This is a genomic window from Polaromonas potterensis (assembly GCF_033446725.1).
GTDB lineage: Bacteria > Pseudomonadota > Gammaproteobacteria > Burkholderiales > Burkholderiaceae_C > Polaromonas.
This window is the reverse complement of record NZ_JAWQLX010000005.1, coordinates 55,007-111,433: the sequence shown is the minus strand read 5'-3', so window position 1 is coordinate 111,433 and position 56,427 is coordinate 55,007. Positions and strand designations below refer to the sequence as shown.

Sequence of the window (56,427 nt, the reverse complement as noted above, 5' to 3'; positions counted from 1 at the left end):
ATAAATGATTTTCATACTGTGAAATATGAAAATGCTGCGCTGCGGGAATATTTCTCAATATGAGAAATGAATTTCCGTACTGTAAAAATTTAGATAAATGATGTTGATTTCATTGAAGATAATTTTTGTCTTATATAAGACATAAGAGCTTACAAAAGTCTTGTAGAAGACTTAAAGTGGAGGCCAGAGCAAGACGCCAAGACACTCCCCCAGTGCACAGCGGTTTGTCCCTCATTTTTTTAACCTCTGGAGTGACCACATGCCACAGACGCTTACCGAACAACTGAGCCGCGAACAGCAAATTTCCGCCCTCGAAAAGGACTGGGCAACCAATCCCCGCTGGAAGGGCATCAAGCGCGGTTACAGCGCGGCCGACGTGGTGCGCCTGCGCGGTTCTTTCCCTATCGAACACACGCTGGCCCGCCGCGGTGCTGAGAAGTTGTGGAACCTCCTGCACAACGAGCCCTACGTCAACTGCCTCGGTGCATTGACCGGTGGTCAGGCCATGCAGCAGGTCAAGGCCGGCGTGAAAGCCATCTACCTGTCGGGTTGGCAGGTTGCCGCGGACAACAACAGCTACTCGGCCATGTACCCGGACCAGTCGCTGTACCCGGTGGACTCGGTGCCCAAGGTGGTTGAAACCATCAACAACACTTTCCGCCGCGCCGATGAGATCCAGCACTCCAAAGGCATTGACGCCGGCGACAAGGACTACATCGACTACTTCGCGCCCATCGTGGCCGATGCCGAAGCCGGTTTTGGCGGCGTGCTCAACGCCTTTGAACTGATGAAAGCCATGATCAAGTCCGGCGCGGGTGGCGTGCATTGGGAAGACCAGCTCGCCTCGGTCAAGAAGTGTGGTCATATGGGCGGCAAGGTTTTGTTGCCAACCCGCGAGTCCTGCCAGAAACTGATCGCCGCACGTATGGCGGCCGACGTTTGCGGCGTGCCTACTTTGGTGATTGCCCGTACCGATGCCGAAGCCGCTGACCTGCTGACCTCCGACTACGACGAGATCGACAAACCTTTCCTGACCGGCGAGCGCACGGCCGAAGGTTTCTACAAGACCCGCAAAGGTCTGGACCAGGCCGTGTCACGTGCCAATGCCTATGCGCATTACGCCGACCTGGTGTGGTGCGAAACCGGCACGCCCGACCTGGACTTCGCCAGGAAGTTTGCCGAGGCCGTGCACAAGGTTCACCCGGGCAAGATGCTGGCTTACAACTGCTCGCCGTCCTTCAACTGGAAGAAAAACCTGGACGACGCGACCATCGCCAAGTTCCAGCGCGAGCTCGGCGCCATGGGTTACAAGTACCAGTTCATCACGCTCGCCGGCATTCACTCCATGTGGTACAACATGTACGACCTGTCGCAAGACTACGTCAAGCGCGGCATGACGGCTTACATCGAGAAGGTGCAAGAGCCCGAATTCGCAGCCCGTGACCGCGGCTACACCTTTGTGTCGCACCAGCAGGAAGTCGGCACCGGTTATTTCGACGAAGTCACCACCGCGATCCAGGGCGGCAAGTCCAGCGTGACCGCGCTGACCGGCTCGACCGAAGAAGAGCAGTTCCACTGAATCGCGCACTGATCTGAGCGCAAGCGGTCCACCTCCGGGTGGCCGCCAGGTCCGGCCGAAGCCACCAGCTTCTCCGGGCCTTTTTCTTGGGTTGATCGGCAAATGCCGGCGGTGCTGGGGCTTGAACTCAAGCTGCCGTAAAATAAGGCCATGCAATCAATCAAACTGGACACAGGAAGGATCGCGCGGGTTATGACGCCGCGAACGACGACCACGCCTCCAGTTTGGAGTCATCCAGGGCGCTAGCCGCATCCCCAGGTGATTTGTAGCTACTTAATTAATAGCGACCCTCCAGCCTTATCCTCTTCAAGCGCGGCAGTTTCCGCGCTTTTTCCATTTTTACGGCCTGCTCATCATGATCAAAATTACGCTGCCAGACGCCTCGATTCGTGAATTCCCCCAGCCTGTGACCGTGGCCGACGTGGCTGCATCGATAGGCGCCGGTCTGGCCAAGGCCGCGTTGGCCGGAAAAGTCAACGGCCAGGTGGTGGACACCAGTTACCTCATCAGCAGCGACAGCCCGCTGGCCATCATCACGGCCAAGGACCCCGAAGGCCTGGACGTGATTCGCCACTCGACCGCCCACTTGCTGGCTTATGCGGTCAAGGAGTTGTTTCCGGAGGCGCAGGTCACGATTGGACCGGTGATCGAGAACGGCTTTTTCTATGATTTCTCCTACAAGCGTCCCTTCACACCGGAAGATTTGACGGCAATCGAGAAAAAGATGGTCGAGCTGGCGTCCAAGGACGAGCCGGTGACACGCCGCGTATTGCCGCGCGACGAAGCCGTGGCTTATTTCAAGGAGCTGGGCGAACACTACAAGGCCGAGATCATCGCCAGCATTCCGGCGAATGAAGACGTGTCTTTGTACCGCGAAGGCAAGTTTGAAGATTTGTGCCGCGGCCCGCACGTGCCCAGCACCGGCAAGCTGAAGTTTTTCAAGCTCATGAAGCTGGCCGGCGCTTATTGGCGCGGTGACCACAACAATGAAATGTTGCAGCGTATCTACGGCACGGCCTGGGCCACCAAGGATGAATTGCAGCAATACCTGACCCTGCTCGAAGAGGCGGAAAAACGCGACCACCGCAAGCTGGGCCGCGAGCTGGACCTGTTTCACATCGACGAACACGCGCCGGGTCTGGTGTTCTGGCACCCCAAGGGCTGGACGGTGTGGCAGGGCGTCGAGCAATACATGCGCAAGGTCTACCAGGACAACGGCTACCAGGAAGTCAAGGGCCCGCAAATCATCGACAAGTCGCTGTGGGAAAAAACCGGCCACTGGGACAAGTACCGCGAAAACATGTTCACGACCGAATCGGAAAAACGTGAATACGCGCTCAAGCCGATGAACTGTCCCGGCCATATCCTGATCTTCAAGCAAGGCATCAAGAGTTACCGCGACCTGCCGCTGCGTTACGGCGAGTTCGGCCAGTGCCATCGCAACGAGCCCACCGGCGGCCTGCACGGCATCATGCGTGTGCGCGGCTTCACGCAGGACGACGGCCATATTTTCTGCACCGAAGAGCAGATCCTCAAGGAGTGTGTCGACTACACAACCTTGCTGCAAAAAGTCTATACAGACTTCGGTTTTAAAAACATCATCTACAAGGTGGCCACGCGGCCGGCAGCGCGTATCGGCTCCGACGAAAGTTGGGACAAGGCCGAACATGCGCTGATCGAAAGCCTGCGCGCTTCCGGCTGCGAGTACGAAATTTCCCCGGGCGAGGGTGCGTTTTACGGTCCGAAGATTGAGTACACCTTGAAGGATGCGATTGGCCGGCAGTGGCAATGCGGCACGATTCAGGTTGACTTCTCCATGCCTGAACGCCTGGATGCGGAATATGTGGGTGAAGACGGCGCTCGCCATCGCCCCGTGATGCTGCACCGTGCCATCGTTGGTAGCCTGGAGCGATTTATCGGCATCTTGATCGAAGAACACGCTGGCGCGCTGCCAACTTGGCTGGCTCCGGTGCAGGTTTCTGTGCTCAATATCACGGATGCACAGGCCGATTACTGTCGTGAAATAGCTAAAACGCTGCAGAATCAAGGGCTTAGGGTCAACCTAGATCTGCGCAATGAGAAAATAACGTATAAAATACGGGAGCATTCAATGCAAAAGCTGCCTTACATCCTTGTCGTGGGCGACAAAGAGAAGGAAGCTGGCGCGGTTGCAGTGCGTGCCCGGGGTAACAAAGACCTTGGCGTCATGTCCCTCGAAGCTTTTGCCCAAACGATTGCTTCCGACATTACCCAAAAAGCCTGATTTTTAACTGTTTTGTTAATGATTTTGGCCTGTCGTCCTTGCTGGACGGGCGCAAGCAGCTATAGCTTTTATAGCAAGTGTTAAAGGATTACAGCCATCGCTACTGAATTTCGTGACCGCCGTCACCGTGAAGAACGCAAGCACCGCTTGAATCGTGAAATCATGGCCCCTGAAGTGCGCCTGACAGGGCCGGACAATGAGCCTTTGGGCGTTGTCAGCATCATGGAGGCCTTGCGCCTTGCTGGTGAGGCGGACGTTGACCTTGTCGAGATCTCGCCAACGGCGGTGCCGCCAGTGTGTCGACTCATGGACTATGGCAAGTTCAAATACGCCGAGCAGAAAAAAGCGGCTGAAGCGAAATCCAAGCAAAAGGTGATCGAGGTCAAGGAAATCAAGTTCCGGCCCGGTACCGACGATGGCGACTACAACATTAAATTGCGCAATATCAAGCGCTTTTTGGAAGAGGGCGACAAGTGCAAGATTACTTTGCGCTTTCGCGGTCGCGAAATCACGCACCAGGAACTGGGTTTGGCCCTGCTGGCGCGTATCCGTGACGAGTTGGCCGATTTGATTTTGGTCGAGCAGTTTCCCAAGCTCGAAGGCCGGCAGATGGTCATGATGATCGCGCCGGGCAAGAAGAAGGTGGCTGCCAAGCCTGCAGCGGCGCCCGCGGAAGCAGCGCCGGCTACACCGACAAACGCCTGAGGGCGCTTGTCACGAATGAGGAGTTCAACCTGCGGGTAAATTACCGGCAGGTTTTTCAAAGGGAGTGCATGAGCACTTCCCGAGAAGGCAGATGAATCTGCTTTCCGAAGACGGTGTGTTTAAATATGCGCCGTCAACAAATGGCGAGTTGTAAAACTTACCATGACAAGTGGCTCGGGGCCGTCAAGTCTGCGTCAGGTTCGCAGCGCCTCACGAGCACAAATGAAAAGGAGCATTTAATGCCCAAAATGAAGACCAAGAGCGGCGCTAAAAAGCGTTTCCGCGTTCGTCCGGGTGGTACCGTCAAGCGCGGCCAAGCCTTCAAACGTCACATTTTGACCAAGAAGACCACCAAAAACAAACGCCACTTGCGCGGTTCAGTTGCTGTTCATGAGACCAATATGGGTCACATGGCACAGATGCTGCCCGGCATGGGTATTTAATTAACGACGAACAAGGAGTAATCACATGCCTCGCGTCAAACGTGGTGTAACGGCTCGCGCCCGCCACAAAAAAGTTTTAGCCCTTGCAAAAGGTTTCCGCGGTCGCCGCGGTAATGTCTTCCGGATCGCCAAAGAAGCGGTGATGAAGGCCGGGCAATATGCCTACCGTGACCGCCGTAACAAGAAACGTGTGTTCCGCCGCTTGTGGATTGCGCGTATCAATGCCGCCAGCCGTTCATTCGGCATGACTTACAGCCAGTTTGCCAACGGCTTGAAAAAAGCCGGTATCGAGATTGACCGCAAGGTTCTGTCCGATATGGCCATTCATGACAGCGCCGCTTTCGGCGCCATCGTGGACCAGGTCCGGGCCAAGCTTGCTGCTTGATTTTGGAAGGGTGATCAGCTATTGATTTGATAGCTGGTTGCGCACAAAAGACGGGGGCTAGAGCTTGAAAAGGCTCTGGCCCTTTTTCTTTGACCGGGTGGCAGACGAGAACTGTGGCCGGGTTGGCAAGAAACTCACAAGAAATTTATGAACGAACTCGATGCTCTGGTGGATTCGGCAAAAACCAGCTTTACGCAGGCGGTGACACCGGCGGACCTGGAAAATGCCAAGGCGCAGTTTTTGGGCAAGTCAGGCCGCATCACCGAGTTGATGAAAGGCCTGGCCGCCTTGCCCGTGGAAGAGAAAAAATCCCGCGGCGCTGCCATCAACCTGGCCAAGCAGGCCATCGAGGCCGCACTCACGGCGCGCCGCCAGGCGCTGGCCGATGCCGAGCTCGAGATGCAGCTGAAAGCCGAAGCGCTAGACGTCACGCTGCCGGGCCGCCAGCAAACGCAGGGCGGATTACACCCGGTGTCCAGGACGCTGGAGCGTATCGAGGCGATTTTCGGCTCCATGGGTTTTGATGTGGCCGAAGGCCCGGAGATCGAAACCGACTGGTTCAACTTCACGGCGCTGAACACGCCCGAAGACCACCCCGCGCGTTCCATGCACGACACCTTTTATGTCGAAGGCGGCACCGAAGCCGCGCCGAATTTGCTGCGCACCCACACCAGCCCGATGCAAATCCGCTACGCGGTGCAGCATGTCAAAAAACACCGCGCGCTGATAGATGCCGGCGGCGTGATGCCGGAGATTCGTGTGATCGCGCCCGGCCGCACTTACCGTGTGGACAGTGATGCCACGCATTCGCCCATGTTCCACCAGTGCGAAGGTTTGTGGATTGGCGAGAACGTCAGCTTCAAAGACCTGAAGGTGGTGTTTACCGATTTCTGCCGCACCTTTTTCGAAAGCGACGACCTGGTGTTGCGCTTCCGTCCGAGTTTTTTCCCCTTCACCGAGCCCAGCGCCGAGATCGACATCCAGTTCCAGGCCGGCCCGCTGGCCGGCCGTTGGCTGGAAGTCGCAGGCTCCGGCCAGGTGCACCCGAACGTGGTGCGCAACATGGGGCTGGACCCTGAAAAATACATCGGCTTTGCTTTCGGCATGGGGCCGGACCGTTTGACCATGCTGCGTTATGGCGTCAACGATTTGCGGCTGTTTTTCGACGGCGACCTGCGTTTTCTGTCGCAGTTCCAGTAACCCATCAGGCTTGATCAAAAATGCAATTTCCCGAATCCTGGTTGCGCGAATTCTGCAACCCGTCGTTGACCACCGAACAACTGGCTGAAACTCTCACCATGGCCGGGCTGGAGGTCGAAGAACTCAAGCCGGTGGCGCCACCTTTCACCAAAATCGTGGTGGGTGAAATCAAGGAAGCGGTGCAACACCCGGATGCCGACCGCCTGCGTGTCTGCCAGGTGGACGTGGGGCAGGGCGCCTTGCTCAACATCGTTTGCGGCGCACCCAACGCACGTGTCGGTATCAAGGTGCCCTGCGCGCTGGTCGGTGCAGAGTTGCCACCCGGCGAAGGCGGCAAACCCTTCCTGATCAAGGTCGGCAAGCTGCGTGGTGTGGAAAGCCAGGGCATGTTGTGTTCGGCGCGTGAGCTCAAATTGTCGGAAGACCATGGCGGTCTGCTGGAGCTGGCCGCCGACGCCCCGCTGGGCCAGGACATCCGCGAGCACCTGCAGCTTGACGACACCCTGTTCACCCTCAAGCTGACACCCAACCTGGCGCATTGCCTGAGTGTGTACGGCATTGCCCGCGAAGTCTCAGCCTTGACCGGTGCGCCTTTGAAAGCGCCATCCTTCCCGCCCGTCAACGTGAGCAGTGCAGACCAATTGGCCGTCAAGATCAGCGCGCCTGATTTGTGCGGACGTTTTTCCGGGCGTATTGTGCGCAACGTCAACACCCAGGCTGCTACCCCTGCATGGATGGTGGACCGCCTGGCACGTTGCGGCCAGCGCAGCGTGACCGCGCTGGTGGATATTTCCAACTACGTGATGTTCGAGCTGGGTCGGCCCTCGCATATTTTTGACCTCGACAAGATTCAAGGCGGGCTGGACGTTCGCTGGGGCAAGCCCGGCGAAACGCTGAAGCTGCTCAACGGCAACACCGTGACGGTCGACGAAAAGGTGGGCGTGATTGCCGACAACACCCAGGTCGAGTCACTGGCCGGCATCATGGGCGGCGACGCCACGGCTGTGTCGGATGACACCCAACATGTGTATGTCGAGGCCGCTTTCTGGTGGCCCAAGGCGATTGCCGGTCGTTCACGCCGCTACAACTTTTCCACCGACGCCGGCCACCGTTTTGAGCGCGGTGTGGACCCGGGACAAACCGTCGAACACATCGAGCGCATCACGCAGCTGATCCTGTCCATCTGCGGCACCCCGGACATTGTTTGCGGGCCCATCGACGATGTACAGGCCAACCTGCCCAAGGCCGCACCGGTGACCTTGCGGGTGGCGCGCGCTGCCAAGGTCATTGGCATGCCGTTGACCCAGACGCAGTGCGGCGATGCCCTTCGACGCCTGGGTTTGCCCGTGCTGGAAGCCGAAGGGACCTTGACGGTGACGCCGCCCAGCTACCGCTTTGACCTGCAGATCGAGGAAGACCTGATTGAGGAAGTGGTGCGTATGGTGGGTTACAAAAACCTGCCCAACACGCCGCCGCTGGCACCCATCACCGCCAGGATACGGACCGAGTCCCGCCGCAGCCCGTTTGCCGTGCGTCGTGCGCTGGCCGCGCTGGGCTACCAGGAAACCATCAATTTCAGTTTTGTTGAAGAGCGCTGGGAGCACGAGCTGGCCGGCAATCCGAATCCGATCAAGCTGCTCAATCCGATCGCCAGCCAGATGAGCGTGATGCGTTCGTCCCTGCTGGGCTCCTTGCTGCAGGTGCTGAAGTTCAACCTGGATCGCAAGGCCAGCCGGGTCAACGTGTTTGAACTGGGCCGGGTATTTTTGCGTGATGCCAAGAGCCAGAACACTGACACCACGGTGGCGGGTTTTGACCAGCCGATGCGGGCGGCGGGCCTGGCTTATGGGCCGCGTGAGGCTTTGCAATGGAGCCAGTCCGACAAGGGGGTGGACTTCTTCGATGTCAAAGGCGATGTACAAGCCTTGCTGGCGCCGCTGCAAGCGGTGTTCACGCCAGGCGATCATCCGGCCATGCATCCCGGCCGTTGCGCCCGTGTGACGGTGGACGGAGTGGACATCGGTTTTGTTGGGGAATTGCATCCCCGCTGGCGCCAGGCTTACGAGTTGGCGCAAGCACCCATTCTTTTTGAACTGGCGCTGGATGCTTTGCTGCAGCGTCCGCTTCCCGGCTTTCAGCCGGTCAGCAAGCGCCAGCTTGTGGAGCGTGATATCGCAGTCATTGTCGCGGAGCAGGTCAGCCATGCGGCGGTCATCGCCGCGATCCATGGCGCCGACACTGGCGGCTTGCTGAAGTCGGCCACCTTGTTCGACATCTACCGGCCGCAGCAGGCCAATGCCGTCATGCAGCTGGGCGAAAAAAGCCTGGCGGTGCGCTTGGTGCTTGGCAGCGACGACGCTACACTGACCGACGAACAGATCGAGGCGGCCATCAAGGCGGTGCTTGAACAACTCGGGGGCCGTGTGCAGGCGCGTTTACGTGCCTGAGCTTTCACAAACAACAACAGTCATCAGCGAGGAGCGTGCCGTGGAATTTGCCGTTGAAAGTCTTGAGAGTCCCGCACTGACCAAAGCCCACCTCGCGGACTTGCTGTTTGAGCAGATTGGTTTGAACAAACGCGAATCGAAAGATATGATCGATGCGTTTTTTGATCTGATCTCCGACAGCTTGGTGGACGGCAACGACGTGAAAATTTCCGGTTTCGGCAACTTTCAGATTCGCACCAAGGCGCCGCGTCCGGGGCGTAACCCGCGCACTGGAGAGTCGATTCCTATCCAGGCGCGCCGCGTGGTGACCTTCCACGCCAGCCACAAGCTCAAAGAGCAAATTCAGGGCCTACCCGGTCCGGCCTGAGCGGCTTGTGCTGCTGGCGAACAGGGCCGGCACCGGCCGAAGATCAATCAGGGTTTGTGCCTCTTCCGCAGACTGGCCGGCTGTTACGATGGCTTGAGCCGGGCTGTGAACTAAACAACACATCCTGACATATCTTTTTGTAACTGTTTGCTCTTGGTTTCGACTTAGAGTAGATTTGTAGCTTTACCGCTTAGCGCATTGATTTAATTGGAGAAACCTCTCCCCCCCATTCCCGCGAAACGTTACTTCACCATTGGTGAGGTCAGTGATTTGTGCGGCGTCAAACCTCACGTGCTCCGTTATTGGGAGCAAGAGTTCACGCAGTTGCGCCCGATGAAAAGGCGTGGCAACCGCCGTTACTACCAGCACCACGAAGTGTTGATGATTCGCAGAATCCGGGATTTACTCTACGACCAGGGCTTCACCATCAGTGGCGCGCGCAACAAGCTGCAAGAAATCGTGCAGACCGAACGTGACAAGCGCCGCAATGGCGAAGTCATGCTCGACGGTGTGGATGTGATGGAGGCTGGGGACTCAAGCCTGGACGACTTTGCTGACTCTGCGGATTTTGAAGACAGCGCGCCCGACCTCGCGCACTTGACTGACAACGATGCGGCGCAGCAGAGGCTGCAGCTGATACGCCGCGAATTGTTTGAAATTCGCGATCTCTTGAGTTCCACTTACTGAATGGCTCAAGAGCACGTTATAATCTAAGGCTTGAGACGGTGTGTGGCGCAGCCTGGTAGCGCACTTGCATGGGGTGCAAGGGGTCGAAGGTTCGAATCCTTTCACACCGACCAAAATTTTTAATTGAAATCAATGGCTTAGACGCTTTGGCATCTAGGCCATTGTTCTTTTTCGGCCTTGTTTTTACGAGGGGCCACTGATTGAGAGGTCAGGATTTTCAGCAGTTCAAGACTCGTTCGCTTGCTCAGTGATTGGGCCTCCGTAGAGGTTGAGGCGTCGAGGCAGGATTTTTCGGAACGACTGGGCGAATGGCTGGGCGTTTTTGATGCCATCACGCTCCATGCGGCACACCAGTCCATCGATGCGGTTGACGAGAAAAAACCATTGACTGCGTTGTTGGCCAAACCCCTCGCCCTGGAAGAGGAATTTCATCGGGTGCGAACGACGCTGGTGAAGTCCATCACGGCAAGTGATGCAGCTCCTGCCAGCGGAAAACAAGGCAAAAACCTCGTCCCGCCCCCAGAAGCCGCCGCGGAGACGGATGAGGGTTATGCGCCGTATCACAAGCGTTATATCGATCAGCAACGCCAGATGGCATTGCGGATTGATGCCTTGCGTGCCTATGTCCGGCAAGCCCTCACGAAGGTCTCCCCCCAACTCGGGCAACTGGCAAGCTTCGATACCGTGATGGACCAGATGCTCGGTGGTCGGGAGCAAAAACTGCTGTCAAGCGTGCCCGTGTTGCTTGAACGGCGTTTCAAACACTTGCGTCAAACCCAGCCACTCGGGCTGGACCCTGCGCAGCAACAGGACGTCTTCGGCCAGGAGATGCAGGAGGTCTTGCTGGCGGAACTGGAGGTCCGGCTGCAGCCGGTCGTGGGATTGATTGAAGCATTCAGCAAAGAGGTTAAGAAGCAGCCATGAACAGGAATTTTTTTGCAGCCGTTTTCGCCATCGGCCTGATCACGGTGACTTGGGTGGGCTGGGGCTTTGTCGGTTCGAGCTGGATGGCCCTGCTCATGACGGTGGTGATTGCCGGGGTGTATTTGCTGGGCGCGTTCGAACTCAAGCAGTTTCGTGCTGCCACCGCCTCGCTGGCGGCGGCGCTGGCCGACATTGCGCAACCGCGGCCTGACATAAGCGCCTGGCTGGGCGGTGTCCACCCGTCACTGCAAAACGCGGTGCGTTTGCGGATCGAGGGTGAACGGGTCGCCTTGCCGGGCCCCGCGCTGACTCCCTATCTGGTGGGCCTGCTGGTGATGCTGGGCATGCTGGGCACCTTCCTGGGCATGGTCGTGACCTTCAAGGGCGCCGTGTTTGCGCTTGAGGGCTCGACGGATCTTCACGCCATCCGCTCGGCGCTGGCCGCGCCCATCAAAGGCCTGGGGCTGGCCTTTGGCACCTCGGTGGCCGGCGTGGCCGCGTCGGCCATGCTGGGCCTGCTGTCGGCCATCAGCCGCCGCGAGCGGGTGGACGTGGCGCGGCAGCTGGACGCCCGGATTGCGACCGTCTTTCGGCCCTTGTCGCTCACCCATCAGCGCCAGGAAACCTTCAAGGCGCTGCAATTGCAGGCGAATGCCTTGCCCGAGGTGGTCGACAAGTTGCAGGCCATGATGGAGAGCATGGAACGCCGTAGCCAGCAGTTGAACGAGCAGTTGCTGGGTAGTCAGGCGCAGTTTCACCGGGACGTGAGCGTCGCCTACACCGGTCTGGCCGACAGCGTCGGGCAGACCCTGAAAGACAGTCTGACGGCCAGCGCAAAAGTGGTGGGCGAAAGCCTCAAGCCCGTGGTCGAGGCGGCGATGACGGAAGTTGCGCAGGAATCGAAGCGTCTGCACGAGCGCGTGAGCGAGGCGGCACAGACGCAGTTGAACGGCCTCAGCAGCGCCTTCAGCGCCACCGCCCGCACGGTGTCCGAAACCTGGACGACGGCGCTGCAGACCCATGCCCGCACCAGCGAACACCAGGTCCAGGGCCTGGACCGGGCACTGGCCAGCTTCACGGACGGCTTTGAGCAGCGCGCCAGTGCCTTGCTGGCCACGGTCAAGGAGTCCGCGTCCCGCTCGCAAGCTGACCAGGCCGCAGCGGATAGTCAGCGGCTGGCGAGCTGGACGCAGGCGCTGGAAGCGATGGCAACCGCGCTGCAGAGCGAATGGCAGAGCGTCGGGGCCCAGACCCTGGCGCACCAACAAACAGTGTGCGAGACGCTGGAAAAAACCGCTGGCGAGATCAACGAACGCGCCAGCCGTCATGCGAGCCAGACCCTGGGCGACATGACGCGGCTGCTGGCGCAGTCCGAGGAAACGACGCGCGCCCGCATCGACGCCGAAGCCCGCTGGGTGCAGCAGCACGGCGATCGCATGGACCAGTTGGCCAGCTTGCTGCGCACGGAACTGGGCGCGCTCAGGGACGACGAGGCCACGCGGGGCAATACCGCCGTGGCGCGGCTGGGAGAACTGCAGACGGCGCTGGCTGCTCATCTGATCACTGTCAACGAGGCCGTGGCCAGCTCGCAGGCTGAGCAGGTATCGACCGATCAGCAGCGACTGGCCGCTTGGGCGCAGCAACTGGAGCACATGGCCACAACGCTGCACAGCGAATGGCAGCGCGCCGGGCTGCAGATGCTGGACCAGCAGCAGGCCGTCTGCCTGGCGCTGGAGAAAACCGCTGGCGACATCACCGAACGCACCAGCCACCAGGCCAGCCGGACGCTGGACGACATGACACGTTTGCTGGACCGCTCCGAGGAGCTGGTTAGGTCGCGCATAGAGACCGAGGCCCACTGGACGCAACAGCAGGGCGAGCGCATGGATCAACTGGCCAGTGTCTGGCGCACGGAAATGGGCGCACTGCGGGACCAGGAGGCGGTGCGCGGTAACGCCGCCGTCGAGCGGCTGGGCGAGTTGCAGGCGGCACTGGCCAGTCATCTGGCCACGCTGGGCTCCGCCCTGGAAGCACCCATGGCGCGCCTCATGCAAACGACCTCCGAGGTGCCCCAGGCCGCGGCCGAAGTGATTGCGCAGTTGCGCCAGGAAATGAGCCGGATCACAGCGCGGGACAACCTCGCGCTCGAAGAGCGCAGCGCCGTGATGGACAAGATCAATGCACTGCTGCAGACCATCAACCAGTCCTCGGGCGAACAGCGTGCTGCGATTGAGTCGCTGGCCGCTTCCGCGGCGGCGGTGATGGACCAGGCCAGCCAGCAGTTTGCCGACACGCTGGGCGCGCAGGCGGGCAAGTCCGCGGAAGTGGCGGCGCAAGTGGTCGGCAGCGCGGTCGAGCTGGCCAGCCTGGGCGAATCCTTCAACCATGGCGTGCAGCTTTTCAACACCAGTAACGAAAAGCTGATTGACAGCCTGCAGCGCATGGAAGGCAGCATGAGCCAGTCCATGGCGCGAAGTGATGAACAACTGGCCTACTACGTGGCGCAGGCGCGTGAGGTGATAGACCTCAGCATCAGCTCGCAGCAAGGCATTGTCGAAGACCTTCGCCAGCTCCACAGCAAGAAAGCCGCGGGAGTCGCGGGATGAGGGTGCTGGACGACAGCGGCGACGGCGTAGAGCAGACCGCGCCGGTCTGGGCCGTTTTCGGCGACCTGATGTCGGGCTTGCTGGGCGCCTTTGTGCTGATCCTGGTCGGGGTGCTGGTGGTCCAGATGGACTTGATGAGCAATCTGGAGTCCGAGGTGCAAAAGCGCCGGGTCGAAGAGCAGCGCCGCATGGCGCTGGAAAAAGCCCTGGCCGTTCCGCTGGCCACGGGCCGGGTCACACTGAACAACGGACGTATTGGCATCAGCGGCAGCGTGTTGTTTTCCCTGAACTCGGACCAGTTGCGTCCCGACGGCCGTTTGCTGCTGAAGAGCCTGGTGCCCCCCTTGCAGGTCTACCTGGGTGAGCGCGATGAAATGTTGATGGTCAGCGGTTTTACCGACGACAAACCCATCCAGGAAGGTAACCAGCGTTTTGCCGACAACCTGGAGCTGTCGGCCCAGCGCGCCCTGACGGTGACCCGTGCCTTGATCGCGGAAGGCATGCCCTCGTCGCTGGCCTTTGCCGCGGCCTTTGGCGCAGAGCAACCGGTGGCCTCCAACATCGATGACAAGGGGCGCGCGCTGAACCGGCGCGTGGAAATGGCACCAGTGCCCAAGTCCACCAATGTGAAATCCGCCACCCATGAGTGAGTCGGGTCTTTCCGACATGCCGCATGCGCAGCCGGAAGGGGAAACGTCGCTGCTGTCGTGGCAGGCGTCTTTGCGCAAGGAAGGTGCCCAGCACTTCGATCCCGCGCGCTTTCATTACCTGGAGCTGTTGTCGCAGCGCATGGATGCAGCGCCAGGCGAGGTGCGACGCATCCTGGAAAGCAAGTTCAAAGTTGCGCTGGCGGACTATGGCGAACGTTTCAGACAGGCGCAAAAGTCGGCCAGCGACGAGTTGGCGAGCCTGTCCGTCAGACATCCGGACCTGGCCCGTGAACTGCAGCGGCTTTTCGCGGCAGGCGACTACGCGGGCATGCGCCGGCTGGGCGCGAAATCGGCGCTCAAGAAACCCTGCGTGCCGCTGGGCCAGCTGAACCAGTACCTCCAGAAGGTGAAGCAGGAAGGTATTGATCACCACCTCGAGAGCGGTCTTGGGAGCAGTCTGCTCAGCAACCTGGCGGCCAGTTCTGAAATGGCAAGCGTGCGTCGCTTCCGGGAGTCCTGGTCCAGGATGGCGGCCGAAGATCAGGTGAAACAGTCCGTTGGGCGCGGGCCTGCCAACGCCGGCCCCATGAATTCGCACATGCTGGTGCTTCGTTCCCTGGCCTTGATGCGCAAGTTGTCACCCGACTACCTGCAGCGTTTTATGTCGCACGTGGAAACCTTGCTGTGGCTGGATCAGGCGAACCAGAAATTCGCCCTGACGAAGACGAAGCCGGTGCGTCGAAGCCGGCCCAAAAAATAAAGGCCGGCGAGCATTTGCTCACCGGCCTTTATTTGTTGCTGTGTTTAAACGGCGGCGAGATCGGCTGCCGCTTTGGTGGCGGCGGCGGCGGCCTCGGTTGGAGGCGCTGACGCATCGCCGGACAGTTCTCCGCCCAGGGCTTCCAAGAGGTCGGGGATCAAGGCCGACAGTTCGCCTGTCACGATGGCCGCATCGGTGTCGAAGCCGTCGTCATCCTTGCCTTTGTCCAGAACGCCGTCGAGTACCACATCCAGCAGCTTGAGCTTTTTCACCTGTCCGGCATCCGTGAGCATGAAGGACACGCGGTCATTCCAGGTCATGGCCAGTTGTGTGGGCACTTTGCCCGATGCGATGTGTTGCGCCACTTCATCAATTTCCAGCGTGTGGCGCGAATAACGGACGGTTGATTTCTGATCGTCTGGCATCTTGAGTTCGCAGTCACGATCGACCGTGAAGCCGACCGGTGCCTCGCGGCTCGACAACCAATGTGCCATGGCCGTGGCCGCCGCCATCGTTGTTTGAACCGGTTTGACCTGGATGCCGGGCCTGGAGCCCGGAACCTCGCTGAGCGCCTCGATCAGGTGGCTCACGACTTTGTCGGCACCCGTGAGGCTGCCGGAATCCACCACCAAAAATTTGTGGATGGGGTCTATCCACAAGGTTGTGGCCGACCGTTTGGTGAAGGCGCGCGGCAAGAGATCAAGAATGGCTTCTTCCTTGAACTCCTTCTTGATCTTGGCACCTACACGTTCACGCCCGGTTTCCTGTTTGTATTTTTCAATACGTTCCTCGACAGCGGCCTTGACGGCCGAGGCGGGCAGTGGCCGGCGTTCGCTACAGAGCTTCACGATCACCTGGCCGCCTACGCTTTCGACGAGGACCGTGCTTTTATTGCCGCGCGGGGCGACCCAGCCGCTGGACTCGGCCTGGGTGGCGTCGCAAGGCATGAAGCAGGCCGCCTGGAGGACTTCCTCCAGCGCTTCCAGAGGGGGGAGAACGAAGTCGTCGGCAATGCGGAAGAAAGACGCGGTTTTGAACATGAAATTCCGGAGTGTTGGATGGGGAAAACGCAAGAGGCAGGCGGCTGCCCCTGTCGATAGGCCGGGGATAGTAAATTTTAGGTGACGCCAGGCGCGTGAACTGCACTTGCTTACATTGAGGCCATGCCTGGCTTAGCTGATATCCAGCACGTGAACGCCATAACTGCCTTTGCGTCTGTCGTCAAAGTAACGCTCTAGCGTGGTTTTCACGGTTTTGAAGGCAATTTCTTCCCAGGGGATTTCAGACTCGGTGAACAACCTGGCTTCAATGGTTTCGTGACCGGGATTGAACTGGTCACTGAGCAGCCGGGCCCGGTAAAACAGATGTACCTGACCGACACGTTCGACGTTGAGGATGCTGAACAGGTCCTCCATTTCAAACTGCGCACCGGCCTCTTCGTCGGTTTCCCGAGCCGCGCCTTGCGAGGTGGTTTCGTTCAACTCCATGAAACCGGCAGGCAAAGTCCATTTGCCCCAGCGTGGCTCAATGTTGCGCTTGCACAGCAACACGCGGTCACCGAGGTGAGGCACGGTGCCGACCACGTTGAGCGGGTTTTCGTAGTGGATGGTGCCGCAGGACGGACAGACTGCGCGCTCCTTGATGTCGCCATCGTCAGGCACCCGGTAGACCACGGCGGTGCCGCAGTTTTTGCAATGTTTAATGGGGCTGCGGTACATGGCTCAAGTGTAAATTGAAAGTAAAAAGGCTCCTTGCGGAGCCCTTTGATGCATACCGCCTGAATCAGGCTTTGGTGGTTTTGGTGTGTTTCTCGATCAGGCCGCGTGCGGTCTCCAGCAATTTCTTGCCGTCGAAGCCGCGCTTGTTCATGTCTTCCACCCATTCGACTTCCACGGTTCGCGACTTGCGACGGAACTCCTGGGCTTCGGCTGCGCTGACGGTGTAAATCGTGTTGCCACGGTCGCTGGCTGTTTTTCGGCCCGGAACGTCGTTGCCCTGCTGCACCTTGCCCAGCCAGGCCGAGGTGGCCATGCCGGAGTTGTTGTCGATGATTTTCTTCAGGTCCGGTGCCAGTGAGTTGTATTTGGCTTTGTTCATGGCCATCACGAAGGTCGTGGTGTACAGGCTGCCACCGGCGGGATCAAACTCGGCATGGAACTTGGTGAGTTCGTTGACCTTGACCGAAGGCACCACTTCCCACGGAATCACGCAGCCATTGATCGTGCCTTTGCTCAAGGCGTCCGGAATGCTTGGCAGGGGCATGCCCACCGGGATGGCGCCGAGTATGCCCATCAGCTTGGTGACCTGGCGGGTGGGCGCACGCATTTTGAGGCCGCGCATGTCGGCAATCGATTTGACCGGTTTGTCAACGGTGTGAATCACGCCGGGGCCATGCACATGCAGTGCAAGAACCTGGGTGTCCTTGAACTCGTCGGCAGCCATGGTTTGCACATATTCCCAATAGGCTTTGGACGTGGCTTCCGCATTGGACATCATGAAAGGCAGCTCAAACACCTCGATGCGCGGGAAACGTCCGGCGGTATTGCCTGGCAAGGTCCACACCACGTCGACCACGCCGTCTTTGGCCTGATCGTAAAGTTGCACCGGTGTGCCGCCCAGCTGCATGGCGGGATAACCTTCGAACTTGATGCGGCCGCCCGATTCTTTTTCGATTTTTTCCATCCACGGCTTGTGCATGCCCAGCCAGACGTTGGACGAGGGTGACATGAAGGTGTGAAACTTCAGGGTCACGGCCTGCTGGGCCAAGCCGGAAAGGGCGGGTGAGCCCAGTGCGGCCACGGCGCCGGTTTTAAGAAGTGTACGTCGCTGAATCATGTGTGTCTCCGATATAAGTTATGTGAAATTAAAGCAGGCAGACTGGTTTGTGAACCCGTGATTGCCCTGAGAGCAGCTAGCTGATGTATTTGACAAGCCAGAGCGAGATGCCGGGAAAGAACAGCAGCAGCGTGGTGCGCAGGGTGTCGCTGATCAGGAAGGGCAACACACCGCGGTAACTTTCGGCGATCGGTACGTCTTTGGCCATGCCGTTGACGACATACACGTTAAGCCCGACCGGCGGTGCCAGTAGGCCAAAACCGACAGTCATCAGCACCATGATGCCAAACCAGATGGCCACGGACTCCTTGGGCATGCCGAAATCTAACCCCATCACCATGGGGAAGAAAATCGGGATAGTCAAGAGCAGCATGGACAGCTCGTCCATCACCGCTCCCAGCACCACATAAAACAGCAAAATCGCCGTCACCACCATCAAGGGGGACAATCCCCAGCCGCCGACCACGGCCGCAAGCTGGTTGGGCACCTGGGTCAGGGCCAGGGCCGAATTCATCAGGTCGGCGCCGATGAAGATCAGGAAAATCATGGCCGAGCTTTCTGCCGTGGCATAAAAGCACTGGATGAATTTGGCCCAGGTCAGCTCCCGCTTGAGCAGGGCCGCGACAAAGGTGGCGGCCGCTCCCACGGCCGCACCTTCGGTCGGCGTGAAATAACCGGCATAAATGCCGCCGAACACCAGCAGAAAAATGATGGCGATAGGCATGACGGCGAGTGCAGAACGCAGCGTGACCCGCGCGCTGTCGAGTTGAACCTCGGGCGCGTGGCCCGGAACAACTCGCACATAAATCGCAATCGCCGCGATGTAACCGAACATGGCGATCAGGCCGGGCACCATGGCGGCTGCAAACAGCTTGGCAATGTTTTGCTCGGTCAAGATGGCATATATGACGAGGGGCACCGAGGGTGGAATCAAGATGCCCAGCGTTCCGCCGGCCGCCAGCGTCGCCGTGGACAGTCGCCCGGAATAGCCGTGGCGTTTCATCTCTGGCAGCGCCACGCTGGTGATGGTCGCCGCGGTCGCCACGGAGGAGCCGCAAATCGCGCCAAAAGCGGCGCTGGCCAAGACCGCCGCCATGGCCAAACCACCTTTGAAGTGGCGCATCACACTGGCGGCAAACTGGAACAGCGCCTTGCTGATGCCGCCTTGTGTCGCAAAATGTCCCATCAGGATAAAGAGCGGAATGACGGACAGGTCGTAACTGGCAAAACGGGCGAAGGCCTGGGTGTTGAGGAAGCTGGCAAAAGGCGACCAGCCGGTTTGCATCACGTAACCTATGCCGCCTGCCACAAACATGGCCACCGCGATGGGTGCCCGCAAGGCCATCAAGACCAGCATGATGCCAAAGATGACGAGTGCCAGAGTGATGGCGTTCATGCCTGTGCTCCCGCGTTGCCGCTAAATCCAAACAGGCCTTGGTGCAGGCCAATGAAAGCGGTCAGGACAAAGGGCGGCACCATGATCACGTAGGTCACCCATTCAGGGAAGCCAAGGATTTGTGTTTCGGAATGTGTTGAATAGGAGTTGAGGCCACCCAGCGACGTGCGCCAGGCCAGGACTGCGAACAGGACGGCCAGCAACAAGGCGCCAAAGCGGTCCAACTTGGCATTGCTCGCCTCGCTGAGCCGAGTCGTGAAAAAGTCAACAATGATGTTGCCGCGCTGAAGCTGGCAAAAAGGCATGAACAAGGCGATGGCCGCACCTGCGGCGACGCCTGTCAGTTCAAAGTCGCCGACCAGTGTCGCGCCGGTGGTGTTGCGGCCTATCAGGCTGACGCAAGTCATCAGGGTGATCCCTGTGAGCAGCAGTCCGGCCAGGATGGCGCACAGCTTCGCAAGGTTTTGCAGAATTTTCAAACGGGTCTCCAGGGGGCAGTCGGGCTTGCAGGTCGGGGTATGAAAACGGCGACAGGGATGGCCTGCGGCGTTTTCAATTCGGGCTGATTATCCGAGTCCGCGCGTTGTCCGGGCATGCGGGATACCCGAGGTCGCTCGGGTAATTGCGCGATGATTGGAGCGACTGTGCGAAAGACGCGCAATCACTCCGGGGCGGTCTCAGGCCACTTTGACAGTCAGCGTGCCCAGGCCCTTGACTTCACCGACCATGGTGTCGCCGGACACCACGGCCGCCACACCTTCGGGGGTGCCTGTATAAATCAGGTCGCCGGGTTGCAGCTCCCAGGCCGCGGACAGATGCTCAATCGTTTCGGCGATGTTCCAGATCAGCTTGGCTACCGTGCTGCGCTGGCGATCGACTCCGTTGACCTGCAGGTACAACTCGGCGTTGGTGACATCGCCGGCCTGGGCCGCAGGTGTGATTGGGCCGATCGGGGCGGAGTGGTCATAGGCCTTGCCGATACACCAGGGCCGGCCCTGCTTTTTCATCTCACCCTGCAAGTCGCGGCGTGTCATGTCCAGGCCCACGGCGTAGCCGTAGATATGTTTGAACGCATCGGCGGCTTTGATGTTTTTGCCGCCCGTGCCAATTGCCACCACCAGTTCGATTTCGTGGTGCAGATTTTTGGTCAGGCTGGGGTAGGGAATGGTACCGGTTTGGCCGGCATCCACCACCACCACGGCGTCAGCGGGTTTCAGAAAGAAAAACGGCGGCTCGCGGCCGGTGAAACCCATTTCCTTGGCATGTTCTTCGTAGTTGCGGCCCACGCAATAAACGCGGTGTACCGGAAAACGCTCGGTGCTGCCCACAACAGGGACCGACACGACGGCCGGGGGGGTAAAGACAAAACTCATGACAACCTCTCTTCTCTGTGTATGCCCAGGGCCTGATGCACCGGGCGGTCTGAAAAACTGAACAACACACAACCCTGCGCAGAACGCAACTGGGCCGTGTGCCAGGATGGAATGACAAAATGATCGCGCGGGCCGAACGCAAAGACCTGTTCTTGCCCCGCATGATCGATACGCACCGTGCCGTGGCCTTCGACCACACTGAACACGGCGCCGTCGGTTTGGCGCCACGGTTGACCGGCAAAGCCGGCTGGCAGGTGTTGCATGAAGGTGGCCATGGTGGGCATGGGCGAGCCACCGGTGGCCGGGTTCACATAACGCAGCTTCACGCCGTCCCAGGCGTCCACTGGAGCTTGGCGTTCGAGGGTGTACAAGGCTTCACGGGTGCGGGCGTAGGGGTAGCTGAAGATGGGCGAGGTCTGGCCAAAGGGTGCGTCGTAACGCACCGGCAACATGTTGGCGCCGTAACGCTGGTAACTGGTGCCCTCCGCTTTGGTCACAGGCTGTGAACGTTCGGTGTTGTTTTCGGCAAAACCTGCATCGAAAAAACGCAGCATGGGAATATCCAGGCCATCCAGCCAGACCACGGGTTCGCCGCTTTCCACCTTGCCTTGATGGCCGTGGTCGTGCCAGGTCCAGCTAGGTGTGATGATGAAGTCACCTGGTGCCATGTGGGTGCGTTCGCCATCCACCGCGGTGTAAGCGCCATGGCCTTCGACGACAAAACGCAGCGCGCTTTGGGTGTGACGGTGGCTGGGTGCAATTTCGCCGGGCAGGATCAGTTGCAGGCCGGCGTATAACGATTGGGTGATGGCGGACTGCCCCTGCAAAGCCGGATTTTCCAGGATCAACACGCGGCGCACAGCTTCTTCGGCGGTGATCAGTTCGCCGGACTGCATCAGGTAAGGACGTACCTGCGCATATGACCAGAAGGCCGGCACGCAAGGCGTGGTCGGTTGTTGTGGCACCAGTGCATGCAACACCTCCCACAGAGGTGTCATGTGCTGTGCGCGAATGGCCTCGTAAAAGGCTTTGCGTGCCGTGCCAGGGGGCGGTTTCATGTCCATGGGGGTGTCTCCGGTCACAGGTTCAGCGGTCGAAATAAACACCGTCTTGCAGCAAGGCCTGCTGCAGGCGGGTGATGTTGATGTCGGCAAAGGCCGTCCCGGCCTCCAGCAGCGCGGCGGCGGTGCCGGCGGCCTGGCCCATCACAAAACAGCCGCCGCTGGCGCGTGCCGCCGACTGGCCTTCGTGGGCCATGGACGCACAACGTCCCGCAACCAGCAGGTTGCTGACTTCGTTTGTTACCAGCATGCGCCAGGGCAGGTCGTTGTAGGCACGCTTGTCGTCACGTGGAAAGCCCCAGGAAATGGCGCCGTCCACATGCATTTCCATCGGCCAGGCATTGATGCCGATCACATCCTCAAAACGGGCCGAGGACAGGATGTCTTCGCCGGTGAGCGAATAGGCGCCGCAGATGCGCCGCGTTTCGCGTATGCCGACCTGGGGCGCAATGTCCACGATGGCCGAGGACTCAAAGCCGGGGACCTCGTTCTTCAGAAAGCGGAAATACTCGGTGATCTGCCGGCGGCCTTCCAGCTCGCCCTCGCTGAGCTGGCGCGCATCGGTCGCATCCATGGCCTGGCCACTGGCATTGCGAATTTGTGTGACATTGGCACGCCATTCCGTGGGGTTTTTCTGCGGCCTGAGAATCGCCCCTTGGCGCGGAAACTGGTAACGGCCTGGCTGGTTCACCAGGCTTTGGTCCATCAGGTCGTTGATGGCCTTGAAGTCGCCAACCGCGGCCAGTGCACGTTCGGCGTCCACATGGCCGACACGAAACATGGTGCTTGGAAACAAGGCGCTACCCTGGCCGTCGCCCAACTCAAAAGGTACACCCGCAAAATGGGCCACGTCGGCATCACCCGAACAGTCGATGAAGCGCTGCGCACGGATCGCCTGGCGTCCGGATTTGGTTTCCACCACCAGGGCCTCGATGGCGTGACCGTTCATCACCACCGCTGCCGCCCAGGCATGAAACAGGATTTGCACACCACTGGCCAGCAGCAACTGGTCGGCCGCACATTTGTAGGCGGACACGTCATAAGAGCGCACACGAATGCGGCCTTGCATGCCGTCCTGCGGCTGGTTCAGCCCGCCCAGCGCATCAAGTCGCGCTAGCAATTCGTCCACCATGCCATGCACCACCTGCTGCATCTCGCCATTTTTTTTGCCGTACAGCCCGGCAAAATTGGTGACACCACCCGCCGTGCCCATGCCGCCCAGAAAACCATAACGTTCGACCAGCAAGGTACGCGCACCGCGCTTGGCCGCACTCACACTCGCAGCCAGCCCGGCTGGCCCACCGCCTATCACGACAACGTCGAATTCGCCGTAGACGGGTAGCGTGCGTGCAGGTTCGGTGATGGTGTTCAGGCTGGATGAAGCAGGCATGGTAGGTAGGACTAATGCAGGGAGCTACACGCAGTGGGCGAGTTGGGGCGATATCTCATTCAAGCAAGGGCCGCGGGTCCGGCTCCGCCGGCCCGCAGGCGCAGCGGCCCCCTCGGGGGGCAGGGAGCTACACGCAGTGAGCGACCGTGGGGGCATCATTCCACCTTGATGCCACGCATCGCAATGATGCCGCCCATGATGGCGGTCTCGCTGCGCAGGCGGCTGGTCAGGCCTTCGGGCGAGGTGCCCACCGCTTGCCAGCCCTGGTTGAACAGTTTCTGCCGCGTGTCGTTGTCGCGGATGATGCGGGGCACTTCCTGGGCCAGACGTGTTTGTGCGGCCTTGGACAGCTTGGCCGGTCCGATCAGGGCGGTCCAGACTTCCAGGTTGAAGTTGCGCACTTCGGCGTCAGCCAGAGGCGGGATGTCGGTGGCCAGGGCACTGCGTCCACTGGTCAGCCCAATCGCCTTGAGTTTGCCGGCCCTGACTTGGGGCAGCGCGATGCCGGGTGGCACCAGCGCCATCTGGATCTGACCGCCCAGCAGCGCGGTGATGACTTGTGGGTTGCCCTGATAAGGCACGTGTACGGCGGCCAGGTTGCCGGCCTTGGTCTTGAGCAACTCCATGCCCAGGTGGCCGACCGAGCCGTTGCCGACCGAGCCGTAGTTCCACTTGTCACCGCCGTTGCGCGCCGCGAGGAAGAAGTCACTGCCGGAAGGCAGGTTCACCGGAGCGACCAGCACCAGCGGTGCCGTGGCCAGCAGGGAGATGGGGGTGAAGTCTTTTGCCGGGTCGTAAGGCAGCTTGGAATACAGCATCTTGGCCGAGGTCAGATTGCCATTGATCACCACGCCCAGGGTGTGATCGTCCGTGGCTTTGGCCACCAGGTCGGCGGCGATATTGCCCGATGCGCCAGGGCGGTTTTCCACAATCACCGGCTGGCCCAGGACGCGGGACAAAGGTTCGGCCAGCGTGCGTGCGGCCATGTCGGGTGTGGAGCCGCCGGGGAAACCCACCAGGAGCCGGACCGGCCGGGTCGGCCAGCTGGCGGCGGCCGATGACGTTTCTTTGGCGGTCGATTTTTGCGAGTTATTTTGGGCTGTAGCCAGCACGGGTAGTGCGATAGCAGCTATCAAAAGCGTAGCGTGCGTGAAGGCTTTTTTCATACGAATCTCCGGGTGGCAAAAGCCCTATTTGAACAGCTTTGAAGGCTCGATTCCGTCGTACATCCACTGCAACCCGGCAAAACCGGCGCTCTCGGCGCCGCTCTGGAACATCTGGTTGCGCAGCTCGCGTTGCACGCCGGACGCATGGTAAATGTCGCCGTAAAACCGTGCCGTCAACTGGACCCGGCCGGTGCGCAAATAGCGGGCCTGCTGGTACTTTTGAAACGCCAGCGGCACATCGCCGCGCGTGAAGCGCAAGGCTTCGCGCAGCACCACGGCGTCTTCAATCGCCTGGCCCGCGCCCTGGGCCAGGTATTGCAACATCGGGTGGGCCGCGTCGCCGAGCAGGGTCACGCGACCATCGGTCCAGTTTTTCACCGGTTCGCGGTCACACAACACCCACATCTTCCAGGTCTCAATCTTGCCCAGCAGTTCCTTGACCTGCGGGCAAGCCTCGGCAAAACGTTCGGTCAGCTCGGCCGTGTCGCCAAAGGTGTTCCAGCCTTCGTCGTATTTGTTGCTGTGAAACACCGCGACCAGGTTGAACAGTTCGCCGCGGCGCAGCGGGTAATGCACCAGATGGGTTTTTTCGCCGCCCCAGAGCACCACGTCGTCGCTCCACAAATGGGCGGGAACGTCCTCGCGCTTGAGCACGGCGCGGTAGGCAATGTGGCCGGACACGCGCGGCTTGCCGTCGCCCACCACCACCTCGCGCACCTTGCTCCAGATCCCATCCGCACCTATCAGCGCTGAGCCCGGCAAAACTTCGCCATCGGCCAGGCAAACACGCACGCTGTCGGCCGACTGCTCGAAGGACGCCACTTTGGCATGGGTGCGCAGGGTGACATTCGGCTGCGCCAGGCAGGCGTCGAGAAACACCTGGTGCAGGTCCGCGCGGTAAATCACGCCATACGGAAAGCCGTAGGTGGCGCGGGCGTTATCGCCCAGTGGCACACGCACGATTTTTTCACCGGTGCGTACATCGTTCATGCCCAGACCGGCCGGAAAAAAGGACACCTTGCTGACCACATCGGTCAGGCCGAGGTAGGCAAACATGCGGAAAATATTCGGGCCGAGCTGGATGCCCGCGCCGATTTCGCCAAAGCTGGCAGCTTGCTCCAGCACGGTCACGGCGTGGCCGTCGCGCGCCAGCACCAGAGCGGTGGCCAGGCCGCCTATGCCGCCGCCGGCAATCAGGATGGGATGGGGGAGAGTCACGGTGAGTCCGTTGCGTCAAGTAAGAAAATTAGAGCCTAATGATAAGTATGCTTATCAATATTCGACATGGTGAATACCCTGAGCGTCTGTGCGACGCGCCAATTTTTCGCGGACAAGCTCTAAACTTCGCCCATGGTCAAAAGTTTCAATTTCATGGAAGCGCCCGGACACCAGATCCGCCGCGCGCACCAGTTGTCGGTCGCCATTTTCATGGAGGAAACGGCGGCTTATGACGTGACGCCGGTGCAGTTTGCCATCCTCAATGCCTTGATCGATGATCCCGGCGAAGACCAGATCACCTTGTCGGGGCGGGTGGCTTTTGATGCGGCAACCTCAGGCTCGGTGATAGGCCGGCTGGAGGCCAAGGGCTGGGTACGCCGCGAGGCCGACCCGGACGACAGGCGGCGCAAGTTGTTGTGGGTTACACCCGAAGGTCAACAAGTCGCCCTGCAGATGAAACGCGCCGTCAGCAAGGTGCAATCGCGTCTGCTGGGTCCGCTGGACAGCGACGAACGCGCCCAGTTGGGCGTCTTGCTGGGCAAGTTGATTGCGGGTCACGAAGAACTGGCTTGATCGCTTGAGCTGCGCCTGGGTGCGTGCTGCCGCGAGGCTTGAAGCGCTTGAGATCGACCGCAATATGCCAGTTGGTCTTTTGTTGCTATCAAATAAATAGCATGTTGCGCTCGTCCCTGTTGGGCTGCAGGCCTTTTTTCCTTAAGAATTCGGAAAAAATCATGGCCAAGGTGCTGGCCATGTCTCGGCCTCTCGGCCGGTGGCGAGCCCAGGCTCGCCACGATGCTCAGGTGGATTTGGCCAGCAGTGTGAAATGTTCGACCACGGGCGGGCCGGCAAAAAACGGCCCGACAATTGCGCGCCACTCGGCGTAAGCCGGCGATTCGCGAAAACCCACGGTGTGGTCTTCCAGCGTTTCCCAGAAAATTTGCAGGATGTAACGTTCGGGGTTTTCAATGCCCTTGTTGAGCTTGAAACCCTGAAAGCCCTTGGCGTTTGCAATCACGGTGCTCAGCCCGCGCTGGATGGCTTCGTCAAAAGCGGCTTGTTGGCCGGGGGTAATGCGGATGTCGGCGAGTTCGAGAATCATGGTGTTCCTTGGTTGGGCTGGCTTCAGTGCGCAGTATTTCTTAGTATTGTGTGCTGGGTAACTCTACCGTCAAACCATCAAGTGCCGCATTCAGTTGGATCTGGCAGCTCAGGCGGCTGTGGGGCGCATGGGGTGTGGCGGTAAACGCCAGCATGGCCAGCTCTTCGCCATCGGCCGCCGGCAACAGGCTGGCGAAGGGTTCGCGCACAAACACGTGGCAGGTGGCACAGGTCAACAGGCCGCCGCAGTCGGCGGCAATGCCGTCTATGCCGCCGGCCACGGCTGCGTCCATCAGGCTTTTCCCGATTTTGCCTTGGACCGGCGTGGACTGGCCGTCAGAAGTTATGAAATTGATAGTGATCATGGAAAAGGTGAAACTCAGATGCGGCTGAAATACTCGCGGCGCTGCCAGTCGTCCTGGTCGACGGCTTGCGCGTGGCGGGTGATTTCAGATTGCCTGATACGGGTGAGGTAGTTGATGAAGCTGGGGCCAAAGGCCTGGCCCAGCACGGTATCGGCTTGCAGCGCTTCCAGCGCTTCGCCCAGGCTGGTCGGGATTTTAGTGCCGGCTTCGCCGTAAGGCGCATCGGTAGCCACCGGGGCTTTCAGTTGACGCTTGATGCCGTCGAGCCCGGCGTGGATTTGCGAGGCCAGGTACAAATACGGGTTGGCGGCCGGTTCGCCGATGCGGTTTTCAATCCTTGTGGCGGCATCCTGGCATTGGCCCACCACGCGCAACATGGCGCCGCGGTTGTCGCGTCCCCACAGCACGGCTTGGGGCGCCAGGGCATTCGGCCGGAAGCGGCCAAACCCATTGATGGTCGGTGTGCAAAACACCGCCATGCCGCGTGCATGTTCCAGCAGGCCGGCCAAATAATGTTCACCCAATGCGGACAAGGTGTACTGCGCGTCGGTAGGTTGTGTGCCCGCGGCGGGCGTGTCTCGCTGGAACAGGTTGGCCCCGGTTTGCAGGTCTACCAGCGACTGGTGCAAATGCCAGCCGCTGGACATGATGTTGGGAAACGGCGGGCGGCACATGAAGGTGGCGTGGTAACCCGCGCGGCGCAGGGCTTGCTTAACCGCGCTGCGGAACAGCACCATGTTGTCGGCGGCCGTCAAGGCGTCGGTCGCGTCAAACACGGCTTCGACCTGGCTGGGGCCGAGTTCGATTTCCAGCGAATGCAGGGGCAGGCCCAGCGCCTGTGCCGTGTGTTGCACGATGCGCAGCGGCTCTTCGGCCATGTCGAACAAAGTTTCGGACAGCAGGTTGTAGCCGGGGTGGATCATCGCCACCTTGGGCGGCAAGCCGGGCCAGGCGGCTTGTTCGGGGTCGAGTTGATTGTCGGCGCAGTCGCCGGTGATCTTGTAGATATGAAACTCGATCTCCAGACCACACTTCATGCCGTAACCGGCTTGGGCCAGGCGCGCCAGCGCGCGTTGCAAGATGCGCCGCGTGTCCAGTTCGACCGCTGTGCCGTCCTGCATCCAGGTCTGGCCTTGCACCCAGCCGGTGGCCGGTGCCCAGGGTAATTGTTTGAAGCTGGCCGGGTCGGCCAGCAGCAGCAGGTTGCTGGCGAACTCGAAGCCCGGGAGTTCCGCCGTGCCGCCAGCCTCGAAGACCTTGAAGGCGGTGCGGTCCGAGCTGTCTTTCAGCAGCAAGGTGCTGACCAGGCCCACGCCGTCCTGCATGGCTTTGACGGCGGCGCCGGCCGTCAGTGTTTTGCCGCGCAAATTGCCGTGCAGATCGCACCAGGCAAAACGCACCAGTTCCACACCGCTGGCGGCGATTTGTTGGGCCGTGTGATCCAGCGCACGCTGGCGCGCGGCGTCGTGGATGCCGCAGTGTTCAGCGAAGCGGCTCATGCCGGGGTGACCTGCTGGGTTGTCTGGGCTTTCCAGGGGGCGTTGGCCTGCTTGATGCGGGCTTGCTCCTGCCACCAGGCCGACCACTCGCCGGCCGGCGCGATGCCGTCCACGGTGTCTGGCCCGGTCATGGCGGCGGACTGGCTGGCGTCGGCGATACCGGGGGCGACGCCGCCTTCCTGCACCGTGGCAATCGCCTTGATCAAGACGCGCCGGTTGGCCATGATCACCTTGTCACTGCTGCCCAGGTGTTCGCGGGTGCGGTCCTGGATAGGGCCCATGCTTTCCACCGCCCACTGGTCGTGCACATTGATGTCTTCCTCGCCCATGCCCAGGTAGGTTTGGGTCATTTGTTCATCGGCGTTAAAGCCCCAGTTGTTGTGGCGGCCGGCGTTAGGGATGTAGTCTGGCAGCGAGATGAATTGCTGGCGCTGCGCACGCATGCTTTCCTTGTCCAGCGGGCCGGCGAAGCTGGTGAAAAAGGAATACCAGTAGGTATGCGTGTCGTCCACCGGCACATGCATTTGCGTGATGGTCATGGTTTCCGAGAGCGGGATCACAAAGGTCGCCGGGAAAATCGAGTTGGTCACACGCACGTGCGTGAGCTTGTCGTTCATGGGCCGCAGGGCGGTGAGTTGTATGCCCCAGGGTTTGTTCTCGATGCTGATTTCGGGTTGTGCAAACTCGCGCATGATGCGTGTCATGGGCCATTGCTCGCCGTCAATCGCACCGGCGCTGGCGCTGCGAAACTGTTTGCCGGCCGCGTTCTGGCCAATGTCTTCCAGCGCTTCGTCCTGCAGAAAGCGGTGCAGAAAAGACGGATGAGCCGGGTCGATGCCGACCTCGAAAGCCTGCAGCCAGTTGGCGTTCCACAAACCCTTGAAGGCAAAGGTGTGGGTCCCCGGTGCGGTAAAGCAGTCAAACGCGGGCAGGGGCGGCGGTGTGGTGCCTTCGGCGCCCAGCCAGGCGAACAAAACGCCGCTTTTTTCCTGCACCGGGTAGCTGCGTTGTTTCACACGTTCGCACAACTTGCTGCCAGCCGGTTCGGCCGGCGTTTCCAGGCATTGGCCTTTCACGTCGAATTTCCAGCCGTGGAAAGGGCAACGCAGGCCGTCACCTTCCGCGCGGCCAAAAGCCAGGTCGGCGCCGCGATGCGGGCAGTCGCGGTCCAGCAAACCGTAGTTGCCCTTGTCATCCTTGAATAGAACAAAGTCCTGGCCCATCAGGCGCACAGCTTTGACCGGCCGTTTTTCCATGCGTGGGTCCAGCGCCGGATTGAATTCGTCCACCAAAGCCGCCGGTTGCCAATAGCTGCGCAGCAGGGCGCCGCAAGGCGTGCCGGGACCAACGCGGGTGATCAATTCGTTTTGTTCTGCATTCATGGAGATGGGCCTTGTCTAAAACGGTATACCGAAATTAATTTTCAGTGTACATTTTGATTTATGAACTTGCAAGAGACGGTGTTGATCCAGTTGCGGGACTTGATCCTGCGTGGCGAATTCGAGCCCGGCCAGCGCCTGGCCGAGCAACAACTGGCCGAGCGGCTGGGTGCCTCGCGCACCCCCGTGCGTGCGGCCTTGGTCACGCTGGAGCAGGAAGGTCTGGTCGAGGCCAACGACACCGGCAAATACCTGGTGCGCCAATTCACGCCGCGCGAAGTGGCTGACGCGATTGCCGTGCGTGGCCACCTGGAAGGCATGGCGGCGCGCCTGGTGGCCGAACATGGCGTGTCCCGGCAGTTGCAGGGTGATTTGCAAGCTTGCCTGGATGAAGGCGACCAGGCCTTGTCGGCCAATCCGCTAAGCTATGAAAACTATGCTGCTTACGCTGTCATGAACGACCGTTTCCATGCGCTGATTCTGGAGGCCTGCGGCAACCGCGCCTTGCAGCGGGCCGTGGCGCTCAACGACAAGTTACCCTTCGCGCCGGCCTCGGCCATGTTGCCCATGCAGGGTACGGTGACGCTGGACCGTGACTGGATGCTTTACGCCCACCGCCAGCATCACATGTTGTTTGCGGCGCTCAAGGCGGGCGAAGGTACACGCGCCCAGGCGCTGGCCGTGGAGCACACCGAAGTGGCACAGATGAACATGCGCATGGCCCTGGAGCGGCGTGCCGAAACCGAACAGGTTTTGCCCGGCATCCGGCTGGTGGTGGGGCGGTGAACCCTGCGACTGTGAGCTTCACAGCCGCCGGCATACGCCGCGGCTTTGTGGCGGCCCAGGTGCTGGCGCCCGGTGTGACGCTGTACGCCATGGTGTTCGGCGTCTTGGCCAGTGAACGCGGCATGTCCTGGCTGCAGGCCTTGTTGATGAGTGCTGCGGTGTATTCAGGCAGCGCGCAATTGGCGGCGCTGCAGGGCTGGACCGCCACGGCCGCGATCACCCCTGTCATCGTCACCATCCTGGTCATGAATGCGCGTTACGTCTTGTACAGCGCGGCCTTGCAGCCCTGGCTGGCCGGGCTGCCGCGTCGCCAAAGCTGGGGCGCGCTGTTTTTCCTGGGCGACGGCAGTTGGGCCATGGCCATGCGTGAATACGAGGCCGGTTACCGCGATGCCGGTTATGTGCTGGGCTCGGGTGTGGCCATGTTTTTGCCCTGGTTATTGGGCACCTTGGCCGGTCACCTGCTGGCCGGCAGTGTGCCGAATCCGGCAGCTTTCGGATTGGACTTCATGCTGGTGGCCTTTGCCGCAGCCATAGGCATGGTGCTCTGGCGCGGCAAGTCCGACCTGTGGCCAATCGCTGCTGCGGGCCTGGCGGCCTTGGTTTTGCATCGGCTGCTGCCGGGCGCCTGGTACATCGTTGGTGCGGGTATCGCCGGTGGCTTGATGGGGGCCTGGCGTTATGGCCGTTGAGTCCACTTTTTTCTTGGCGCTGGTCGGCATGGCGCTGGCGTCTTTCGCCTGCCGCATCAGTGGTTTTTTGCTGATGGCTTATGTGCCCATCACCCCGCGTGTGGAGGCTGCGCTCAAGGCGATTCCGCTGGCCGTGATGGTTGGCATCGTGACGCCGGCCGCGACCTCGGGCAAGCTGCCCGAGGCGCTGGCCTTGCTGGCGGTAGGCCTGGTGATGAAGCTGGTGCGCAATGACCTGGCCGCCGCGGTGGCAGGCGCCGCGACCGTGGGCCTGGTGCGCTGGCTCATGGGTTGAGGGCCTGAGCGCGCTTTATTCCTTGGCGACCTGCAGCACCAGCTTGCCGAAGTTTTCACCATTGAACAGCTTGAGCAGGGTTTCCGGGAAGGTCTCCAGCCCAAACACCACGTCCTCCTTGCTTTTCATGGTGCCGGCTTTCAGGTAGCCGGCCATTTCGGCAATCGCCTGCGGGTAGCGGTCGGCGTAGTCGAACACCACAATGCCTTCCATGCGCGCGCGATTCACCAGCAGCGACAGGTAGTTGGCCGGACCCTTGACCGGCGTGGTGTTGTTGTACTGGCTGATGGCGCCGCAAATGATGATGCGCGCGCCGCGCGTGATGCGGGTCAACACGGCGTCGAGGATGTCGCCGCCCACGTTGTCGAAATAAATGTCCACGCCTTGGGGGCAATGTTCTTTCAGGCCGGCCTTGACGTCGCCGGCCTTGTAATCGATGCAGGCGTCAAAGCCTAGCTCCTTGACGACCCAGTCGCACTTGGCCTGGCCGCCGGCAATGCCGACCACGCGGCAGCCCTTGAGCTTGGCGATCTGGCCGACGGTCTGGCCGACGGCACCGGCCGCACCCGACACCACCACGGTTTCGCTGTCCTTGGGCTGGCCCACGTCCATCAGGCCGAAATAACCGGTCATGCCCGGCATGCCCAGCACATTGAGCCACTGGGTGGGCGAGCCGACACGCAGGTCGATCTTGAACATGCCGCTGCGTTTGACCTGCGCCTCGGGGATCAGGCAATACTCCTGCACGTCCAGCCCGGCGTTCACATGATCGCCGACGGCAAACGCCGGGTTGTTCGAGGCGATCACCCGGCCTATGCCACCGGCGCGCATCACGGCACCGATCTCGACCGGCGGGATATAACTTTTACCCTCGTTCATCCAGCCGCGCATGGCCGGGTCCAGCGACAGGTACTGGGTTTTGAGCAGCACGCCGCCGGGGCCGGGTTCGGCCACGGCTTCGGTGGTGAAACTCCAGTTGGCGCGGGTGGCCAGGCCCACGGGTCGGCTGGCCAGGCGAACCTGGTGGTTGGTCAAGGTGGTGATGGCGCTCATGAAGGTGTCTCCGCTAAAAGCTGGGTGCTGCACAAAGCTGCATGGTAGTGGCGGCTGGTCCGCTGGCGAGTCGCGCAGGCGATTCCATACAGGCCCGCAGCGCGGGACAGCCAGGCGCCGTTTCGGTTTATGCTTTCGCCCATGAAACTCTACAACTATTTCCGTTCATCGGCCTCTTTTCGCGTGCGTATCGCCTTGCAGCTCAAGGGCCTGAGTTATGACTACCTGGCCGTGCATATCGCCAAAGGCGAGCACCGCAAAGACGCTTACGCCGCCGTGTCGGCCGACATGTTGGTGCCCATGCTGGAGACCGATGACGGCGAGTATTTGTCGCAGTCCATGGCCATCATCGAGTACCTGGACGAAACCCATCCGGCCTCGCCGCTGTTGCCGGCCGATGCCCTGGGCCGTGCGCGGGTGCGTGCGCTGGCGCAGTCAATTGCCTGCGAAATCCACCCGCTGAACAACCTGCGCGTGCTGAAATATCTGGTGCGTGAGCTCAAGGTCGACGACGAAGCCAAAAACACCTGGTACCGCCACTGGTGCCGCGAAGGGCTGGAGGCGTTTGAACGCCAACTGGCGCAGTTGCCGGCCTCCACCTACTGCTACGGCGACACACCGACACTGGCCGACTGCTGCCTGGTGCCGCAAATTTTCAACGCCAAGCGTTTTGACGTGAACTTCGACGGCCTGCCGCGCACCATGGCAGCTTACGAGGCGTGTATGGCGCTGGAGGCTTTCCAAAAAGCCCAGCCCTCCGCCTGCCCGGACAACGAGGCTTAAAGGATGTGGCCCCCACGCTCGGCACTGACGTGTCCTCGCTGCCCCCCGGGGGGGCTCATTTTCCTAGGGGCGGCCCGTCGGAAAATGGGTTTGCAGGCCAAATGGCGATGCACGCGGACTGGCTGATTCCCGACTGGCCCGCCCCCGATGGCGTGCGGGCGCTGTTCACCACGCGCCAAGGCGGGGTGTCGGCTGTGCCTTATGACAGCCTGAACCTGGGCGACCATGTGGGTGATGTGCCGGCGCAGGCGGCCGAAAACCGCCGCCTGTTGGGCCAGGCCCTGGGTGCGGCGCCGGTGTTTTTGCAGCAAGTGCACGGCACACAAGTGTTGACGCTGGATGAGCACACGGCGCAGGGATTGGCGGCCGACGCCGTGATCACCACGCAGCGCGGCCTGGCCTGCACCATCATGGTGGCCGACTGTCTGCCGGTGTTGTTTTGTTCGGCGGACGGTAGCGCCGTTGCCGCGGCGCACGCCGGCTGGCGCGGACTGGCGGGTGTGCAGGGCAGGGGTGTTTTAGAGCAAACTTATGAGTCTTTTCGGGCTCTAGCCCAGACGGAGTGGTCGCAATCAGCTATGGATACCATAGCGTGGCTGGGGCCCTGCATAGGCCCGGCGGCGTTTGAAGTTGGCGCCGAGGTCAGGGCGGCCTTTGTGGAAGGTGATGCCGAAGCCGCTTATTGTTTTACCCCGCTGGGCGCGGGCAAGTACCTGGCCGATCTGGCCGGCCTGGCCCGCCTGCGTTTGCATGCCATGGGCATCACCCAGGTCTACGGCAACAACAGCAGCGCGCCCTGGTGCACGGTGGGCAATGCCTCACGGTTCTTTTCGCACCGACGCGACGCCGGTGTCCACGGCAACGGTTTCAACACCACCGGCCGCATGGCGGCTTGTATCTGGCTGGCCTGAGTCTGGCGGGTGGGATGCGGACTGAGCCGCGGCTGCTTCGGCGGCTTCGCGCGCCTTGATGGCGCGGCGTCTGGCCGGCGTGCGCATCAGGTAAACCACCAATGCCACCGGCCCCAGGCCGTAGAGTACAAAGGTGATGATGGCGCCCAGCAAGGTGCCGGTGGTGTTGGTGGCTTCGGCCACACTCATCATGAGCACGACATAGATCCAGGCAATGACAATCAGGTACATATTAGTTTGCGCGCAGACAAAAGGCAGTAAGGACTTTTTGCAAATTTTCCACGATACTCAATCCAAGAGACGATAAGCCGGGCGCGGAATCGACCGGCATCACCCTCGCTAAAGCAGATACAAAATCCTGTCGAAAGATGAGGGAGTCAAGTATGAATTCTGAGGCAAACTGGGCCCAGGCGGCCGAGCAGATGCAAGAGACCTTGGGTGAGGGCCTGAAGCAGGCCATGACAGCCATGGCCGGGTTCGGTTTGGGCACCGCGCCGGGCTTTGCCCAGCTCGGCATGTCCGAGCTTCCCAAGGCGGGGCCGCCGTTGCAGCTGGACCCCGCCAAGCTGCTGGAACTCCAGCAGACCTATCTGCAGGAAGCCAGCGCCTTGTGGAACGGCGGTCTGCAGGCCGCTGGCGAGAAAGCCGCCACCGACCGGCGCTTTTCAGCCGAAGCCTGGCACCAGAACCCGGTGGCCGAGTTTGCCGCCTCCGCCTACCTGCTCAATACCCGCACCTTGATGGGGCTGGCCGATGCCTTGCAGGGTGACGCCAAAACCCGGGCCCGTGTGCGTTTTGCGGTCGAGCAGTGGATGGCGGCATCCGCACCCAGCAACTTTCTGGCGCTCAATGCCGATGCGCAGAAAAAAGCCATAGACACCCAGGGCGAGAGTATTGCCCAGGGCCTGACCAACCTGCTGCACGACATGAAGCAAGGCCATGTGTCGATGACGGATGAAAGCATTTTTGAAATCGGCAAAAACGTGGCCACCACCGAAGGTGCGGTGGTGTTTGAAAACGAATTTTTCCAGCTGATCGAATACAAGCCGCTGACCGCCAAGGTTTACGAAAAGCCTTTTCTGCTGGTGCCGCCCTGCATCAACAAATATTACATCCTCGATCTGCAGCCCGACAACTCGCTGATCCGTTATGCGGTGGCGCAAGGCCATCGCACCTTTGTGATCAGCTGGCGCAACCCCGACGAGTCCATGGCCGAGAAAACCTGGGACGATTACATCGAACACGCGGTCATCCAGGCGATCACGGTCACGCAGGACATCACCGGCGCCAAATCCATCAACGCCCTGGGTTTTTGTGTGGGCGGCACCATGTTGGCCACCGGGCTGGCGGTGCTGGCGGCGCGCGGTGAAAAACCGGTGGCCAGCGCCACCTTCCTGACTTCCTTGCTCGAGTTCAGCGACACCGGCATCCTGGACATCTTCATCGACGAACAGTCCGTCCAGTTCCGCGAAATGCAGATGGGCAAGGGCGGCCTGCTCAAGGGTCAGGACCTGGCCTCGACTTTCAGTTTTCTGCGCCCCAACGACCTGGTCTGGAACTATGTGGTTGGCAACTACCTCAAGGGCGAGACGCCGCCGCCGTTTGACCTGCTCTACTGGAACAGCGATTCGACCAACCTGCCGGGGCCGTATTACGCCTGGTATCTGCGCAACACCTACTTTGAAAACAACCTGGCCAAACCCGGCAAGCTGACGGTGTGTGGTGAAAAAATCGATCTGGGCAAAGTGGATTTGCCGGTCTACATCTATGGCTCGCGCGAGGACCATATCGTGCCTGTCGCCGGCGCCTATGCCTCCACGCAGTTGTTGCCCGGCAAAAAGCGTTTTGTCATGGGGGCGTCCGGCCACATTGCCGGCGTGATCAACCCGCCAGCAAAAATGAAACGCTCCTACTGGACCAACGACAAGTCGGCCCCAGGCAAGTTCGCGGCCTCGCAAGCGGATTGGCTGAAGGGTGCACAGGAACATCCCGGCAGCTGGTGGACCGACTGGTCGGACTGGCTCAAAGGCCAGGCCGGCAAACAAATTGCTGCGCCCAAAACGTATGGCAGCCGCAGCTACAAAACCATAGAAGCCGCCCCCGGCCGTTACGTCAAGGCCAGGGCTTGAATGGAAACGTTGTCATCCCGGGCTTGACCCGGGATCCATGCCGCAGATGAAACAGCGCACGGGCATGGGATGCGTAAGCTGAAACCCCGGACTTGATCCGGGGCCGCAACGACAGACAGCTGGGTTTTATTGGAGAGACACATGGAAGACATCGTTATTGTTTCAGCCGGCCGCACCGCTGTCGGAAAATTTGGCGGCAGCCTGGCCAAGACCCCCGCTACCGAAATGGGCGCTGCCGTTATCAAGGCCGTGGCCGAGCGTGCCGGCTTGTCGGCGGACCTGATCGGCGAAGTCATCATGGGCCAGGTGCTGGCTGCCGGTGTGGGCCAGAACCCCGCGCGCCAAAGTGTGGTGAAAGCCGGCTTCCCGCATGGGATCCCCGGCCTGACCATCAATGCGGTGTGTGGCTCCGGCCTGAAGGCCGTGATGCTGGCCGCCCAGGCCGTGGCGACCGGCGACAGCGAGATCGTGATTGCCGGCGGCCAGGAAAACATGAGTGCCGCGCCGCATGTGCTCAACGGCTCGCGCGACGGCCAGCGCATGGGTGACTGGAAAATGATCGACTCCATGATCGTTGATGGCTTGTGGGACGTCTACAACCAGTACCACATGGGCATCACCGCCGAGAACGTGGCAAAAAAATACAGCGTCACTCGCGAGATGCAGGATGCCCTCGCGCTGGCCAGCCAGACCAAGGCCATGGCGGCGCAAGACGCCGGCAAATTCAAGGACGAGATCATTCCGTTTTCCATCGCGCAGAAGAAGGGTGATCCTCTCGTCTTTGCCGCCGATGAATTCATCAATCGCAAGAGCAGCGCCGAAGGCCTGGCGGGCCTGCGCCCGGCGTTTGACAAGGCCGGCGGCGTCACGGCAGGCAATGCCTCGGGCATCAACGACGGCGCGGCCGCTGTCATGGTGATGACGGCCAAAAAAGCCGCGGCGTTGGGTTTGACACCCATGGCGCGCATCGCCAGCTACGCCACCACCGGTCTGGACCCGGCCTACATGGGCATGGGGCCGGTGCCCGCCTCGACCAAAGCGCTGGCCAGGGCCGGCTGGAAGGCTCAAGACCTGGACCTGCTGGAAATCAACGAAGCCTTTGCCGCCCAGGCCTGCGCCGTCAACCAGGAAATGGGCTGGGACACCAGCAAGGTTAATGTCAACGGCGGCGCCATCGCAATTGGTCACCCCATAGGCGCGTCCGGCTGCCGCATCCTGGTCACACTGATCCACGAGATGATGCGGCGTGATGCCAAAAAAGGCATTGCCAGCCTGTGTATTGGCGGCGGTATGGGGGTTGCCCTCACACTGGAACGATAAATATAGGTTAAAACAGTCCCTAGCCCTTATCCAGAGGGCGCAATTAGCTATTTATTTGATAGCGATTGAGGGTTGAGGTATGGCATGACTTTTGCAAACACGGTTCAGAATTACAAAACAAGGAGTACACAAATGGCTAAACGAATTGCATACGTCACAGGCGGCATGGGCGGCATAGGAACCGCGATTTGCCAGCGCTTGCACAAGGACGGCTTCACCGTGGTGGCCGGTTGCGGTCCGACGCGCGACGCCAAAAAATGGCTGGATGAGCAAGAAGCCCTGGGCTACACCTTCTACGCCTCCGTCGGCAATGTCGGCGATTGGGACTCCACCGTGGCGGCGTTTGACAAGGTCAAGGCCGAACATGGCCCGGTCAGTGTGCTGGTCAACAACGCTGGCATCACGCGCGACGGCCAGTTCCGCAAGATGAGCAAGGCCGACTGGGACGCGGTGATCTCCACCAACCTCGACAGCATGTTCAACGTCACCAAGCAGGTGATCGAAGGCATGATCGAAGGCGGTTACGGTCGCATCGTCAACATCTCCTCGGTCAACGGCCAGAAAGGCCAGTTCGGCCAGGTCAACTACTCCACCGCCAAGGCCGGCCTGCACGGCTTTACCATGGCGCTGGCACAAGAGGTGGCGGCCAAAGGCGTGACAGTCAACACCGTGAGCCCGGGCTACATCGGCACCGACATGGTCAAGGCCATCCGCCCCGACGTGCTGGAAAAAATCGTCGCCGGCGTGCCCGCCAAACGGCTCGGTACACCCGAAGAAATTGCCTCCATCATTTCGTGGATTGCTTCGGATGAAGGCGGTTATGCCACGGGGGCGGATTTTTCGCTGAATGGCGGCTTGCACATGGGTTGAGGCACGGTGTGCCTTCAAAAAGAAAACCCGCTTCGGCGGGTTTTTTGTTTTCTGTTTTTATAATGAAATCTGGCTGGAAAGCTTTCAACCATTTTTCCTTTCTGCGGCTGGCGCTTGTTGTTGACAAGCTGCCGCGCAGGGTTTCCCTCAACCGCTTTTATTGAAGGACTTCCCTCGATGCCGCACAGCGTCTCTCTCATCAGCACCATCGCCGCGGGTCTTGGCCTGGCCTTGATCCTGGGTTTTGTGGCTGCACGCCTGAAGCTGCCGTCCCTGGTCGGTTACCTGCTGGCGGGTGTGGTGATCGGGCCTTTCACCCCAGGTTTTGTGGCCGACGCCGGCATCGCCAGTCAACTGGCCGAGATCGGTGTGATGTTGTTGATGTTCGGCGTGGGCCTGCACTTTTCACTGGATGATTTGCTGGCGGTGCGCAAGATCGCCGTGCCGGGGGCCGTGGTGCAGATGACGGTGGCCACAGCGCTTGGCATGGGCCTGGCGCACTGGTGGGGCTGGAACCTGGGCGGTGCGCTGGTGTTTGGCCTGTCCTTGTCGGTGGCGAGCACGGTGGTGTTGCTGCGTGCGCTGGAAAGCCGGGGGGTGCTGGACTCGGCCAACGGGCGTATTGCCGTCGGCTGGCTGGTGGTGGAAGACCTGGCCATGGTCTTGGTGCTGGTCTTGCTGCCGCCGCTGGGCGGCTGGTTGTCCGGCAAGGCTGGAACGGACATGAACACCTTGTGGAAGACGCTGGGCGTCACCTTGCTGCAAGTGGGCGGTTTTGTGGCCTTGATGCTGGTGGTGGGGCGGCGCTTTTTTCCGTGGGTGCTCTGGCAGGTGCAGCGCACCGGTTCGCGCGAGTTGTTCACCCTGTGTGTGGTGGCGGCCGCGGTGAGTATTGCGTTTGGCGCCACGGCTCTTTTTGGCGTGTCGTTTGCGCTGGGCGCATTTTTCGCTGGCATGGTGATGCGGGAATCGGAATTCAGCCACCGCGCCGCCGAAGAGTCCTTGCCCTTGCGCGACGCTTTTGCCGTGTTGTTCTTCGTCTCGGTGGGCATGTTGTTTGACCCCTGGGTGTTGATAGAACGGCCGCTGCAGGTGCTGGCAGTGGTCGCCATCATTGTGGTTGGCAAATCGCTGGCGGCCGCGGCCCTGGTGTTGGCGTTTCGTTACCCGCTGAACACCGCGCTGACGGTGTCGGCCAGCCTGGCGCAGATTGGCGAATTCTCTTTTATCCTGGTGGCCATGGGCGCCTCGCTGGGTTTGCTGCCGCCCGAGGGGCAAAGCCTGGTGCTGGCCGGCGCGCTGATTTCCATGGCGCTGAACCAGCTGGTGTTCAAGGCGGTGGAGCCGCTGCAGCAATGGATATTGGCGCGCTCGGCGCTGGCCCGAAAACTCGAAGCGCGCGACGACCCGCTCGCTGAGTTGCCCGCCAGCACCGAGGAAAAATACCTGTCGCGCCAGGTGGTGCTGGTCGGTTATGGCCGGGTAGGGCGCCGTATTGCCGCGGCTTTGATGGCCCACCGAATTCCTTTTGTGGTGGTCGAGCAAAACCGCGAGGCGGTCGAAAAGTTGCGCGCGGAAGGCCTGATGGCGGTGTCCGGTGATGCCTCGGAAGCCGTGGTGCTGGTGCAGGCGCACATTGCCACCGCCCGCATGTTGGTGATTGCCACCTCCGACAGCCTGAACGTGCGGCAAATGATTGCCACCGCCCGCACACTCAATCCGGGCATAGAAACCGTGCTGCGTTCCCACAATGAAACCGAGGCCAGGTTGCTGGAAAGCGAAAACGCCGGCAAAGTTTTTCTGGGCGAGCATGAACTGGCCCAGTCGATGACGCGCCATGTGCTGGAGCGTTCCGCCGCTGTGCGGGCATACGCCTGAGCGCAGCGCCACCGGCCGCAGCCAGGCTGCGGCCGGTGTCCAAGGCCGGGGACTTTAGAGGACTTCGCTGGCGAAATCGGCCAGCCGTGAACGCTCGCCACGCGCCAGCGTGATGTGTCCGCCGTGTGGCCAGCCCTTGAAGCGATCCACCGCGAAGGTCATGCCGGACGAACCTTCGGTCAGGTAGGGCGTGTCGATCTGCGCCAGATTGCCCATGCAGATGATTTTGGTGCCGGGGCCGGCGCGGGTGATCAGCGTTTTCATCTGTTTGGGCGTCAGGTTTTGCGCCTCATCAATGATCACGTATTTGTTCAGAAAGGTGCGGCCGCGCATGAAGTTCATGCTTTTGACCTTGATGCGTGAACGGATCAGTTCATTGGTCGCGGCACGCCCCCATTCGCCGGAGCCGCTGTCGTTTTTGCCCAGCACTTCGAGGTTGTCGTCGAGCGCGCCCATCCAGGGGCCCATTTTTTCCTCTTCGGTGCCTGGCAGAAAACCGATGTCTTCACCAACCGACACCGTGGCGCGGGTCATGATGATTTCGGTGTAACGCCTGTCGTCCAGCACCTGCGTCAGGCCGCTGGCCAATGCCATCAGCGTTTTGCCCGTGCCTGCCGTGCCGGCCAAAGTGACAAAGTCCACCTCGGGGTCCATCAGCAGGTTCATCGCGAAGTTTTGCTCGCGGTTGCGGGTGGTGATGCCCCAGATCGCATTTTTGAGGTGGTTGTAGTCTTTCAGTGTTTTCAACACCGCTGTTTTGGCGCGAATCTCGGTGACCCGCGCGTACAGCGGTGGCTCGCCCGGGGCCTCGAAAAAGACAAACTGGTTGATCAGCAGGCTGCCGACGATGGGGCCGGTGATGCGGTAGAAAGTGTGGCTGCCTTGCTGCCAGCTTTCGATGGTTTTGCTCTGACGCGTCCAGAAGTCCACCGGCAACGCCAGTGAACCGGCGTACAACATGTCGCCGTCGTCCAGGGTCTTGTCGTTCTGGTAGTCGTCGGTGGCCAGGCCCAGGGCCCTGGCCTTGACACGCATGTTGATGTCTTTGGAGACCAGCACCACTTCGCGCGGGGCGTACTCCTTGCGCAGGGCTTCGACCACGCCCAGGATCTGGTTGTCGGCCTTGCCCTGAGGCAGGCTCATGGGCAGGGAATAATCCAGCGGTTTGGTCTGGAAGAACAGGCAGCCGCCCGCTTCGCGGTGGCCGGTGGTGTCAAGTTTCAGGCCTTTGGCGATGTCTGCGCCATTGGTGCCGGCCAGCGCGTCCAGGGTGCGGCTGGTCTGGCGGGCATTGCGCGCCACTTCCGTCATGCCTTTTTTGTGGCCGTCCAGCTCTTCGAGCACGATCATCGGTAAAAAGATGTCGTGTTCCTCGAAGCGGAACAAGCACATCGGGTCGTGCATCAGCACATTGGTGTCCAGCACAAACAGCTTGGTCGGGCCGGTGTGTTTGGGTTTTTTCGTTTTGGCGGCGGGTTGAGGCCGGATGGGTGCCGGTTCGCTATGTTTATGATAGCTTTCCACGCCCGTGCTGTCTGGGTTGGTGGTCTCTTTAGCCAAGAAAACGGCGGGTCGTTCAACTTCACCGCCGGTCGAGCGGTTGTCGAACAGGTCAAGCGCCGGCCGTTTGTTGGCGGGCTCGGCCTGTTCCGTTTTTCGTGTGGTTTTGGCGGGTGACCGTGCCGGCGCATCGAAAGCGGCGGCGGAGAGCAAAGCGGCACGTTTGGTCGGGGCGGGTGGCAGGGGCATGGTGCTTTAAGCTCACAAAGTTAAGGACACTTCGGTCAATCCGGTGGTCGGGCGCAGGGCAGCGTGGTGTGCTGTCCTGCATCCCGGCTATCGAATTTCAAGAAGCCTTCCAGGGTTCAAAAAACGAAAAAGCCGCCTGGAGGCCAAGGCGGCTTTTTCGTTGGGCGCAGTCGCTAGGGTCAACAGCATGAAGTCACTATACACGACTCCCGTGTCACGAAACATGGCCCCCACGCTCGTTCACTTTGTGTCACTCGCTGCCCCCCGAGGGGGCTAATTTTCCTTGGGGCGGCCCGGCGGAAAATTGTTTTTCAGGCGGCTTTTTTCAGGGCCTTGACGGCCTTGAGCACGTCGTCCACATGGCCTGGCACTTTCAGGCCGCGCCACTCTTCCTTGAGCATGCCATCGGCGCCTATCAGGAAGGTGCTGCGCTCAATGCCTTTAACTTTTTTGCCGTACATGATCTTGTTCTTGACGACGCCAAACATGTGGCACATTTTTTCTTCGGTGTCGGCAATCAGCTCGAAAGGCAGTTCAAGTTTGGCCTTGAACTCATCGTGCGACTTCATGTTGTCGCGCGAGACGCCGAACACGGTGGCGCCGGCCTTGACGAAGTCTTTGTAACGGTCGCGAAACTGCATGGCTTCCGTGGTACAGCCGGGGGTATTGTCTTTAGGGTAAAAATACAGGACGACAACGTGGCCCAGGTGGGTTTGGTTGGAAACCTTGATGCCACTGGTGGCGTTGGCTTCAAATTCGGGGAGTGGTTTATTGACGACGACTGCCATACTGCGTAGACCCTGACGAAAGTAGTTGTAATTAGCCGTTGGCTTTTGGTGGCAACATGGGGCCTAACTACAAGAGTTAGCCGGACCTTGTACCAAATGCAACCCTTGATTTTACTCTGAAAGCACCGGGGCGCCCTAACGTTTGGTCCCTGGAAGCGAAAACCGGGCCACTGCGGCCGTTGGCAGCCAACCCGTCCGGGGTCCGGCAGCCGCCTGAAATCAGCCCTCCGTGTGGTCTGGCGTTTCCATCAGCAGGGCCACCACCACGTTTCTGCCTTCACCCGCCAGAATGTTGTAAGTGCGGCAGGCAGCCACGGTGTCCATGGTTTCCACGCCTATGCGCTGGGCCATCAGCGCGCGCAGAAAAACCGGCGGCGGAAAACGCAGCCGGCTGCCGCTCCCAAAAATCACCAGCTCGGGCCGGGTCTCGGCCAGGCGTGAAAAGTGCGCCTCGGTGAGGTCCTCGAAACGGCCGCAAGCCCAGTCAAACTTCTCACCACGCGAGCCGATCACCACGCTGTGCTCGATTTTTTCGGCCACGCCCTTGTTGCCCAGACCGATCCAGCCGGGGCCGTAACCAAGAATGGATTGAACGTCGAGGTGGTCGGGTTGCAGTTTCATGCGGTGTTTGGGAGGTGGAGTGCTTGCTGGCGACCGGCGAATGTGCGGTTTTATGTGGTCAAATTATAGATTCCGTCCGAATTTCGCGTGGCCTGCTGTGCTTGCTTCGGTTGCCAGTGGGGTTGTCAGCGTCCTTGATGGCGTGGTTTTTGCCTTAATTTTCTAAAAACTTCATGAAACCGATCACCAAATCTGCCAAATTAGCCAATGTTCTTTACGACATTCGCGGCCCGATCATGGACGCCGCCAAACAGATGGAGGAAGAGGGGCAAAAGCTCATCAAACTCAATCTGGGCAACCTCGCGGTGTTCGGTTTTGATGCGCCTGAAGAAGTCCAGCAGGACATGATTCGCAACCTGCCGGCCTCGGCCGGTTATTCGGACAGCAAGGGCATTTTTGCCGCGCGCAAGGCCGTGATGCACGAGACCCAGAAGCAGGGCATCAAAGGCGTCACGCTGGACGACATTTACCTGGGCAACGGCGCCAGCGAGTTGATCGCGATGGCCACCAACGCCTTCCTCGACGACGGCGACGAACTGCTGCTGCCGGCGCCGGACTACCCGCTGTGGACCGCCAGCACCAGCTTGTCGGGCGGCACGCCTGTGCATTACGTTTGCGACGAATCCAATGGCTGGATGCCCAATCTGGACGACATTCGCGCCAAGATCACGCCTCGGACCAAAGGCATTGTGGTCATCAACCCGAACAACCCGACCGGCGCCCTGTATTCGGACGCCTTGCTCCAGAGCATCGTCGAGATTGCGCGCGAACACGGCCTGGTGATCCTGGCTGACGAGGTTTACGACAAGGTCTTGTATGACGGTGTCAAACACACGGCCATCGCCAGCCTGTCGACCGACGTGTTGACCTTGACTTTCAACTCGCTGTCCAAGAGTTACCGCTCCTGCGGTTACCGCGCTGGCTGGCTGGTGGTGTCCGGCCCCAAGAAGCAGGCGCAGGACTACATCGAAGGCCTGAATATGCTGGCCAACATGAAGCTGTGCTCCAACGTGCCGGGTCAATGGGCCATCCAGACAGCGCTGGGCGGTTACCAGAGCATCAACGACCTGACCGGCGAGGGCGGCCGCCTGCGGCGCCAGCGCGATCTGGCGTATGAGCTGATCACCGCCATTCCGGGTGTGAGTTGCGTCAAGCCCAGCGCGGCGCTCTACATGTTCCCCCGGCTGGACCCCCAGGTCTACCCGATCACCGACGACCGGCAGTTTTTCCTGGAGCTGCTCAAGGAAACCAAGGTGATGCTGGTGCAGGGCACTGGTTTCAACTGGGCCGCGCCTGACCACTTTCGCATCGTCTTTTTGCCGCATGAAGAAGACTTGCGCGAAGCGATTGGCCGCATTGCCACATTCCTTGAAAGCCGACGGAACAAGGTGCCGGCGCCCGCGGCCCAAGCGGCCGAACTGATTCTTAAATGACCCCTCTAGCAATGACATCAAGCAACCTCAAACCGATCAAAGTAGGCCTTCTGGGCATGGGCACCGTGGGCAGCGGTGTGTTCACCGTGCTCAAGCGCAACCAGGAAGAAATTTTTCGCCGCGCCGGTCGCGGCATCGAAATCGCCATGGTGGCGGACCTGGACATCGCCCGTGCGCAAGCCGCCGCTGGTGCCGGCATCGAGGTGGTGGCCGACGCCCGTGCGGTGATCGCCAACCCCGAGATCGACATCGTCATCGAGCTGATCGGTGGTTACGGCATTGCCAAACAACTGGTGCTCGAAGCCATTGAAGCCGGCAAACACGTGGTCACGGCCAACAAGGCCTTGCTGGCAGTGCATGGCACCGAAATTTTTGCGGCGGCCCATCGCAAGGGCGTGATGGTGGCGTTTGAGGCCGCTGTGGCCGGCGGTATTCCCATCATCAAGTCGCTGCGCGAAGGCCTGACCGCCAACCGCATCGAATGGGTGGCCGGCATCATCAACGGCACGACCAATTTCATCCTCAGCGAGATGCGCGACAAGGGCCTGGACTTTGGCGTGGTGCTCAAGGAAGCGCAGCGCCTGGGTTATGCCGAAGCCGACCCGACCTTTGACATCGAAGGTGTGGACGCCGCGCACAAGGTCACCCTGATGTCGGCGATTGCCTTTGGCATCCCGGTGCAGTTTGACAAGGCTTATGTCGAAGGCATCACCCAGTTGGGCGCGCAAGACATCAAATACGCCGAGCAACTGGGCTACCGCATCAAGCTGCTGGGCATCACCAAAAAGACCGCCAAAGGTATTGAGCTGCGTGTGCACCCCAGCCTGGTGCCGGCCAAACGGTTGATCGCCAACGTCGAAGGTGCGATGAATGCCGTGATGGTGCATGGTGATGCCGTCGGCACCACGTTGTATTACGGCAAGGGCGCCGGCAGCGAGCCGACGGCCAGCGCGGTGATTGCCGACCTGGTCGACATCACACGCCTGAACACAAGTGATCCCCTGCACCGCGTGCCGCATCTGGCTTTCCAGCCCGATGCCATGAGCGACACCCCGGTGCTGGCCATGAGTGAGGTGGTTACCAGTTATTACCTGCGCCTGAACGTGGCCGACGAGGCCGGCGTGCTGGCCAAGGTCACCGGCATCCTGGCCGAAGCCGGTATCAGCATCGATGCCGTGTTGCAGCGCGAAGCCGACGAAGTCGGTGGTGAGGGTTCGACCCAGACCGACCTGATCATCCTGACCCACGACTGCGTGGAGGCCAAGATGAACGGCGCATTGGCGCAAATGCAGGCGCTGTCCACGGTGTTGTCGCCGATCACACGCATCCGCAAGGAAGAGCTGGCCTGATCGGGCTCAGGGTGCCTCCCGGCGCCCTGGTCTTCAGCTCTTAAGTAAAAAGAGCTCGCAGCCCTCTATGGTCCTGCGCTGATAGCTATAAAAATAATAGCGAATTGAGCGAGGCATGGCGTCATGCCGGGTTCACTGCTCGGCGCCGTGCCTGGACCGACCCTCGGGCCTGGCGCCTCCCCGTTCGTTGGTGTTGTCTGCCGGCTGTGCCGCGCGACGTTCCTGGGTTTGCTCCCGACGCAACTCCTGTTGCTGCTGCCGTTGCCTTTGTTGTTCACCGGCCTGGCGCTGCTGCGCCTGCTCGGCACGTTGCTGCTGTTGTACTTGCTGTTGCTGTTGCTGCTGCTGCTGGCGCGCCTGTTCCTGCTGCCTTTGGGCCTGCTCATGCAGGGCGCGTTGCTGGTTCAGCACCTCTTCGTTTTGCCGACGTTGCTGCGCCTGTTCGGCGCGTTGTTGTTGCTGTGCCTGCTGCTGAGCTTGTTGTTGAACTTGCTGCTGGCGTGCCAGTTCCTGTTGTCTTTGCGCCTGCTGCTCACGCATGGTGCGCTGCTGGCTGAGTGCCTCTTCGTTTTGCCGGTGTTGCGCCTGCTCGGCACGTTGTTGCTGCTGCGCCCGCTGTGCCTGCTCCATCGCATTGCGCTCGGCCGCGGCGCGGACCTCCGGGTTCACGGCGGGGGCACTGCCGTTTCTCTGCGCCTGTTCGCGCAAGGCGCGCTGCCTCAGCGACTCGTCGGCTTGCCGGCGCTGTGCGTCCTGCTGCTGACGTTCCTGGTCGCGTTGCAGTTGTTGCTGCTCGTGTTGTACCCGCTGTCCGGCGTCGATGGCGCTGCGGTCCTGGGCGGGCGACGTGAGCCGACCCGGCCTGGCGGCTGGCGGCTGTGCGCCCAGCACACCGGCGGGAAGCGGCTGGGCTGGCGTGCGCGCCTCGGCCGGGGCATTGCGCTCAGCGTTGCCCGGCCGGTTGTCCGGCCGTGCGGCGCGCGGGTCCTCCTGCCGCTGCGCGGCCTCGCGTCCTTCGCCCCGCCGGTTGCCCTGGCTGGTCACCACCGGTCTGGCGATGATCGCGGCGGGCGGTAGCGCGGCCGCGGGCTGCAGGCGCTCGCGCATCTCGGGGCGTTGCGGCAGCGCGCTGCGGTCCGTCACCACCGGCGCCCGGTTCAGGTCGGCGGCAGTCAGGGCCTGGCGGCTGCCGTGCACCGGCCGGCCGCGCACAAAATCGTCCCGGCTGACGGCGGTCACGGCGGCGGGCTGGCGTTGGTAGCGGTAGATGTTGGTCACGTTGGTCGTGTTGTTGATCACGATGTTGTTGTTCATCTGGGCGATGTAGCGCGGGCTGGCCCGGTAGGCTGGCCGGAAGGCTTCACCCGGGGCCAGCGGGAACCAGCCTATGCCGGGCCGCGGGCCGCCCGTGCCGATGGAAATGTTCCAGTTCACGCCGCCGCTGCCGCCGCCCACAAAGGCGACCAGCGCCGGGGCATACACCGGGCGTGCCGGCAGACGGCCGGGCACCCAGGCCCAGCGCGGGCCGATCTGTGCCCAGCGACCGTAGTGAAACGGCGCAAAGCCCCAAGGCGCGTCGTCCACCCAGGTCCACCCCCAGGGCGCGATCCAGCCCCAGTGGCCCATGCTGTAAGGCGCCCAATGCACGGGCACGCTGCGCGGCAGCCAGATGGCGCCGTAAGCCGGGTCCTGGCGCCAGTCGCCATAGTCGTCGAGTTGCTGGTAGCCGGTGATCTCGCGTGGAATATAACGCGCCGACACCGACTGGTCTTCGCGCCGGTCGCGGTCGGCAGCCCACAGGTCAAAGCTGTCCGCCTGCGCGGCACCGGGGGCGGCGGGTGCGAGTTGTGTGCCGGTGAAGCTGGCCTGTTGCTGGGTGTCCAGATGGACGGCGCTGCCCTGGTCGCCATACACGTCGCCGCTGCCAGCCTGCACCACGACCCGGGTGGTGTTGTTGGCCGGGTTGGCATCCAGGCGGTAATCGCCCGGTTGTGAAATCACAAATGTCAGGTTGGGGGTGTTGATTTCCAGGCGCTGGCCCTCAAACAAGGCGCGAACACGCAGTTGCAAGCTGCCTTGCGCCAGGTGCAACTGGGTCAAGCTGTCGTCCAGGGCCAAAAAGTCCAGGCTGGTTTGTTCACTCATGCGTAGCGCGGTCGAGCCTACATGCAACTCAGAGCGCGCACGCGGGCCGGTCCAGAGCCGGTCGCCGCTGGTCAGGGGCCGGTTCAGCTCGGCGGCGGTCCAGTCCGGACGGTCCGGCGTGCCGCTGTCCGCCGCCGCAAAACTCACAGGGCCTTCGGCCAAGTTCAGGCGGGCGACGCGGCCGGGCGGGTCCAGGGATGGATCGAACTGTTGGGCCCAGGCCGCGCTTTGCAGCACCGTCAGCAGCAAAAAAAGCAACAGAAAAGCCGCCGCCAGGGCCGAGCGCCGGCGGGAATGGGGCGAGGGCGGCGCAAACCGGGCGTGAAACCAAGCGGATCTGGGATGTGAGGTCATGTGGCGCTCTCCTGCGGTCGTGTCGGACACGAAATGGGGCTGAGGCCGGGAAAAATCCGACCCTCTTCTGTCATAACGCGCCAGACCCAGGCCGGACTGCTAAGCCCCTGTAAAGATTGCAGCCATTGGTGTTTAAAAACGGGGCCATGGCAGGCGATTTGCCTTGCGTGGCAAGGCCGGGCCCTCGCCATACAATCACAGTCATGCTTTCGCCGCCAAGCGCTTGTGGGCCTGCTTTGTCAATAGCCCCGGCAGGCCAGGCGGATACCCTTTTCTTGCCCTGAAATTTTCGTCCTCATTTCCACGATGCACTACCAGTCCACCCGCGGCAACTCTGACCGCAAACGTTTCTGTGAAATCCTGCTCGAAGGCCTGGCGCCCGATGGCGGGCTGTATTTGCCCGAGGTTTATCCGCAAGTCGATGCCAGCACGCTGGACAAATGGCGTGTGATTTACGACGAATCGGGGTATGCCGCGCTGGCTTTTGAAGTCTTGTCGCTGTACATCGACGACATTCCGGCGGCCGACCTGCAAACCATTTGCCGCAAGACTTACACCGAAGAGGTGTTTGGCAGCAAAGAAATCGTTCCCTTGCGCGCGCTGGAGCCTGGCCTCTACCTGGAGGCCTTGTCCAACGGCCCGACCCTGGCCTTCAAGGACATGGCCATGCAGTTGCTGGGCAACCTGTTCGAGTACGAACTGGCGCGCCGCGGTGAAGAACTCAACATCCTGGGCGCCACCAGCGGCGACACCGGCAGCGCAGCCGAATACGCGATGCGCGGCAAACAAGGCGTGCGTGTATTCATGACCTCGCCGCAAGGCCGCATGAGCCCCTTCCAGCAGGCGCAGATGTTCAGCCTGCAGGATGAAAACATCCACAACCTGGCGCTCGAAGGGGTGTTCGACGACTGCCAGGACATCGTCAAGGCGGTGTCCAACGACCTGGACTTCAAGCGCCAGTACAAGATTGGCACCGTCAATTCCATCAACTGGGCACGCCTGATGGCGCAGGTGGTGTATTACTTTGCCGGTTATTTCCAGGCCACGGCGACCACCGGCGGCGGCCGCATCAGTTTCACCGTGCCGTCCGGCAACTTCGGCAATGTCTGCGCCGGCCACGTGGCCCGCATGATGGGGCTGCCGATTGCGAAACTGGTGGTGGCCACCAATGAGAACGATGTGCTCGATGAGTTTTTCCGCACCGGTATTTACCGCGTGCGCGCCAGCGCCGACACCCACGAAACCTCCAGCCCGTCGATGGATATTTCCAAGGCCTCGAACTTCGAGCGTTTTGTGTTCGACCTGCTGGGCCGGGATGCGGCGCGTGTCGCCGACCTGTTCGGCGCCCAGTTGTCGCAAACAGGTAGTTTCGATTTGAGCGCTGACCCCGCCTTCCAGGCGGCCGCGCAGCGTTACGGTTTTGCCAGCGGCAAGAGCACACACGCGGACCGCTTGCAGACCATACGCGACACTTTCGAGCGTTTCGGCAGCATCATCGACACCCACACGGCCGACGGCCTGAAGGTGGCACGTGCACATCTGCAAGCCGGCGTGCCCATGGTGGTGCTGGAGACCGCCTTGCCGATCAAATTCGCCGAGACCATTGAAGAGGCGCTGGGCCGTTCACCGACACGGCCCGCGAAGTTTGAAGGCATCGAAGCCCTGCCCAAACGTGTAGTCGTCATGCCCGCCGACGTCAGCCTGGTCAAGGCCTATATCGCCAAGACTGTGCATTAAATCGGCCTCCAGCCCATACAGGGCGAGCGCCATCAGCTATTTTATTGATAGCGAACCAGGATCGGTGAAAACTGTTTATGAACGTGGTCGCATTCGCCGGTTACTCCGGCTCTGGGAAAACCAGCTTGGTCGAACGCCTGATCCCCGCGCTCAAGCAGCGCGGCTTGCGGGTCTCTGTTGTGAAACATGCCCACCACAGTTTCGACATTGACCACCCGGGCAAGGACACCTACCGGCATCGTGTGGCCGGTGCCTTCGAGGTGGTGGTCGCGTCCGAAAGCCGGCTGGCGCTGATCCGCGAGTTCGAGCAGCCGGCCGAGCTGTCCGTGCATCACCTGATTGCCGAGCTGTACGAAGGCATCGACTGGGTGCTGGTGGAAGGTTTCAAAAGCAGCGACCTGCTGAAAGTGGAAGTCTGGCGCGCCGCCACCGGCAAGCCGGTGCGTTACCCGGACGACCATTTTGTGGTCGCCATCGCCACCGATTCGCCGGAGCAACTGCCGGAGACCACCCTCAGACCGATACTGGATTTGAACGACGTCGAGACTCTGGCCACCTGGCTGATCGACAATCAAGAACGCTTTGTTTACCGTCCCGAGTTGTATTCATGAACACCCCCGCCGCTACTCCTTCAGCCCGTCCACCGCTGCGTGCACTGGATGAAGCCCTGGCCGAACTGCTGGCCCACGCCACGCCCGCCATGGGTCACGAGACTGTCTCCACCTTTGACGCCGACGGCCGCGTGCTGGCCCAAGACGTGGTCTCCGCGTTGCAAGTTCCGCCTGAAGACAACAGTTCCATGGACGGTTATGCCGTGCGTGTGGCCGAGGTGTTGGACCCCAGCGTGGCGCTGCGCGTGTCGCAGCGTATCCCCGCCGGCAGTGCCGGCAGCGCACTGGAGTCAGGCACGGTGGCACGTATCTTCACGGGCGCGCCGATTCCCGCTGGCGCCGATGCGGTGGTGATGCAGGAAGACACCGAAACCATCGCGGATCAAGCAGGTTTTGTACGTATCAAGCAGGCGCCGCAGCCGGCGCAATGGATTCGCCGCGCCGGCGAAGACGTCACGCGTGGTGCCACGGTGCTCTCAAAAGGAGAGCTGCTTACGCCCGCAGCGCTTGGGCTGGCGGCCAGTATTGGCATGGATGTCTTGCAGGTGAGCAAGCGCCCACGGGTGGCCTTGTTTTCCACCGGCGACGAACTGGTGATGCCGGGCGAGGTGGCCCCGGCGCAGATGCGGCCGGGCGCGATCTACAACTCCAACCGTTTCTTTTTGCGCGCCTTGCTGCAGCGCCTGGGCTGCGAGGTGAGCGACCTGGGCATCGTGCCGGACCAGCGTGAAGCCACGCTGGACGCGCTGCGTAGCGCCAGCCAGGCGCATGACCTGATCCTGACCAGCGGCGGCGTGTCGGTCGGTGAAGAAGACCACATCAAACCCGCGGTGCAGCAACTGGGTTCGCTGGCTATCTGGCAGATCGCCATCAAGCCGGGCAAACCGTTTGCTTACGGCAAAGTCGGCGCGGCGCATTTCATCGGCCTGCCGGGCAACCCGGTGTCCAGCTTCATCACCTTCCTGGTGCTGGTGCGGCCCTTTTTACTCAAGCTGCAGGGCGCGAGCGCGCTGCAGACGCAGCCGCTGGCCATGCGTGCAGATTTCGACTGGCCACGTGCCGACAAACGCCGCGAGTTTTTGCGCGTCAAGCGCAATGTCGCTGGCGGGCTGGACCTGTTTGCCAACCAGAGTTCGGGCGTGTTGACCTCGGCGGTCTGGGGCGACGGCGTGATCGACAACCCGGCGGGGCGGACGCTTGCACATGGTGACACGGTGCAGTTCATTCCGTTTTCGGCGCTGCTGTCATGAAAGTCCGCATCAAATATTTCGCCTCCATCCGCGAAACCATCGGGCAGGGCAGCGAGTTGCGCGACACGGCCGCCACCACGCTGGCCGGCCTGCGCGACGAGCTGCTGGCGAGCAGCCCGGCGCATGCGGACAGCCTGGCGCGCGGCAAGGCCGTGCGTATGGCGCTCAACCAGGTGATGAGTGATGAGTCGGCGGCCCTCAGCGAAGGCTGTGAGGTCGCTTTTTTCCCGCCTGTGACCGGCGGCTGAGCGCCGCTCAGGGTTGGGTGGTCACGGCCGTGCGTGTGACCGCCTTGGTGTCAAAGCCGTGTGCCGCCGCCTTGTCCAGCCAGCGCTGAACTTCCGCCGCCGGCATGTCGGGCTGGCGGGACAGCAGCCAGAGGTATTGGCGGTCGGGTGTTCCGACCAGCGACGTGGAATAGTCCCCGGCAATGTCCATCACCCAGTAGTCGCCCCACACCATGGGCAGCCAGCTCAGCCACGCCGGCGCAAAACGCACCTGCAGGCGGCCCACGTCCTCAGCCTCGCCAGCCCGGGGCGGCACCTTGCGGGCGATGCCGTCGGCCTGGCTGAGGCTGCCATCTGCGGTGCGGCAGCGGTTGAGCACCGACACCTCGCCGGAAGGCAGCGGGCGGTACTCGGCCGAGACATCGCCTTTCACGCATTTCTTTTGAAACGAGTTGGGGAGTCGGGCGATTTCATACCAGGTGCCGCTGTAACGCTGGAGGTCCAGGTGCGCCACCACCGGCAGGGGGGCCTGGGAGGCGTTTTCGGCGCGGGCCTGCAGGACCGGCAACGCGAAGCTCAGCGCCACGGCCGCGAATGCCGCAGCGCGGGACAGAGGGAGCCGGGCGGGGCGCGGACGGTGCTTCAGGGGCGTTGCAACGGTCGGGGCGGTGGTCTGGCGCATGCGGTTCTTTCTGAGTTCAATCATCAATGGAAACAAGAAGGTGTCCAGTATCGAGCTGTGCCGGTGCAGATCGCGTCATACAGGCTCGGCGGCGGGCGTCGGCGCGGGCCTACAGGGCCTACAAATGGCCTGTCTGGCGGCCCTGCGCGACGAACTGCTGGCGAGCAGCCCGGCCCATGCGGACAGCCTGGCGCGCCGCAAGGCGGTGCGTATGGCGCTCAACCAAGTCATGAGCAACGAGTCGGCGGCTTTGGTCGAAGGCTGCGAGGTTGCTTTTTTCCCACCTGTGACCGGCGGCTGATTCGCGCGGCGCTAGCGCACACGCGCATCCAACTGCTGCAGCTGTTCGGCCAGCGCAGCCGATGCCCGTGTCATGGGGCTGCGCAATTCATTGATGAGCAGACCTTGCTGCGCCAGCAGCGCCTTGAGCGGCCCCGGGTTGGGTTCGGCAAACAAACCCGTGATCAGTGGCAGCAAGGGCCGCCACAAGGTTTCGGCCCCGGCCAGGTCACCGCTCTGGATGCGCCGCAACACTGACACAAAACGCGCCGTGTGTACATGGGCCGCTGCCGAAATCGCGCCGTGGCCGCCCTGGACCAGGGTGGAAAAAATAGCCGCGTCTTCGCCGGCCAGCACCTGCAGCCGGCCATCGGCAATCAGGGCCCGCGTTTTGGCCGGGTCGCCGCCACAATCTTTCAGGGCGGCCATACGCGGGTGATTGGCCAGCGTGCGCAGGGTGGCCAGGTCTAGCTGGCTGCCGGTGCGGTAGGGAATGTCGTACAGAATCACCGGCAGCGCGCTGACATCGGCCAGGCTGCTGAACCACTCGATGAGGCCGGCCTGGGAAGGGCGGATATAGCTGGGCGCCGGCAACAGGATGCCGGCAATGTCCAGCGCGCCCAGGGCCTGGATGCGCGCCGCGGTTTTGCCCAGGTGGTAACCCGACACCCCCATGACCACCGGCAGGCCGGGTGCTTCGGCCAGCACGGTGTGCAACACGGCCAGTTGTTCTTCGTCGCTCAGGGCGGCGGCTTCGCCGGTGGAGCCGCAGACCACCAGCCCGGAGATGCCGCTGGCGCGGTAATGCCGCACCAATCGTTTCAGGGCCAGGTGGTCAACCTGGTGCTCCTCAAACGGCGTGACAAGCGGAAGCCAGAGGCCAGAAAAATTCTGATTCTGAGTGGTTGGCATAAAGACACTTTCCAAAAAACTGACCGGCTAAAAAGGCCGTCATCAGAACAAGAGAAAGGTGTCCGCAAAAGACCAGGGGAGTAAGTGGCGGTTCCATCGCTCATTCGACGACGGAACCGCAGCCCCGGTCAAATGAGCAACGGTTTTTTTGATTGGCTGGCAGCCGCTTCATGGCCGCGTACGCAGCAGGGCGTCCGGGTGGCAAGAAGGGGGCGGTGGCCAGTCATGGCGCAAATCTTAGCGGATGTGCCGGCTTTGGGCGAGGGCTGGTGGCAAAATTGCACACATGGCTTCTTCACCCCGTGTCCTGATCACCACCGACGACTTCAACCTGGCCGATGAGGTTGCCGCGCTGCGTGCGGATGACAAACGGGTGGGTGCGGTCTGCAGTTTTATCGGCACCGTCAGAGACCGCAATGACGGCCTGGGCGTCAGCAGCATGGAGCTGGAGCATTACCCCGGCATGACCGAAAAAGCCATCGAGGCCATGATTGACGAGGCGCTGCAGCGTTTTGATATCTACGCCGCCCGCGTGATCCACCGGGTTGGGCTGTTGCAGCCGCTGGACCAGATCGTGCTGGTGGCCGTGAGCTCGGCGCACCGGGGCCAGAGTTTTCAGGCCTGCGAGTTTTTGATGGACTACCTCAAGACCCAGGCGCCATTCTGGAAAAAAGAAGAGACCGACCAAGGTGCACGCTGGGTGGACGCACGTGTCAGCGACGACGCAGCCCTGGCCAAATGGGGCATCCAGGCCAGCAACGCTTAAGCGTCCGCTTTATTTCGGCTTGGGTTTTTCTTCCGAGCTGTCCTGGCCAGGCGGCACAAAAGCTGCCCGTGCCTCGCTCTCCAGCCCGACCGTCATCAACTGCAACAAGTCCACAAGCTGGGTTTGCTGCTCTTTGTTCAGCGGCGCCATCAGTCGGTGGTAGGCACGTTCGGCCGGTTCCTGCGCCTGCTTAAGCAAACTCAAGCCCTCCGCCGACAGCGAAATTGACAAATTACGCCGGCTGGCCGGTGCCTGTGCGCGTGCTATCAGGCCGCGTGTTTCCAGGCCGCGCAACACACGCAACACCGTCACCTTGTCGAAACCCAGTGCCCGCGCCAGGCTGGACTGGTCCAACCCGGGGCTGGCGCGCAACACACTGAGCACACCGAACTGGGCCGGCGTCAGCCCGACGTTGCGGCATTCATCTTCAAAAACGGCGGCTGAGATCTGGTGCGCCCGGCGCAGGAGGAAGCCGGGGCGGGCATAAAGCTGGGAGAGGTTGTGAGAAGCGGGCACAGGTGGTCTTGGGGTCTGGCTGGCGTTTGGCCGGCTAAGGGAATTCATGGATTGTGCCTCCCTGGATTTTGGTGAAAATGGTTAGCATGCAAACAAAGAGGCAGATCATGAAGCATACCTCCCATTCCTTCCGCCGTCTTGCCCTTCGCCTGGGGGTGTTGCTGGCCGCCACCGCCGCCAGCAGCGGCCTGCTGGCGCAGACAACAAGTCCCACGGTGGCGGTGGTGTTGCCGCAGACGCCCATCCGCCTGGTCGTGCCTTTCACGCCGGGCACCGGCATCGATTTGATTGCCCGCACGCTAGGCCCTCGCTTGTCCGAACGCCTGGGCCGGCCGGTGCTGGTGGACAACCGCGCCGGCGCCTCCGGCAACATCGGCACCGAGGCCGTGGTGCGCGCCGCGCCCAACGGCGCGACCTTGCTGGTCACCGTCAACACCCTGGTGATGAACGCCAGCCTGTATCCGCAACTGCCGTTCGACCCGGTGAAAGACC

55 protein-coding genes and 1 tRNA gene (1 of these 56 running past the window's edge) are annotated in these 56,427 nt (G+C 61.2%); 33 read left to right on the top strand and 23 right to left on the bottom strand.

Going from position 1 to position 56,427, the window contains the following annotated elements; all coding sequences use genetic code 11:
• The first annotated feature begins 259 nt into the window (after positions 1-259).
• The 14 genes from aceA (at position 260) to R6254_RS11195 (ending at position 15,016) form a co-directional block, all read left to right on the top strand.
• The gene (gene aceA, locus R6254_RS11260) at positions 260-1,579 is read left to right on the top strand and encodes an isocitrate lyase (RefSeq protein WP_318406844.1); all 1,320 of its coding nucleotides are present in this window, start codon (positions 260-262) and stop codon (positions 1,577-1,579) included.
• A gap of 355 nt (positions 1,580-1,934) precedes the next feature.
• Complete coding sequence (gene thrS / locus R6254_RS11255) at positions 1,935-3,842, top strand: threonine--tRNA ligase (protein ID WP_318406843.1); 1,908 nt, start codon at positions 1,935-1,937, stop codon at positions 3,840-3,842.
• An 87-nt stretch (positions 3,843-3,929) separates the two neighbouring features.
• Entirely contained in the window at positions 3,930-4,547 is a 618-nt protein-coding gene (gene infC / locus R6254_RS11250) for a translation initiation factor IF-3 (protein ID WP_318407088.1), read from the top strand.
• Between the two features lie 239 nt (positions 4,548-4,786).
• Positions 4,787-4,990 (top strand): 50S ribosomal protein L35, encoded by a 204-nt coding sequence (gene rpmI / locus R6254_RS11245; protein WP_188708569.1) that lies wholly within the window; start codon positions 4,787-4,789, stop codon positions 4,988-4,990.
• Between the two features lie 25 nt (positions 4,991-5,015).
• Positions 5,016-5,375 (top strand): 50S ribosomal protein L20, encoded by a 360-nt coding sequence (rplT, locus tag R6254_RS11240; RefSeq protein ID WP_318406842.1) that lies wholly within the window; start codon positions 5,016-5,018, stop codon positions 5,373-5,375.
• Between the two features lie 147 nt (positions 5,376-5,522).
• Positions 5,523-6,575, top strand: a complete 1,053-nt coding sequence (pheS, locus tag R6254_RS11235; RefSeq protein ID WP_318406840.1) for a phenylalanine--tRNA ligase subunit alpha — start codon at positions 5,523-5,525, stop codon at positions 6,573-6,575.
• A gap of 20 nt (positions 6,576-6,595) precedes the next feature.
• The gene (gene pheT / locus R6254_RS11230) at positions 6,596-9,022 is read left to right on the top strand and encodes a phenylalanine--tRNA ligase subunit beta (RefSeq protein ID WP_318406839.1); all 2,427 of its coding nucleotides are present in this window, start codon (positions 6,596-6,598) and stop codon (positions 9,020-9,022) included.
• 40 nt (positions 9,023-9,062) lie between these two features.
• A complete protein-coding gene (locus tag R6254_RS11225; protein WP_318407087.1) occupies positions 9,063-9,389 on the top strand; it encodes an integration host factor subunit alpha in 327 nt (108 codons plus the stop codon).
• 207 nt (positions 9,390-9,596) lie between these two features.
• A complete protein-coding gene (locus tag R6254_RS11220; RefSeq protein ID WP_318406838.1) occupies positions 9,597-10,076 on the top strand; it encodes a MerR family transcriptional regulator in 480 nt (159 codons plus the stop codon).
• Between the two features lie 36 nt (positions 10,077-10,112).
• Positions 10,113-10,189: transfer RNA gene (locus R6254_RS11215), tRNA-Pro, on the top strand.
• 100 nt (positions 10,190-10,289) lie between these two features.
• The gene (locus R6254_RS11210) at positions 10,290-11,000 is read left to right on the top strand and encodes a DUF3348 domain-containing protein (RefSeq protein ID WP_318407086.1); all 711 of its coding nucleotides are present in this window, start codon (positions 10,290-10,292) and stop codon (positions 10,998-11,000) included.
• Positions 10,997-13,606, top strand: coding sequence for a DUF802 domain-containing protein (locus R6254_RS11205; protein ID WP_318406836.1), 2,610 nt, complete (start codon positions 10,997-10,999; stop codon positions 13,604-13,606). Before R6254_RS11210 ends, R6254_RS11205 begins: the two co-directional genes overlap by 4 nt.
• Positions 13,603-14,256, top strand: coding sequence for an OmpA family protein (locus R6254_RS11200; protein ID WP_318406834.1), 654 nt, complete (start codon positions 13,603-13,605; stop codon positions 14,254-14,256). The genes R6254_RS11205 and R6254_RS11200 overlap by 4 nt, the downstream gene beginning before the upstream one ends.
• Entirely contained in the window at positions 14,249-15,016 is a 768-nt protein-coding gene (locus R6254_RS11195; RefSeq protein WP_318406833.1) for a DUF2894 domain-containing protein, read from the top strand. Before R6254_RS11200 ends, R6254_RS11195 begins: the two co-directional genes overlap by 8 nt.
• 44 nt (positions 15,017-15,060) lie before the next feature.
• On the opposite strand, the gene R6254_RS11190 is transcribed toward R6254_RS11195, so the two are convergent.
• The 10 genes from R6254_RS11190 to R6254_RS11145 all read right to left on the bottom strand — a co-directional run bounded on the left by R6254_RS11190 (position 15,061) and on the right by R6254_RS11145 (position 25,455).
• Positions 15,061-16,056 (bottom strand): recombination-associated protein RdgC, encoded by a 996-nt coding sequence (locus R6254_RS11190; protein WP_318406832.1) that lies wholly within the window; start codon positions 16,054-16,056, stop codon positions 15,061-15,063.
• Between the two features lie 132 nt (positions 16,057-16,188).
• Positions 16,189-16,734 (bottom strand): NUDIX hydrolase, encoded by a 546-nt coding sequence (locus tag R6254_RS11185; protein WP_318406831.1) that lies wholly within the window; start codon positions 16,732-16,734, stop codon positions 16,189-16,191.
• Between the two features lie 64 nt (positions 16,735-16,798).
• Positions 16,799-17,851: a TRAP transporter substrate-binding protein gene (locus R6254_RS11180; protein WP_318406829.1), complete on the bottom strand. Its 1,053-nt coding sequence runs from the start codon at positions 17,849-17,851 to the stop codon at positions 16,799-16,801.
• Between the two features lie 76 nt (positions 17,852-17,927).
• The gene (locus R6254_RS11175; RefSeq protein ID WP_318406827.1) at positions 17,928-19,247 is read right to left on the bottom strand and encodes a TRAP transporter large permease; all 1,320 of its coding nucleotides are present in this window, start codon (positions 19,245-19,247) and stop codon (positions 17,928-17,930) included.
• Entirely contained in the window at positions 19,244-19,726 is a 483-nt protein-coding gene (locus R6254_RS11170) for a TRAP transporter small permease (protein WP_318406825.1), read from the bottom strand. Before R6254_RS11170 ends, R6254_RS11175 begins: the two co-directional genes overlap by 4 nt.
• A gap of 198 nt (positions 19,727-19,924) precedes the next feature.
• Entirely contained in the window at positions 19,925-20,620 is a 696-nt protein-coding gene (locus R6254_RS11165) for a fumarylacetoacetate hydrolase family protein (RefSeq protein WP_318406824.1), read from the bottom strand.
• Positions 20,617-21,684 (bottom strand): gentisate 1,2-dioxygenase, encoded by a 1,068-nt coding sequence (gene gtdA / locus R6254_RS11160; protein WP_412103151.1) that lies wholly within the window; start codon positions 21,682-21,684, stop codon positions 20,617-20,619. Before gtdA ends, R6254_RS11165 begins: the two co-directional genes overlap by 4 nt.
• Positions 21,685-21,706: 22 nt before the next feature.
• The gene (locus R6254_RS11155) at positions 21,707-23,071 is read right to left on the bottom strand and encodes an FAD-dependent oxidoreductase (RefSeq protein ID WP_318406823.1); all 1,365 of its coding nucleotides are present in this window, start codon (positions 23,069-23,071) and stop codon (positions 21,707-21,709) included.
• A gap of 155 nt (positions 23,072-23,226) precedes the next feature.
• Positions 23,227-24,237, bottom strand: coding sequence for a Bug family tripartite tricarboxylate transporter substrate binding protein (locus R6254_RS11150; RefSeq protein WP_318406821.1), 1,011 nt, complete (start codon positions 24,235-24,237; stop codon positions 23,227-23,229).
• A 24-nt stretch (positions 24,238-24,261) separates the two neighbouring features.
• Positions 24,262-25,455, bottom strand: a complete 1,194-nt coding sequence (locus R6254_RS11145; RefSeq protein ID WP_318406820.1) for a 3-hydroxybenzoate 6-monooxygenase — start codon at positions 25,453-25,455, stop codon at positions 24,262-24,264.
• Positions 25,456-25,587: 132 nt separating this feature from the next.
• On the opposite strand from R6254_RS11145, the gene R6254_RS11140 reads away from it, so the two are divergent.
• Positions 25,588-26,028, top strand: coding sequence for a MarR family winged helix-turn-helix transcriptional regulator (locus R6254_RS11140; RefSeq protein WP_318406819.1), 441 nt, complete (start codon positions 25,588-25,590; stop codon positions 26,026-26,028).
• Positions 26,029-26,254: 226 nt separating this feature from the next.
• Here R6254_RS11140 and R6254_RS11135 read toward each other — a convergent pair whose 3' ends face one another.
• From R6254_RS11135 to R6254_RS11120, 4 genes are read right to left on the bottom strand one after another with little or no spacing between them, the layout of a single operon-like run.
• Complete coding sequence (locus R6254_RS11135) at positions 26,255-26,557, bottom strand: antibiotic biosynthesis monooxygenase family protein (RefSeq protein WP_318406817.1); 303 nt, start codon at positions 26,555-26,557, stop codon at positions 26,255-26,257.
• Positions 26,558-26,597: 40 nt separating this feature from the next.
• Positions 26,598-26,921, bottom strand: a complete 324-nt coding sequence (locus R6254_RS11130) for a 2Fe-2S iron-sulfur cluster-binding protein (RefSeq protein ID WP_318406816.1) — start codon at positions 26,919-26,921, stop codon at positions 26,598-26,600.
• Between the two features lie 14 nt (positions 26,922-26,935).
• Positions 26,936-28,420 carry a glutamine synthetase family protein gene (locus R6254_RS11125; RefSeq protein WP_318406814.1) on the bottom strand — a complete coding sequence of 495 codons (1,485 nt, stop codon included), beginning with the start codon at positions 28,418-28,420 and terminating at the stop codon, positions 26,936-26,938.
• On the bottom strand, positions 28,417-29,802 hold the full coding sequence (locus R6254_RS11120) for a Rieske 2Fe-2S domain-containing protein (protein ID WP_318406812.1): 1,386 nt from the start codon (positions 29,800-29,802) through the stop codon (positions 28,417-28,419). The genes R6254_RS11125 and R6254_RS11120 overlap by 4 nt, the downstream gene beginning before the upstream one ends.
• A 60-nt stretch (positions 29,803-29,862) precedes the next feature.
• Here R6254_RS11120 and R6254_RS11115 point away from each other — a divergent pair, with 60 nt between their 5' ends.
• Genes R6254_RS11115 through R6254_RS11105 form a run of 3 tightly spaced genes read left to right on the top strand, consistent with a single transcriptional unit; the run spans position 29,863 to position 31,572 of the window.
• A complete protein-coding gene (locus R6254_RS11115; RefSeq protein WP_318406811.1) occupies positions 29,863-30,585 on the top strand; it encodes a GntR family transcriptional regulator in 723 nt (240 codons plus the stop codon).
• On the top strand, positions 30,582-31,277 hold the full coding sequence (locus tag R6254_RS11110) for an AzlC family ABC transporter permease (protein ID WP_318406810.1): 696 nt from the start codon (positions 30,582-30,584) through the stop codon (positions 31,275-31,277). Before R6254_RS11115 ends, R6254_RS11110 begins: the two co-directional genes overlap by 4 nt.
• Positions 31,267-31,572 (top strand): AzlD family protein, encoded by a 306-nt coding sequence (locus R6254_RS11105; protein ID WP_318406809.1) that lies wholly within the window; start codon positions 31,267-31,269, stop codon positions 31,570-31,572. The genes R6254_RS11110 and R6254_RS11105 overlap by 11 nt, the downstream gene beginning before the upstream one ends.
• Positions 31,573-31,587: 15 nt before the next feature.
• On the opposite strand, the gene R6254_RS11100 is transcribed toward R6254_RS11105, so the two are convergent.
• On the bottom strand, positions 31,588-32,625 hold the full coding sequence (locus tag R6254_RS11100; protein ID WP_318406807.1) for an NADP-dependent oxidoreductase: 1,038 nt from the start codon (positions 32,623-32,625) through the stop codon (positions 31,588-31,590).
• 141 nt (positions 32,626-32,766) lie between these two features.
• Here R6254_RS11100 and maiA point away from each other — a divergent pair, with 141 nt between their 5' ends.
• Together maiA and pgeF are read left to right on the top strand one after the other, a co-directional pair.
• Positions 32,767-33,408: a maleylacetoacetate isomerase gene (gene maiA, locus R6254_RS11095; protein WP_318406806.1), complete on the top strand. Its 642-nt coding sequence runs from the start codon at positions 32,767-32,769 to the stop codon at positions 33,406-33,408.
• A 107-nt stretch (positions 33,409-33,515) separates the two neighbouring features.
• Positions 33,516-34,319 (top strand): peptidoglycan editing factor PgeF, encoded by an 804-nt coding sequence (gene pgeF / locus R6254_RS11090; RefSeq protein WP_318407082.1) that lies wholly within the window; start codon positions 33,516-33,518, stop codon positions 34,317-34,319.
• Here pgeF and R6254_RS11085 read toward each other — a convergent pair.
• Complete coding sequence (locus R6254_RS11085) at positions 34,227-34,550, bottom strand: hypothetical protein (protein WP_318406804.1); 324 nt, start codon at positions 34,548-34,550, stop codon at positions 34,227-34,229. The genes pgeF and R6254_RS11085 overlap by 93 nt on opposite strands.
• 152 nt (positions 34,551-34,702) lie before the next feature.
• Here R6254_RS11085 and phaC point away from each other — a divergent pair, with 152 nt between their 5' ends.
• The 4 genes from phaC to R6254_RS11065 all read left to right on the top strand — a co-directional run bounded on the left by phaC (position 34,703) and on the right by R6254_RS11065 (position 40,516).
• Positions 34,703-36,448 carry a class I poly(R)-hydroxyalkanoic acid synthase gene (phaC, locus tag R6254_RS11080; RefSeq protein WP_318406803.1) on the top strand — a complete coding sequence of 582 codons (1,746 nt, stop codon included), beginning with the start codon at positions 34,703-34,705 and terminating at the stop codon, positions 36,446-36,448.
• Positions 36,449-36,589: 141 nt separating this feature from the next.
• On the top strand, positions 36,590-37,768 hold the full coding sequence (locus tag R6254_RS11075) for an acetyl-CoA C-acetyltransferase (protein WP_318406802.1): 1,179 nt from the start codon (positions 36,590-36,592) through the stop codon (positions 37,766-37,768).
• Positions 37,769-37,900: 132 nt separating this feature from the next.
• Complete coding sequence (gene phbB, locus R6254_RS11070; protein WP_318406800.1) at positions 37,901-38,638, top strand: acetoacetyl-CoA reductase; 738 nt, start codon at positions 37,901-37,903, stop codon at positions 38,636-38,638.
• Between the two features lie 177 nt (positions 38,639-38,815).
• Positions 38,816-40,516 (top strand): cation:proton antiporter domain-containing protein, encoded by a 1,701-nt coding sequence (locus tag R6254_RS11065; RefSeq protein ID WP_318406798.1) that lies wholly within the window; start codon positions 38,816-38,818, stop codon positions 40,514-40,516.
• 54 nt (positions 40,517-40,570) lie between these two features.
• Here the strand turns inward: R6254_RS11065 and R6254_RS11060 are convergent, their stop codons facing one another.
• The 3 genes from R6254_RS11060 to R6254_RS11050 all read right to left on the bottom strand — a co-directional run bounded on the left by R6254_RS11060 (position 40,571) and on the right by R6254_RS11050 (position 43,674).
• Positions 40,571-42,265: a PhoH family protein gene (locus R6254_RS11060; RefSeq protein ID WP_318406796.1), complete on the bottom strand. Its 1,695-nt coding sequence runs from the start codon at positions 42,263-42,265 to the stop codon at positions 40,571-40,573.
• A 311-nt stretch (positions 42,266-42,576) separates the two neighbouring features.
• A complete protein-coding gene (locus tag R6254_RS11055) occupies positions 42,577-43,053 on the bottom strand; it encodes a peroxiredoxin (protein WP_318406795.1) in 477 nt (158 codons plus the stop codon).
• Positions 43,054-43,272: 219 nt separating this feature from the next.
• The gene (locus tag R6254_RS11050; RefSeq protein WP_318406793.1) at positions 43,273-43,674 is read right to left on the bottom strand and encodes an Mth938-like domain-containing protein; all 402 of its coding nucleotides are present in this window, start codon (positions 43,672-43,674) and stop codon (positions 43,273-43,275) included.
• 173 nt (positions 43,675-43,847) lie between these two features.
• On the opposite strand from R6254_RS11050, the gene R6254_RS11045 reads away from it, so the two are divergent.
• Together R6254_RS11045 and R6254_RS11040 are read left to right on the top strand one after the other, a co-directional pair.
• Positions 43,848-45,107, top strand: a complete 1,260-nt coding sequence (locus tag R6254_RS11045; RefSeq protein ID WP_318406791.1) for a pyridoxal phosphate-dependent aminotransferase — start codon at positions 43,848-43,850, stop codon at positions 45,105-45,107.
• A gap of 11 nt (positions 45,108-45,118) precedes the next feature.
• Positions 45,119-46,456 (top strand): homoserine dehydrogenase, encoded by a 1,338-nt coding sequence (locus R6254_RS11040; protein WP_318406789.1) that lies wholly within the window; start codon positions 45,119-45,121, stop codon positions 46,454-46,456.
• A 132-nt stretch (positions 46,457-46,588) separates the two neighbouring features.
• Here R6254_RS11040 and R6254_RS11035 read toward each other — a convergent pair whose 3' ends face one another.
• On the bottom strand, positions 46,589-48,955 hold the full coding sequence (locus R6254_RS11035; RefSeq protein ID WP_318406788.1) for a DUF6600 domain-containing protein: 2,367 nt from the start codon (positions 48,953-48,955) through the stop codon (positions 46,589-46,591).
• Positions 48,956-49,261: 306 nt separating this feature from the next.
• Between R6254_RS11035 and thrC the strand changes: the two genes are divergently transcribed.
• The 4 genes from thrC (at position 49,262) to R6254_RS11015 (ending at position 52,801) form a co-directional block, all read left to right on the top strand.
• Positions 49,262-50,692: a threonine synthase gene (thrC, locus tag R6254_RS11030; RefSeq protein WP_318406786.1), complete on the top strand. Its 1,431-nt coding sequence runs from the start codon at positions 49,262-49,264 to the stop codon at positions 50,690-50,692.
• A gap of 77 nt (positions 50,693-50,769) precedes the next feature.
• Positions 50,770-51,303 carry a molybdopterin-guanine dinucleotide biosynthesis protein B gene (gene mobB, locus R6254_RS11025; protein ID WP_318406784.1) on the top strand — a complete coding sequence of 178 codons (534 nt, stop codon included), beginning with the start codon at positions 50,770-50,772 and terminating at the stop codon, positions 51,301-51,303.
• The gene (locus R6254_RS11020; protein ID WP_318406783.1) at positions 51,300-52,553 is read left to right on the top strand and encodes a molybdopterin molybdotransferase MoeA; all 1,254 of its coding nucleotides are present in this window, start codon (positions 51,300-51,302) and stop codon (positions 52,551-52,553) included. The genes mobB and R6254_RS11020 overlap by 4 nt, the downstream gene beginning before the upstream one ends.
• Positions 52,550-52,801, top strand: a complete 252-nt coding sequence (locus R6254_RS11015) for a MoaD/ThiS family protein (protein ID WP_318406782.1) — start codon at positions 52,550-52,552, stop codon at positions 52,799-52,801. The genes R6254_RS11020 and R6254_RS11015 overlap by 4 nt, the downstream gene beginning before the upstream one ends.
• 7 nt (positions 52,802-52,808) lie before the next feature.
• On the opposite strand, the gene R6254_RS11010 is transcribed toward R6254_RS11015, so the two are convergent.
• Positions 52,809-53,486: a lipocalin family protein gene (locus tag R6254_RS11010; RefSeq protein ID WP_318406781.1), complete on the bottom strand. Its 678-nt coding sequence runs from the start codon at positions 53,484-53,486 to the stop codon at positions 52,809-52,811.
• A 25-nt stretch (positions 53,487-53,511) separates the two neighbouring features.
• Between R6254_RS11010 and R6254_RS11005 the strand changes: the two genes are divergently transcribed.
• A complete protein-coding gene (locus R6254_RS11005; protein ID WP_412103159.1) occupies positions 53,512-53,763 on the top strand; it encodes a MoaD/ThiS family protein in 252 nt (83 codons plus the stop codon).
• 11 nt (positions 53,764-53,774) lie between these two features.
• Here R6254_RS11005 and dapA read toward each other — a convergent pair whose 3' ends face one another.
• The gene (gene dapA, locus R6254_RS11000) at positions 53,775-54,653 is read right to left on the bottom strand and encodes a 4-hydroxy-tetrahydrodipicolinate synthase (protein ID WP_318406780.1); all 879 of its coding nucleotides are present in this window, start codon (positions 54,651-54,653) and stop codon (positions 53,775-53,777) included.
• Between the two features lie 286 nt (positions 54,654-54,939).
• On the opposite strand from dapA, the gene R6254_RS10995 reads away from it, so the two are divergent.
• Positions 54,940-55,419: a molybdenum cofactor biosynthesis protein MoaE gene (locus R6254_RS10995; protein ID WP_318406778.1), complete on the top strand. Its 480-nt coding sequence runs from the start codon at positions 54,940-54,942 to the stop codon at positions 55,417-55,419.
• A 9-nt stretch (positions 55,420-55,428) separates the two neighbouring features.
• Here R6254_RS10995 and R6254_RS10990 read toward each other — a convergent pair whose 3' ends face one another.
• A complete protein-coding gene (locus R6254_RS10990; RefSeq protein ID WP_318406776.1) occupies positions 55,429-55,935 on the bottom strand; it encodes a MarR family winged helix-turn-helix transcriptional regulator in 507 nt (168 codons plus the stop codon).
• Between the two features lie 107 nt (positions 55,936-56,042).
• On the opposite strand from R6254_RS10990, the gene R6254_RS10985 reads away from it, so the two are divergent.
• On the top strand, positions 56,043-56,427 hold the beginning of the coding sequence (locus R6254_RS10985) for a tripartite tricarboxylate transporter substrate binding protein (RefSeq protein ID WP_318406775.1). It continues 629 nt past the right edge of the window; the window shows 385 of its 1,014 coding nt (coding positions 1-385); it begins with the start codon at positions 56,043-56,045; its stop codon lies off the right edge, out of view.

Coding starts and splice junctions, on each gene's coding strand:
- aceA (WP_318406844.1), top strand. CDS start 260: ATGCCACAGACGCTTACCGAACAACTGAGCCGCGAACAGCAAATTTCC.
- thrS (WP_318406843.1), top strand. CDS start 1,935: ATGATCAAAATTACGCTGCCAGACGCCTCGATTCGTGAATTCCCCCAG.
- rpmI (WP_188708569.1), top strand. CDS start 4,787: ATGCCCAAAATGAAGACCAAGAGCGGCGCTAAAAAGCGTTTCCGCGTT.
- rplT (WP_318406842.1), top strand. CDS start 5,016: ATGCCTCGCGTCAAACGTGGTGTAACGGCTCGCGCCCGCCACAAAAAA.
- pheS (WP_318406840.1), top strand. CDS start 5,523: ATGAACGAACTCGATGCTCTGGTGGATTCGGCAAAAACCAGCTTTACG.
- pheT (WP_318406839.1), top strand. CDS start 6,596: ATGCAATTTCCCGAATCCTGGTTGCGCGAATTCTGCAACCCGTCGTTG.
- R6254_RS11205 (WP_318406836.1), top strand. CDS start 10,997: ATGAACAGGAATTTTTTTGCAGCCGTTTTCGCCATCGGCCTGATCACG.
- R6254_RS11200 (WP_318406834.1), top strand. CDS start 13,603: ATGAGGGTGCTGGACGACAGCGGCGACGGCGTAGAGCAGACCGCGCCG.
- R6254_RS11195 (WP_318406833.1), top strand. CDS start 14,249: ATGAGTGAGTCGGGTCTTTCCGACATGCCGCATGCGCAGCCGGAAGGG.
- R6254_RS11190 (WP_318406832.1), bottom strand. CDS start 16,056: ATGTTCAAAACCGCGTCTTTCTTCCGCATTGCCGACGACTTCGTTCTC.
- R6254_RS11185 (WP_318406831.1), bottom strand. CDS start 16,734: ATGTACCGCAGCCCCATTAAACATTGCAAAAACTGCGGCACCGCCGTG.
- R6254_RS11180 (WP_318406829.1), bottom strand. CDS start 17,851: ATGATTCAGCGACGTACACTTCTTAAAACCGGCGCCGTGGCCGCACTG.
- R6254_RS11175 (WP_318406827.1), bottom strand. CDS start 19,247: ATGAACGCCATCACTCTGGCACTCGTCATCTTTGGCATCATGCTGGTC.
- R6254_RS11165 (WP_318406824.1), bottom strand. CDS start 20,620: ATGAGTTTTGTCTTTACCCCCCCGGCCGTCGTGTCGGTCCCTGTTGTG.
- gtdA (WP_412103151.1), bottom strand. CDS start 21,684: ATGGACATGAAACCGCCCCCTGGCACGGCACGCAAAGCCTTTTACGAG.
- R6254_RS11155 (WP_318406823.1), bottom strand. CDS start 23,071: ATGCCTGCTTCATCCAGCCTGAACACCATCACCGAACCTGCACGCACG.
- R6254_RS11150 (WP_318406821.1), bottom strand. CDS start 24,237: ATGAAAAAAGCCTTCACGCACGCTACGCTTTTGATAGCTGCTATCGCA.
- R6254_RS11140 (WP_318406819.1), top strand. CDS start 25,588: ATGGTCAAAAGTTTCAATTTCATGGAAGCGCCCGGACACCAGATCCGC.
- R6254_RS11135 (WP_318406817.1), bottom strand. CDS start 26,557: ATGATTCTCGAACTCGCCGACATCCGCATTACCCCCGGCCAACAAGCC.
- R6254_RS11130 (WP_318406816.1), bottom strand. CDS start 26,921: ATGATCACTATCAATTTCATAACTTCTGACGGCCAGTCCACGCCGGTC.
- R6254_RS11125 (WP_318406814.1), bottom strand. CDS start 28,420: ATGAGCCGCTTCGCTGAACACTGCGGCATCCACGACGCCGCGCGCCAG.
- R6254_RS11120 (WP_318406812.1), bottom strand. CDS start 29,802: ATGAATGCAGAACAAAACGAATTGATCACCCGCGTTGGTCCCGGCACG.
- R6254_RS11115 (WP_318406811.1), top strand. CDS start 29,863: ATGAACTTGCAAGAGACGGTGTTGATCCAGTTGCGGGACTTGATCCTG.
- R6254_RS11105 (WP_318406809.1), top strand. CDS start 31,267: ATGGCCGTTGAGTCCACTTTTTTCTTGGCGCTGGTCGGCATGGCGCTG.
- R6254_RS11100 (WP_318406807.1), bottom strand. CDS start 32,625: ATGAGCGCCATCACCACCTTGACCAACCACCAGGTTCGCCTGGCCAGC.
- maiA (WP_318406806.1), top strand. CDS start 32,767: ATGAAACTCTACAACTATTTCCGTTCATCGGCCTCTTTTCGCGTGCGT.
- pgeF (WP_318407082.1), top strand. CDS start 33,516: ATGCACGCGGACTGGCTGATTCCCGACTGGCCCGCCCCCGATGGCGTG.
- R6254_RS11085 (WP_318406804.1), bottom strand. CDS start 34,550: ATGTACCTGATTGTCATTGCCTGGATCTATGTCGTGCTCATGATGAGT.
- phaC (WP_318406803.1), top strand. CDS start 34,703: ATGAATTCTGAGGCAAACTGGGCCCAGGCGGCCGAGCAGATGCAAGAG.
- R6254_RS11075 (WP_318406802.1), top strand. CDS start 36,590: ATGGAAGACATCGTTATTGTTTCAGCCGGCCGCACCGCTGTCGGAAAA.
- phbB (WP_318406800.1), top strand. CDS start 37,901: ATGGCTAAACGAATTGCATACGTCACAGGCGGCATGGGCGGCATAGGA.
- R6254_RS11065 (WP_318406798.1), top strand. CDS start 38,816: ATGCCGCACAGCGTCTCTCTCATCAGCACCATCGCCGCGGGTCTTGGC.
- R6254_RS11060 (WP_318406796.1), bottom strand. CDS start 42,265: ATGCCCCTGCCACCCGCCCCGACCAAACGTGCCGCTTTGCTCTCCGCC.
- R6254_RS11055 (WP_318406795.1), bottom strand. CDS start 43,053: ATGGCAGTCGTCGTCAATAAACCACTCCCCGAATTTGAAGCCAACGCC.
- R6254_RS11050 (WP_318406793.1), bottom strand. CDS start 43,674: ATGAAACTGCAACCCGACCACCTCGACGTTCAATCCATTCTTGGTTAC.
- R6254_RS11045 (WP_318406791.1), top strand. CDS start 43,848: ATGAAACCGATCACCAAATCTGCCAAATTAGCCAATGTTCTTTACGAC.
- R6254_RS11040 (WP_318406789.1), top strand. CDS start 45,119: ATGACATCAAGCAACCTCAAACCGATCAAAGTAGGCCTTCTGGGCATG.
- R6254_RS11035 (WP_318406788.1), bottom strand. CDS start 48,955: ATGACCTCACATCCCAGATCCGCTTGGTTTCACGCCCGGTTTGCGCCG.
- thrC (WP_318406786.1), top strand. CDS start 49,262: ATGCACTACCAGTCCACCCGCGGCAACTCTGACCGCAAACGTTTCTGT.
- mobB (WP_318406784.1), top strand. CDS start 50,770: ATGAACGTGGTCGCATTCGCCGGTTACTCCGGCTCTGGGAAAACCAGC.
- R6254_RS11020 (WP_318406783.1), top strand. CDS start 51,300: ATGAACACCCCCGCCGCTACTCCTTCAGCCCGTCCACCGCTGCGTGCA.
- R6254_RS11015 (WP_318406782.1), top strand. CDS start 52,550: ATGAAAGTCCGCATCAAATATTTCGCCTCCATCCGCGAAACCATCGGG.
- R6254_RS11010 (WP_318406781.1), bottom strand. CDS start 53,486: ATGATTGAACTCAGAAAGAACCGCATGCGCCAGACCACCGCCCCGACC.
- dapA (WP_318406780.1), bottom strand. CDS start 54,653: ATGCCAACCACTCAGAATCAGAATTTTTCTGGCCTCTGGCTTCCGCTT.
- R6254_RS10995 (WP_318406778.1), top strand. CDS start 54,940: ATGGCTTCTTCACCCCGTGTCCTGATCACCACCGACGACTTCAACCTG.